The sequence below is a fragment of the Rhizobium sp. M10 genome, assembly GCF_002531955.1.
GTDB lineage: Bacteria > Pseudomonadota > Alphaproteobacteria > Rhizobiales > Rhizobiaceae > Rhizobium > Rhizobium etli_C.
Genome location: NZ_NWTA01000003.1, coordinates 1 through 55760 on the forward strand (window position 1 = coordinate 1; position 55760 = coordinate 55760).

Genomic DNA, 55760 nt, shown 5'->3' on the forward strand with positions numbered 1-55760 from the left:
GCCCATGTCGCCGGTGGCAACCCCGATCACCGCGCCCTTGTCGTCGTAGAGCACCTCGGTTGCGGCAAAACCCGGATAGATCTCGACGCCGAGTTCTTCGGCTTTGCCCGCCAGCCAGCGACAGACATTGCCGAGCGAGACGATGTAGTTGCCGTGATTGTTCATCAAGGGCGGCATCATGAAATTCGGCAGGCGGATCGAGCCGGCCGGGCCGAGCAGCAGAAAGTGATCTGATGTGACTTCCGTTTTGAAGGGATGATCGGCCTCATCGCGCCAGCCGGGCAGCAGCCGGTCGATGCCGACGGGATCGACGACGGCGCCAGACAGGATATGAGCGCCGACCTCGGCCCCCTTCTCCAGCACGACGACCGACAATTCCGGATTGACCTGCTTCAGCCGGATCGCCGCCGCAAGCCCGGCAGGGCCTGCTCCGACGATCACAACGTCGAATTCCATGCTCTCTCGACTATCGTCTGCGTGTTCTTCGGTCATGATGAATGCCTGATAAATCTCGATATTGGAAAGGATGGGATCAGCGCGTTGGCCGGGCCGGAACGTACCTGTAGTCGTAGAACCCGCGTTGCGCCTTACGGCCGAGCCAGCCGGCTTCGACATATTTGACCAGCAGCGGGCACGGGCGGTACTTGCTGTCAGCCAGCCCCTCATGAAGGACCTGCATGATGGAAAGGCATGTGTCCAAACCGATGAAGTCGGCCAATTCGAGCGGCCCCATCGGATGATTAGCGCCAAGCTTCATGCCGGTGTCTATGGCTTCCACGTTTCCGACACCCTCATACAGGGTGTAGATCGCTTCGTTGATCATGGGGATGAGAACGCGGTTTACGATGAAAGCCGGAAAATCCTCGGAGACAGTGACGGTCTTGCCGATGGACTCGGCAAAAGCCTTAGCTGTAGCGAAGGTCTCTTGATCCGTTCCGATGCCGCGAACCAGCTCGACCAGCTTCATAACCGGTACGGGATTCATGAAGTGTATCCCTATAAAACGATTGGGTCTGTCGGTTGACGCGGCGAGCCGCGTTATGGAGAGCGACGATGTGTTCGTCGCCAGGATCGCGTCGGGCTTGAGGACGGTGCATACCTCGGCAAAGACCTTCCTCTTGATGCCTTCATTCTCGCTAACAGCCTCGACGACCAAGTCGGCGCTCGCCAAATCCGGAAGGGAAAAAGCTCCCTTTATGCGTAAGATCGCCTGCTCAGCCGCCTCGCCCGGCATTTTGCCGGTTTCGCCCTGACGTCTGAAATATCCGGCACTTGCTTCGATGCTCGCACGGACTCGATTTTTATCGAGATCGTAGACCAAAGCCTCATACCCATGTTTCGCTAAAACTTCCGCGATCCCGGTCCCCATCTGGCCGGCGCCAATGACGGCGACGGTAGAAATCTTATTCGCTTTAGGCATGCGGCCTCTCGGTGATGCGTAGGTTGAAGGACGATCTGCGCCGAACAGGCGATGGAAAATTAGAAGAACGCCTGGAGGCCCGTCTGCGCACGCCCAAGGATCAGGGCATGGACGTCGTGGGTGCCCTCGTATGTGTTCACCGTCTCCAAGTTCTGCGCGTGACGCATGACATGATATTCGATCTGAATGCCGTTACCGCCGTGCATATCCCGGGCTTGCCGCGCTATGTCGAGCGCCTTTCCGCAGTTGTTGCGCTTGACGATCGAGACCATTTCCGGAGCCATCCTGTGCTCATCCATCAGGCGGCCGACGCGAAGCGAGCCCTGCAGTCCGAGCGTGATCTCGGTCATCATGTCGGCGAGCTTCTTTTGATAAAGCTGCATCCCTGCAAGCGGTTTGCCGAACTGCTTGCGGTCCAGACCGTATTGACGAGCGCGGAACCAGCAGTCCTCGGCCGCGCCCATGACGCCCCAGGAGATGCCGTAACGGGCACGGTTGAGACAGCCGAAGGGTCCCTTGAGACCGGAAACGCCGGGCAAAAGCGCATCCTCGGTCACTTCAACACTGTCCATCACGATTTCACCTGTGATCGAGGCACGCAGCGAAAGCTTGCCGCCGATCTTCGGGGCCGAAAGGCCCTTCATACCCTTTTCGAGAACGAAGCCGCGTATTTCGTTATTGTGGGCCTCCGACTTTGCCCAGACGACGAAGACATCGGCAATCGGCGAGTTCGAGATCCACATCTTCGAGCCGCGCAATCGGTAGCCGCCGGCGATTTTCTCGGCGCGGGTCTTCATGCCGCCCGGATCGGAGCCGGCGTCGGGCTCTGTCAGGCCGAAGCAGCCGATCAGATCACCCGAGACGAGGCCTGGCAGATATTTCTTCTTCTGCTCGTCGGAGCCGTAAGCGAAGATCGGGTAAATGACCAGCGAGGACTGCACGCTCATCATCGAGCGATATCCGGAGTCGATACGCTCGACCTCGCGAGCAATCAGTCCATAGGCAACGTAGGATGCGTTCGCGGCCCCGTACTCCTCCGGCAGCGTGACACCGAGAAGGCCGGTCTGCCCCATCAACTTGAACAGCTCCGGGTCGGTCGCTTCTTCGAGATAGGCTGCCTCAACGCGCGGCAGGAGTTCGGATTCTGCGAAAGCCGCGGCGGATTCGCGGATCATCCGCTCATCTTCGGTCAGCTGGTCATCGAGCAAAAAGGGGTCATTCCAAGAAAAGGCCAAGATCGTCATCCTCCCGTTGAGGTTTCTCGCAGTTCGATTTGAGGGAATTAGAACCGCTTTTCCGCAACTGGGAAAGCGAGGTTTACTCATCGGCCTATGAGCTATAGTAATAGCTTATGGCAAACCTCTCGCGAAGACTCCTTCCCTCGACTTCAGCTCTCGCGGCTTTCGATTCCGTCGCGCGGCTGAGCACTTTTTCTGCCGCGGCCGAGGAGCTTTCCCTAACGCAAGGAGCCATCAGCCGACAGATCGCCGCGCTAGAGGAACAACTGGGCGTTTTGCTGTTCGAACGCAGCAGCCGTGGCGTCATCCTCACGGAGGCCGGTACAGACTATGCGCGGGCTATTGCCGGCGCTCTGGCGGAAATCCGCTCCGCCTCACTGCAGGCCATGACCAAACAGCATAACGATCAACTCAATCTTGCCATCTTGCCAACATTTGGCACCCGCTGGCTGATGCCGCGTATTCCGCGGTTTGTCGCCAGACATCCTGAGATCACATTGAACTTCGCAACGCGCATCGGGGTGTTCGATTTCGACCGGGACGACATCGACATGGCTATTCATATCGGCCAGCCTGATTGGCCCGGTGCGGAAAGCACATTTCTGATGGAGGAGATGGTAGCACCGGTGGCGTCCCCGTTTTTTCTCCGTTCACATCCCATCTTGAAGGCTGAAGATCTGCTTCGCCTTCCGCTGCTGCAGATGGCATCCCGTCCGGGAGCCTGGAGCCACTTCTTCGAGAGCCTCCAAGTCAACGGCACTCCATCGCAGGCCATGCGGTTCGAACAGTTCAGCAACGTCGCCCAAGCCTGCATCGCCGGGCTGGGGCTCGCGTTGATGCCGCTTTTCCTCATCGACTCCGAGCTTGCGAATGGCCAGCTTGTTCAAGCCTTTCCGCATCAGGTCAAAAGCCCCAGCGCCTACTATGCGGTGGCGCCGCTCAGCAGGAAGGATTTCCGTCCTGTCGCGGCGTTTCGCGCATGGCTTCTGGAAGAAGTCGCGCATTACCAGAAAGGCATTGCCGGTTGATGCAGCCATGCGGTCGCAATAGCAGCCTGTAATACGCGCCCATTCGACCGTTCACTCATGCCCGATTGCACGCGTTCTTGACTCTTCAGCCAAATCCTGCCAGCCTATGCTAACGTTAGCACAAGGAATAGGCATTTGCATCTTCAATTGAGGAAAGCAGGCATGCAGGGAAGACGCCTGACGGCCAGAGCCTTGGTCAAAGACGTTCGGCTTCTCGGCCGACTGTTGTGTGAGGCTATTGAGGCCAGCGACGGCAAAGAGGTCCGCGAGATTGTGGAACAGGTCCGCAGTCTGTCGGTGACAGGCCGCAGAAAGACCAGCCCGCGTTTGAACGACAATCTTGCTCCCTTCTGCGCCGGCATGCCTCCGCGCACTCTGAAGCGCGTGGTCCGCGCGTTCAGCCAGTTCTCTCAGCTCGTGAACATCGCAGAAGACGCTCATCACGCCAGAGCGCAGCGCCTCAGCATCGTCGATGGCGAACCTGCCATGCCGGGGACGATTGCCAGATCGCTTTCCGTTCTGGCTGCCGCCGGAATAGAGGCGAAAGATGTCCGCAACCTGCTTTCTGAAGCTGTGGTCTCGCCTGTATTTACAGCGCACCCGACCGAGGTTCGGCGCAAGAGCGTTATCGACATCGAGCAGGAGCTTGCACGATGCTTGAGCCGGCTCGACCAGGCCGGCCTGACTGCGCAGGAAGTGGATCGATATCAGGAAGATTTGGAAAGAGCGACGACCACGCTTTGGCAAACGAACAGCTTGCGAGGACGGAAATTGCAGGTCGTGGATGAAATCCTCAACGGCCTGTCCTACTATGACAGCACGATTTTCCATGTTATCCCGGAAGTTTATGAGGATCTCGAAAATCAACTTCGAGGCTCACCCTGGAGGTTTGGCCAGGACGCGCTGCCGCCATTCCTGCGCATGGGTTCCTGGATCGGCGGCGACCGGGATGGCAACCCTTATGTCAATGGCGAGACACTGAAGGAGGCGCTCCGGCTGCAGAGCGAGAGGGTTTTTTCTTTCTATCTCGGCGAGCTGCACAGCCTTGGCGCCGAACTTTCCTTGGATGATCGGTATGTAAAGGTTTCGCGGGACCTTCAGCGCCTCGCCACTGACTCTCCCGATAGATCGGAGCAGCGCCGGCAGGAGCCATATCGCCTGGCGATCTCAGGCATCTACGCTCGCCTGGCGGCCACGGCCCGCAAATTCGGCAGCACGGAATTGGTTCGTGAGCCTGTAGCCGCCGCCCCCTCCTACGGGAGCCCCGCCGAATTCGCCGAAGACCTGGCGACGATCAGCAAATCCCTGATAACCAATGGCGCAGAAAAGATCGCCGCTGGAAAACTGCGCAGCCTCCAACGCGCCATAGAAGTCTTCGGCTTTCACCTTGTCAGCCTCGATTTGAGACAGAATTCGGAGGTTCACGAGCGGGTCGTTCATGAGCTTTTCGAGAAGGTGCGCCCCGGCACAGGCTACGAGGCGCTCGCCGAGAACGACAAGATCCGCTTGCTCACCGAGGAACTTCGGTCGTCCCAGCTGCTGGTTACACCGCTTAAGACCTATTCGGCCGAGACGATGTCGGAGCTTTCCGTTCTGCGTGAAGCCGCCGAAGCCCATAAGCGCTATGGCCGCGCCAGCATCCCGAATTACATCATCTCGAAGGCCGGAAGCCTTTCCGACCTTCTGGAGGTCATGGTTCTGTTCCGGGAGGTGGGACTGTTCCGGCCCGATGAGCCCGAAGCAGCCTCCGTCAACATCATACCGCTTTTCGAGACGATCTCGGACCTTCGAAGGTCGCATGAGGTGATGCGGACAGTTTTGGCCATCGAAGCCTATCGGGCGTATCTGGGCGCACTTGGCGGCAAACAGGAGATCATGCTCGGCTATTCCGACAGCAACAAGGATGGCGGTTATCTGACTTCGGGATGGGAGCTCTATAAGGCAGAGATGGCCTTCATTCAGCTCTTCGAACGTGAAGGGATCCGCCTCAGCCTGTTTCACGGCCGCGGCGGTTCCGTCGGCCGCGGCGGCGGCCCAAGCTATGAGGCCATCACCGCCCTGCCCCCCGGCGCCGTTGCCGGCTCGATCCGGCTGACCGAGCAAGGCGAAGTCATTGCAGCGAAATATTCCAATCCAGCACTCGGTCGCCGAAATCTCGAACTGCTGATCGCCGCGACGCTGGAAGCGTCTTTGCTGCCTTCCGACGCACAAGAGCCGGATCCCGAATATCTCGGCGCCATGGAGGAGCTGTCCGACCTGGCTTTTGGTGTCTATCGCTCGTTGGTCTACGAAACCGAGGGATTTGAAAAGTTCTTCTGGGAAGCCACGATCATCGGCGAAATAGCAAAACTGAATATTGGCAGCCGCCCGGCCTCACGCAGCTCGTCTCGTCGCATCGAAGATCTCCGTGCGATACCCTGGGTGTTCGGCTGGTCGCAGAGCCGTATCATGCTGCCGGGCTGGTTTGGATTTGGCTCGGCCGTCAGACACTGGCTGGCCGGACAACCGGACGGGTTGCGAACCCTTCAAAGGATGCATCGGGACTGGCCCTTCTTCCAGACGCTGATCGCGAACATGGAGATGGTGCTGGCCAAAACCGATATGGCGATCGCGGCGCGGTACGTGGACCTCGTCCCTGACACATCCGCCCACGAGAAAATCTTCGCACGCATAAAAGACGAGTGGGAAGCGACGACGGCCGCATTATTCGCCATAACGGAGCAGGCCTCGCTCCTGGAGAATAATCCGGCGCTGAAGCAGTCTATCCATCATCGCTTTCCATGCCTCGATCCTCTTAACCACATGCAGATCGACCTTCTTCGCCGCCATCATGCGGGAGAACGAGATCAGGAGACGGAAGAGGCGCTGCATCTGACAATCAATGGAATCGCCGCCGGGCTGCGAAACAGCGGATAGCTCGCCGCCGAAGCAGGCGGCGCAAGCTTATTTTTCTTGACCTTGGTGAAATTATTGCGCTAACGTTTGCACAAACTGGGAGGAAATCATGACACGGACCGTGCTGTTGACGGACTACGCCTGGCCGGATGACAAGGTCGAGCGCGAGGTGATCGAGAGGGCTGGATTTGTCCTCATCAGCGGCCCTGCCGAGCCGTTGCCCTCTGCCGAGATCGACGCTTTGGCTGCAGAGCATCGGCCGCACGCGATCCTGACCTGCTGGGCCCAGGTCAGCGAGAGGGCCATCGCTGCATCTCCCAATCTCAAGATCGTCGCTCGCCTCGGTGTAGGCCTGGACAATATTGCAGTCGATGCTGCGACCGAGCGAGGAATTTGGGTCACGAACGTTCCCGACTATTGCGTCGCAGAAGTGTCCGACCACGCAATCGGTTTTGCAATTGCCTGGGCCCGCGGCCTGATCCACTTCGATCGCGAAGTTCGCGAAGGCCGCTGGGACCCCGCTTCGGCAAATCTCCGCAGGCTTTCGGAGCTGACCTGCGGCATCATCGGCTTCGGTCGCATCGGCCGTGCGACGGCAGCAAAGATGCAGGCGCTGGGATGCCGCGTGGTGGCGCACGATCCCCATGCCTCCAATGTCCCCGCCGATGTGGAGCTTGCCGACTTCGATACGCTTCTGGCCAAGAGCGATATCGTCATTGTCCATGCGCCGCTTTCGCCGGCGACGCGTCATCTGATCAACAAAGACGCCATCTCGAAGATGCGTCGCGGAAGTCTGCTTATCAACGTCAGCCGAGGCGGCGTCGTGGATACTGCTGCCGTGATCGAGGGCTTGGCCTCCGGCATTCTGAGCGGCGTCGGTCTGGATGTGCTTGAGGATGAACCCCGGGTACCTCAGGAGCTGCTCGCTCATGCCGGGGCGATGATTACGCCGCATGTCGCCTTCTCCTCGGATGCTTCGCTGATCGAACTGCGTCGCCGGGCAGCGGAGGAAGTCGTCAGGGTTCTTTCCGGAGAGATGCCCGAACAACCCCGCAACAGCCCCCGCCGCTAATGCCGCAAGGACACTGGTTTTATGTCTGTAGACGAGACGACGATTTTCGACGATTTCCTGCTGAAGAGCGGCCTGAAGAGCGCTTCCGAGGAAGCGATCTACAAGCCCCTGACGGGTGGTGTTTCTTCAGATATCTATCGCGTGGAGCTCCCCGGCCGGCTCATCTGCGTGAAACGCGCCCTTGCCAAGCTTAAAGTATCTGCCGATTGGCAAGCGCCGGTGTCGAGAAACCTATACGAATGGAACTGGATTTCCTTCGTGGCGGAGCATTTCCCTTCTGCCGTTCCGAAGCCTCTCGCGCACGACGCGCCGTCTGGTGTTTTCGCAATGGAGTTTCTTCCGAGCGACGACTACCCGCTCTGGAAGACCAACCTGCTTCACGGAAGCGTCGACCGAAAGGCGGCAGCGGTCATTGGCCAGCGGATTGGACAGATCCATTCCGTCAGTGCCCGCACACCGGGGTTGCCGGAAAAATTTGACTCCGGATCGAACTTTTATGCTCTTCGGCTAGAGCCTTACCTGGTGGCCGCTGCCGCCAAACATCCTTTCGTCAGCGATCGTCTCGCCGAGCTGGTTGAGCGCACTGCCGGAACAAAGCTGGCGCTGGTCCACGGCGATGTCAGCCCGAAGAACATCCTGTTGGGCAGAAACGGTCCTGTCTTCCTGGATGCCGAATGCGCCTGGTTCGGCGATCCGGCTTTCGACCTGGCCTTCTGCCTGAACCATCTGTTGCTGAAGAAGATCGTTGCCGGAAAGGCGGCATCCGAGCTTGCATCGTCATTCGCGGCCTTGACGGCAGCCTACATGGATCAGGTCGACTGGGAGGATCGGGACGCTCTCGAGGCCCGGGCCGCAAGCCTGCTGCCCGCACTCTTCCTCGCTCGGGTCGACGGCAAATCGCCCGTCGAATACATAACCGACGAATATCAGCGCGAAGCGGTCCGCAAAGCCGCCATCCCGCTGATCGCATCGCCTCCGCAAAAGCTCGCTGACGTGGCGCAGGCCTGGTTTCCGTAAGGAACCCAGGCTTTTCCGGAGCCATACGCTTTTCACGTCAGATGAAAAAGAAAACGCCACCGCGCTGTGTTCGCGATGGCGGATGAAGTCTTGCTCTGCTGCGGCTCAGAACCTGGCGACCCAGCTTTCGAACGCGACCAGGAAGCTCTCGATGAACTTCTGGGTTCCTTCATTGAGGAATACCCCATGGTCGCCCACCAATTTGTCTGCCGTGCTGAGGTAAACCTCAGGCTGGGGCATGGTCGGCACGTTGATGTTGGTCAGGATAACCCGGAGCTGGAGTGCTGCGGCAGCGCCGCCAATCAGACCGGGAGAAGCCCCGGTCACCGCACCGGGCTTATGATCCCATACGCTTTTCCCGAACGGTCGAGAGCCGACTTCGATCGCATTCTTCAATGCCGCGGGTACGGATCTATTGTATTCCGGTGTCACGAAGATTGCGCCATCGCAAGCCTTGATGCGCTCGCGGAAGGACGTCCATTCCGCCGGCGGCGTCTCGGTTTCCAGGTCCTGGTTATAGAGCGGAAGATCGCCGATCGGCACGATTTCCAGGTTCAGCCCGTCAGGCGCTACTTTCTGCATTGCACGGGCAAGCTTCAGGTTGATAGAAGCCTGACGAAGGCTTCCGACCAGGACCGCGATATCTTTCTTGGACATGTTCTCTCTTCTCGCGTGAGGGCGGCGCCGACCGCAGCCGGCGCCGGTGATTGTTATTGGTAGGCGGCAGGAACCGGAGGAATGACCACGTAGTTGCTGAAGCCGCCATCGCGTTCGCCGATCCCGGAAATGGCTTCATTCACCCGCTCGAGCGGATAGATCTTGTGCTCGAGATAGGAGAGGTCGAGCGCGCCGGTGCGGACCATGTCGGCCATTTCTTGCCCCTGGGCAGCGCTGAACCAGTTGGAGCCGATGAGCTGAACTTGCTCGTCCATCAACCACTTCACATCGACCGGAACATCTTCCGCCACGCCGCCAACGACAACCACACGGCCGCCTCGACGAACGCCGCGCATGGAGTCGACCACGGTCGCAGCGGGAGCTCTCGCGCCCAGCGCGCTGATAACAAAATCCACTCCCTCGCCACCGGTTTGGGCCTTTGCCCATTCTCCCGTCGAGCCCTCGCCGAGCATGATCGTGTCGATGCGGTCGGGAGCGATGGCCTTGATGCGGTCCATCAGCTCCTTGTTTCTGCCGGTGCCCAGAATTTTGGAGAGGCCCATCGCAAGAGCGAGCTTGGTGGCCGCGACGCCGAGCGTGCCGGTAATCCCGTCGATGAGGCAGACCTGGCCGGGTCCGGCCTGTGCATTCTTCAGGGCGCCGTAGGATGTGCCGAGATAGCCGAAGCGGCCGGCCTGTTCGAAGCTGAGATTGTCCGGCAGGCATACGAGTGAATATTCCGGGGCGGTCATGTATTGGCTGAAGCCGCCGTAGGGATAAAGATCGAAGATTCGTTGACCATCACGGCTGGTGCTGAAGTACCCGTTCAAGGTGTAGTAGCGGCATTGGCTGCGGTTGCCTGACCGGCACGCCTTGCAGGAACCACAGGATCTGAGAGGGCTGACATAGACACGATCGCCAATTTTGACATTGGTGACCGCCTCGCCCACTTCGGCGACGACCCCGGCCGGATCCAGGCCGAACACTGCCGGAAACTTCGGCAGCGGCTGGTGGGGAAACCAGGTTGGCCAGTTATTGATGACGTTGGCCATGTTGGGCACGATGCCGCAAGCCCTGACCTGCACCAGGACATCGTTGGGCCGGGGCGCGGGAACCGGAATCTCATCCAGCGACATCGGCTGATGCAGAGCATGCAGCCGAGCAGCGATCATAGTTTTAACCATTAACTCCTCCATGGGACATCGGTCGGACCGTGCCCGACCGAATGCATTTTTTTGTTTCAGACAGGTGCGCTGCAGTGCCGAGCGGCATTCGTCAGGGGACCAGGAACTCCTTTCCAGCCGGTCGGAAGTCCGCCGGCCAGACAGTCACCCAGTCCTTCCCTTGAACCTGCTTGAGCTTTGTCGATGGCTTCCCGGCATTGAACTTGCCGTCGAAAGTCCTTGGCCCGACGACCGTCTCAACCGCATTCGAGCGCAACCATGCAGCCATCGCGGCGTCGTCCAGCTTCCCTGCCCCTTCGGCTGCTGCCGCAAGGATTTGCCACGCAGCATATTCGACGGCGGCCTGATACTCGGTGCGCGGATAGGGGAAGCCTGCCGCCTTCGCCTTGCTGCCATAAGCGCTTACGAACTCCTGGGCGCCGTGATACTTGAGGAACGGTTCGTGCTCCTCGAACCAGGTCAGCGAGGTCAAGCCATTCGCTTTGGGGTGGGCTGCGGTCGGGCCGGGTGCCGGGAACAGGTAGAACTGATTCCTTGGTTGGTAATCGATCCGGCTCATTGCATCGAGAAGCTGCACTGCCTCCATGCCGATCGCACCGGACCACAGCAGATCCGGATCGGCCGCCTTGATGCGGTTTGCGATTGCGCCGAAGTCCTTCGTGCCGAATTCGTATTCGAGGTCCAGCACGCTTTTGATGCCACGCTTGTCGGCAACCTGCTGACCGCCCTTGGCGATCGTCAGAGCCGACGGGAATTTGCTGGTGACGAAGGCGATCGTCTTGGGAGGGGTCGGCAGGCTGGCATAGGCATCGAGAACGACTTCGGTGTCGGTCAATTGCGGCTCCGCCCCGATCGGAAGCGAGGGGAACTGCAGCGGATAGGGTGCGAGGCTTGGGTCGCCAAGGCTGCTCTGAACGAGCATCTTCTTGAACCGAGCGGCAACACCCATTGCTGCGATAATCGACGACGTGCCGTAAGGTCCCATCAGGAGATCGACCTTGTCGGCGGTCACCAGGCGCTCGTAAAGGGTTCGCGCATTGGCGGGAAGCGATTGGTCGTCAAGAAGGACGAACTCCACCTTCCGTCCGAGAATACCGCCTTTGGCGTTGATCTGTTCGACGAACACCTCTGCCGCGAGCTTATGGATTGCGCCGACGCCCGCAAGCGGACCTGTCAACGGCAGCGTTCCGCCGACGCGGATCGGTCCCTCCTGGGCGAAAACCCTCGGCATCGAGCTGAAAGCTGCCACGGCGGCCGCAGACCCGAGAAATGCACGTCTATTCAGTTTAATGGATTTCACACTCATCTCATCCTCCCAAGTGCTTCCGGCATGTCATCGCGCTCACGGGCTCGCGGCGCGTCAGTCTCCTGCCGCCGGCGGCAGCTTTCAGCTCTTCGCGAGCCCTTCTGCGTATCGTTCGAGCGTCATCGGGTTCGGCATTTTCTCGGGATGCTCCAGCGGTACTCCCGCAAATTCGCTGGCCTCGAAGAACCATTTCGAGACGGCCGGCATTCCCCAATGGACATTGGTGCTAAGGGATGCCGCGTCCCAGCGAATGGGCTCCAATTCCGCATCTATCGTGGTGTAGTGATTGTTGAAGAACTCCACCCGGTGCCCATCCGGATCGCGCAGATAGACGAAGAGGACTCCCGATGGACCATGACGTCCGGGCCCGCGCTCAATGCTGTCTCCATATCCGTAACGGCTGGCAAAATCGCATACGGCGAAGATGTCGCTGCTTTCGGGAACCGTATAAGCAAAATGATGCAGCTGCGGGCCGATGCCGGGCACCAAGGCCAGGTCGAGACAGACACCTTTGCGATACATGAAGTTCGCAATGAGAGTGTCGCCCGCTGCTATATATTCCGAAGTCCGGAAGCCGAGTTCGCCGTAGAAAGCGCTGAGACCCAGCGGATCCGCAACCATGATCTGGCAATGGTCCAGGCCCTGGGCTCGGGCGCCACGATGTTCATGCACTGCGAGAAACTTGCGGGGATGGACGCTCATGCTGGAGCAAAGCTCGATGCGAGCGCCCGACGGATCGCTGACAAGCAGTGTCCGCCCTTGGTTTCGAACCTCGACCCATTCTGCCGGAAGGCCCTTCTCCTCGAAGAAGACCTTGGCCTTATCCAAGTCCTCCTCCAGGAACACCCGATAACCTATCCGCCTGCACGCCGGCTTGTCGCCGGCGGGTGCGAGGACGAGACTGTGGTGGCAGGCCTCGGACAGCCCGCGAAGGTAGGAAACACCATCCGTGAATTCTGTTTCGACGAGGCCGCCGACATTGACATAGAAGTCTCGGCTACATCCCACATCGTTGACTTCAAGCACGACGTGACTGAAGCGCGTGATGTTGAAGGGAGGCTTCAAATTAACAGCCGGAAGCATGTTATCCTCGTTTGGTTTTGCTAACGTTAGCATAAAACGGCCGGGTATTTTGTCAATGCCTGTTTTGCGCAAGACCCGCATCCGGCCCCATCCAAATCCTAACTTACAGCAGCAACAGCGGCTGGCTTTTCAGCCAGGTCCAGCGCCGACCATCCGGCGAACGAAGCCTCTTTTCCAAGCGCCTCCTCAATCCGGAGAACCTCGTTCCACTTGGCCATTCGCTCGGAGCGGGAGAACGATCCGACCTTGAGCTGCTTGGCATCCCAGCCGACCGACAGATGGGCGATCGTCACATCTTCCGTCTCCCCGGATCGCGCCGAAACGATCGTCCGAAAGCCCGCCTTCTTGGCAACGGAGAGCGCCTCGAAGGTCTCGGTGATGGTGCCGGCCTGGTTCGGCTTGATCAGAACCGCGTTGGCGCTTTTATCCTTGATCGCTTCGCTTACCCGCGCCGCGTTCGTCACAAAGAAGTCGTCGCCGATGATCTGGCATCTGGAGCCGTAGCGGGCGGTGAATTCCTTGAAACCGTCCGCATCGTCCTCGGCGAGCGGATCCTCGATGGAGACGATCGGGTAGGCCTTCAACCAGCCGCCGAGCATGTCGATCATCTTGGCCGTATCGAGCTGCCGCCCCTCCAGTGCCAGCGAGTATCTGCCCTCTCGGCCGAATTCGGAAGCCGCTATGTCAAGCGATATCACGACCTCGCCGCCGGGCCTCAGACCGGCAGCCTCAATCGAACGCACCAGGGCATCGAGTGCTTCTTCATTGCTGGTGAAGGCTGGCCAGTAACCTCCCTCGTCCGCCACGCCCTGAAGTTTGCCGGCGCGCTTCATGATGTCCCCCGCAGCGCGATAGACCTCGGCAGTCCATTCCAAGGCTTCCGAGAAAGTCGAGGCGGCGGGGCACATGATCATGAAATCCTGGACGTCTACCCGGCGCGCCGCGTGCGCGCCGCCACCGAAAATCTGGATTTCCGGCAGTGGCATGGTTATGGCGTTGCCGGAGCCCGCGAGATACCGCCAGATCGGTTGATCGGCCGCAGCCGCCGCGGCGTGGAGCAGCGCCATCGACGTTGCCACCGACGCATTTCCACCCAGCCTGCTCCGGTTCGGTGTGCCATCGAGCGCGATGATGGCGCCGTCCAGTTCGGCTTGATCCTTGGCATCGCGGCCAACCAGCAACTTGGCGATTTCGCCGTTGACGGAGGCAAGGGCTTTGTTGATCCCCAAGCCGGCAAGAGCGCTGCCGCCGTCTCGAAGATCGAGAGCTTCGCCGGTGCCGGTCGATGCACCGGCTGGCGCGATCGCCCGGCCGATCGCGCCGGAGGCCAGCTCGATCTCTACCTCGACAGTGGGCCGGCCACGGGAATCCCAGACGCGACGGCCCTGCACTTTTCGGATTTCGGTGTTGTTCATGTTCAGTTGGTCCACAAGGTCAGATTGAGATTTGGATCATTGAGGCTCACAGGCCGTCATCGTAATCCGTCGTATCGGGGGTCGGTGCGCCAACCAGCACCACGGCGATGGTTGCCGGCCTGTCGCTTTTGTTTCGCCAGGCGTGACGGGTGCCGTTCTGCACGAAGGCGTCGAACTGGACCAAGCGGGTCTCATTACCATTGTCGAGCTCCATCCAGATCTCGCCGTCGAGAACGATTCCATAGTCGACGGTAGGCGTTTGATGTTTGCCATCCGGCTCGAAGCGTTCGGCCAAGCCGGGGCTGACCGCAAGGTTCTCCGCCATAGCCGCCGGACCATCGAAATCCGGAGACATAAAAACGGAGTCTGGTGGGAACGTTAGCACTAAAAAGCGCGTTTCGCCCGGCTCAGGAACGAAGCTCGTCACCAAAGGAGTTGGATCAGTTCCGTTGAACGGAACGGCTGTGGAAGCCGAAGTCGCCCAAACCATCCGCGACACCAGACCTGGGACGGTCCTGAATATGTCAGTGCGCGGAACGGCGCGGTCCTCAGCAAACCTGGCAATACCCTGACTGCTGTGTTCCGTCACGACGCGGCGAACATGCACGGGAACTCTCCCGCTCGAATTTTCAGATACCAAGATACGCCTCCCTGATGCTTGGATCATTGATGAGAACCTCGGGCGCTCCGGAGGCCGTCACGCGGCCTTGCTCGATCACGTAGGCCTGATGGGCAATTTCAAGCGCCTTGTTCACATTCTGCTCGACGAGCAGCACGGCTACGCCCCGCTCGTTGATCATCTGGATGATTTTGAACATTTCTCCGACGATCAAAGGCGACAGCCCGAGCGACGGTTCATCCATAAGCAGCACGCGCGGCTTGGCCATCAGCCCGCGGCCGATGGCAACCATTTGCTGCTGCCCACCCGATAAGGAGCCGGCCAGCGAATCCTGACGCTCTTTCAACACAGGGAAAAGCTGAAACACCTCTGCGAGCGTCGCATCGCGCTCCGCACGAGCCTGGGAGCGGTATGCACCCAGCAACAGGTTGTCCAGGACCGTCATCGCCGTGAAGAGGCGCCGCCCTTCCGGGACCACGGCTATGCCGTAATCGCAGACCCGATGGCTGGGCACTTTGGAAACGTCGTTGCCCTCGATGACGATCCTTCCCTTGTGCGGCCGAAGAATGCCGGCGATGGCATTTACCAGCGTCGTCTTTCCCGCTCCGTTCGGGCCGACGACCGAAACGATCTCGCCCGGCCCTACACTGATAGACAGGTCCCACAGAGCGATCGCGTCTCCGTAGCCGACCTCGATCTTATCGACCTCAAGCAGCATGACTGCCTCCCAGATATACGCTGACCACTGCCGGATCTCGCATCGTTTCGCCTGGATGCCCAAGCGCCAGAACCTTGCCTTGATCCAGCACCGCGACACGGTCCGCCAGTGCGACAACCGCACGCATGAGGTGTTCGACGAAGATGATCGTCGTACCGCCGGATTTGATCCGCTTGATCATTTCGACCGCATGGTCGACCTCGGCCGGATTCAAGCCGCAAAGCACCTCATCGAGCAGGAGCAGACGTGGTTTTGCGGCCAGCGCCCTGGCGAATTCGACAAATTTTCGGTCATGCAGGTTCAAGGCTTCCGGAAGCACGTCGGCCTTATCGGCCAGGCCGGTGAAGGCGAGCGCCTCCCCGGTGGCTGCATCGACAGCAGCCGCGCCCATGCCGTCGGCGCTGCCGAATTTCGCGCAGAGCCGAACGTTTTCGAGGACCGTCAGATTGTCGAACAGGCGCGGGATCTGATAGGTGCGCGCCACGCCCTGCTGCGCGATCAGATGCGGCGATCGACCGGAAATCTCCTCGCCTTCCAGTGTGATTTTACCCGAGGTCATGGAGTAGTGACCACTGATCATGTTGATCAGGGTGGACTTGCCGGACCCATTTGGCCCAACCAGAGCCAGGATTTCGCCCCGTCGGACCTCCAAAGTCACGCCGGTCAAGGCACGGATGCCGCCAAAGGATTTGGTGACATCCTCGCATTTGAGAAGCACCGGACCGGAACCTGCTTGGGCTGAAGGCGCGAACTGCGTGACGACCTGAGCAAACCCCATCGGTGCGCCAGCTCCGCTGCGCCTGTCGGCAAACCTGCGAACAAGACTGGGAACGATGCCGGACGGCAGCACCAGGATGACGACGATCAGCGCAAGAGCCACACCCGCACGGCCGAATTCCGCATGAGCGCCGCTGACGATGGCGCTTTGCATCACGGTGATGATCACCGCACCGATCGCAGGTCCAGCCCAATGGCGGGCTCCACCAAGAATGCTCATGAGCACGACATAGAGAGGAACGGTCACCGCAAACGTTTCGCCAACGGTGACGTAGCCGACATATACGGCGTGGATCGCCCCCATTGCACCGGCAAGCGCCGACGAGACCGCAAACGAAATCAGCTTATAGCGGAACGTCGGAACGCCTTTCACTTCTGCGACGTCTTCATCGTCGTGGATTGCCAGCAAGCCCTGACCGAATTTGCTGTGAAAGATGAAATAGGATGTCGCCAGCGCAACAAGGGCCGCAATGAACCCGAACATGTAGAGGGAGCCGGACGCCGTTGCGCCGATCATCGGGATTTCGATCCCTGAAAGGAACACGCCTGTGCCCGAATCGAGCGCGGTGTTCGACACAATGGCCGCGACGACAAACGTCACCGACAGCGTCAACAGCGCGAAGAACTCGCCGCGCAGAGCACCCGAGCGAAAGACAACCAGTCCAATCAGAACGGCGACCACGGCCGCAAGCAGGGCCGCGGCAGGTATCGTCGCGACGAAGGGCCACGACAGCTGCGTCGTCAGCGTGGCCGTCGTATAGACCCCGATACCGAAAAATGCAGCGTGACCAAAACTCCAGTAGCCCGTGTAGCCGCTGAGGATACCCCAGCTCGTTGCCAGCACGACCCAGAAGAAGATGATGTACAGATAGGAAAGGTAGTAATCCGCCATTCCCAGGTAAGGCAGCGAGGCGAGGATCGCCACGACAGGCGCTGTAATCAGGAGCTTTTTCATGGTCAAATCACCGGTTTGCGCAGGAGGATGACGATGAGCACGCTGAATGCGACGAGCGGCGCCCAAGCGGGGTTCACGACGGACATGGTAAGGCTCTCGGCCACACCGATCAGCATTCCGGCGCCCAGCGCGCCAATAGGGCTGCCCAATCCTCCAATGATGGCGACAGCAAAGACGACCCCGATCCAAGCCTCGATTTGAGATGGAGCCAGAGTTCCGATCAGGGCGATAAAGACCCCGGCGATCCCCGCTGTCGCCGAGCAGAGGCCGGCCAGAATGTATGACACGCGCGTCGAATTGATTCCGAAAGCCGACGCTACGGGAGCGTCATGGGCGGCGGCGCGCAATGCCTTGCCGAGCATTGTCTTGTTCAATGCGTACCAGGCCGCTCCGGCAAGCACGCCGGCGCAGGCAAAAGCAGAAAGCTCCAATACGGGCACGAAGATCGGGCCGAGCCGTATGGTGGTCTGCGCATAGGGCGTTTCGTAGCGAAGGAAATCGGCCGACCAGATCCATTGGATCAACGACTCGATCAGGATTGTGACGCCGAAGGTCACAAGTAGAGAGGCGAATTCCTTCACCTTGAAGCGCACGAACACGCTGTGCAGCACAATGCCGAGCGCGAAGAACAGCGGAGCGATCAGAAGAGCGCTCAAATATGCCGGAACGCCATGGACGGTACCGAGCTGGTAGGTCAAGTAGGCACCGAGGAATGCCAGCGCGAAGTGGCTGAGATTCACAAGCTTCAACAGGCCCCAGCTCAGGCTGAGACCCATCGCCAGCAGGCCATAGATTCCGCCCAACAAGACACCGCCAACAGCGGATTGCAGGAAAAGAGCGACGGTCATGAGGATCTACGTCCCTCTGCGGACATGATCAACGCCGGGAACACCAGAATATCCACGTTATGCCTCCTCCCGTTTGCGCTAACGTTTGCACAAACATTCGTCCCACAGCACGGCTCTCATGTCAACGGCCTTAAAGAAGTTAATTGATTGTCAAGCGCCTCTGCGCGCCCAGCACCACCGGTGCGGCAAGCCCGTTCGAGAAGATTAAGCATCTGAAAGGTTTTTATTTTACATGGCGATTGGTCGCCGCACCCGGGCGTCGGGGGCGAAAATTAAATGATTGCTACTTAAACGGTATGAGAGGTTTGACAACTGCGATGTCAGTGCTATCGTTGGCCAAAACAATCATTCCGAGCCAAGCACAATGGTAACAATTAAAGACATCGCGGCGATCCTTCAAGTTTCCCCCTCGACCGTGGGCCGCGCTCTTGCCGACGATCGCCGCATCAGCGCTGAGATGAAGCGAAAGGTGAATGAAGCCGCAGCGCAAGCGGGGTACGTTGCCAATCGTGCTGCTCGCATGATGCGCGGGGTGCAGAGTAATCTCGTCGGGCTGATCGTTCCAGATATCCGGAACAGCTTTTATTCGACGATTGCCCACGCTCTCTCGCAGTGCCTTCTTTCGGCGAATTATCAGCTGACCTTGTGCGAAACCGATGACGACAGAATGCACGAGCTTCGCCACATCAAGGAACTAACGAGCGCCAACGTCGCCGGGATCATTCTGGTCCCGAGCGCAAAACCTCATCCCGATTCCGCGCGAATCCTGAAGATGACACCTCACATCCAATTGCTGCGAAGGGCACCGCTGCTCGGCGACCAATGGTTTGGGATTGATGACCGACGGGCGCTTTACGAGAGCACGGAACACATCATCAACGCAGGTCACAAACGGATCGCTTACATCGGCGGCACGGAAGAACTGCCCACCGGCGCGGCTCGCGTGCAGGGTTTCCGGGACGCGGTGAAAAGCTCCGGCCAAGCGATCACCGTGCATGAGGAGCTTGGCGCGCCCTCCTCGCCCGAATTCGGACGGGAAGCCGTGCGTCGCCTTCTTTCCCTAAAGGATCGACCGACGGCGCTTGTGATCGGCGCGGTGCAAAATACCTCCGGCGTCATCGACGAAATCCAGGACCAGGCCCTGAGCGTTCCCCGAGATATTTCGGTCGTCGGATTTGGTGATGAGCTTGGGTATCGATGGTGGGGTCCGGGACTGACGACGGTCCAATTGCCCGTTTCGGAGCTGGCAACCGCCTGCGGGCTTTGGTTCCTGCACCACCTTCAGAACAAGGGTGATCTCAGTAAGCCCTACAGCTTCATCTCTCCGCCCCACCTGGTCATCCGCGGTAGCACGGGCACTCCGTGAAAAGCCGGCAGCGGTCGATCTCCCGCAGCAAGCGGAATCAGAGAGAGGCGCCCGTCCCGTGACACGCACCTCTCTTCGATCGGCTGCGATTCATCCCGCATCCAGGGCCGGACGCTGAAAGCTCTGGAATTATCTTGATGAGCGCCGCCAAGACCATACGGCAAGCCGAGGCGGCGCTGGTTGGGCGCCGCCGGCCTGCTCAGCGATATCCCTCTTCAAGATCGATCTTCAGCGCGCCCATCAGGCGAACACCGGAATTGTACCAGGCGACATTGATCGAGAGCTCGACAAGCTGCTTTTCCGACAGAAACTTTGCGACTCCGTTCCACACTTCATCGGAAACATCGACGTCCAGCGTGGACTCCTTGGCAAAGGCCATCACAGCCTTTTCCTGCTCGTCAAAGAGATCCGAGGTCTCGAAGTGCGCGATTGCATGGAACTGCTCCTCCGTCAGGCCGGCCTTGAGCCCATGAGAATGATGATGCTTCACCTCGTACTCGGAGTTTGTGCAGTACCCGACCGTTAGGATGGCCATCTCCCGCAGCTTCGGGCTGAGGTCAGCCGCCCGCACCGCATTGGCATAAGTGAGGAAATCGCCGAGGATCGCGGGAGCGTTGGCGAGCGCCAGAAAGATGTTTCCGGTCGGAACCTTCCTCTCCTTCAGCAGACGCTCATTGAGCGCAGGTTGTGTCTCGGCCAACTCGGTATTCGAGACATATTTTACTCGTGCCATTTCTCCACCCTCAACTTCACCTGGACAAATCTCCCTGTTCAACGTGGCCCGATGCGGAACCAGTCTTTGCAACAGGTGCTAACGTTAGCATTAATAGCATTGGTAATTCTGAGGTCAATCAGAAATTTTCGCGCCGCGGCGGACCCCCTATAAGAGATTCCGCTAGTGCGATGCCGCAACCACCGGATTTTTCAGAACACCGATACCGGGAATTTCCACCTCGAGTTCGTCGCCGGGAACGATCGGCCCAACGCCCGCAGGCGTACCGGTCATGATTACATCACCGGGCAACAGCGTCATGAAGCGGCTCAAATAAGCAACGATGTCAGCAACGGAATAGACCAGGTCTCGCGTATTTCCCGCCTGTTTGACGGCGCCGTTCTGACGAAGGATGACGTCAAGATTGGTCGGATCGAGATCGGTAACGATGGCCGGCCCCAACGGTGCAAAGGAGTCGTAACCCTTGCCTGCCAGCAGGCAGCCAAACTTGCTTTCCTGCCGCTGTATGATGCGGTCGCTGATATCGTTTCCGCATGTGTAGCCAAGCACATGCCGCAACGCATCTTCCTTGCTGATGTGGCGTCCGCCTCTGCCTATGATGGCGACCAGCTCAGCTTCGTAGTGGACGATTTCGCCATCGCTCGGATATTCGATGGCATCTCCATTGCCGCTCGCCGCGGTGCTGGGTTTCATGAACAACACCGGAAGCGTCGGCTGCTCCTTTCCGGACTCGTCGGTGTGCTGTCGGTAATTGTAAGCGACCCCAAATATCCGGGGCCGTTCCACTGGGCACAGCAGACGGACGTCGGAAAGGTGATCCTCCTTCCCCGTCCGCTCGATACCTTCGAACGGTTCGCCGGCTAAGCGATCGATCCTGCCCTCACTTTCGACCCCATAGTAAATTCCGTCGACGGACCGGTAGCGCACAAGCTTCATGTTGATCTCCATTTTTGCTAACGTTAGCGCAACCGGCTGACCTCGTCAACGCGCCCTGTTCCCTCCCGTTGCCTTGGCCATCATCCGCTCGGAAATCGAATTCGATTGTCATAGTTACGCGCATAAACCGCGCGGGCCTGGCTCACCGGTCATTGCAGCATTGCAGCATTGCAGCGCATATGTAAGGTGGCCGCGTTCATGCGGAGACTGAATCGTTGATGACGACGGCGGACTATATCGCTCTGGCCTTCTTTGCCTGTGTCTGGGCGGGTTATTCCTGGCTGTTGAAGGGCCGCACCTTCTTCGGCCGCACCAGCCTGACCCATGCGATGACCGAACGGCGGCGAGATTGGATCTACAATTCGCTGCGCCGCGACCTGAAGATGATCGACACGCAGATCATGGCCGGCCTGCAGAACGGCACGGCCTTTTTCGCCTCCACCTCGATTTTCGCGATCGGCAGCTGCTTCGCCCTGCTCGGCGCGACGGAGAAGGTCGACGCCGTCTTTGCCGACCTGCCCTTCGTCTTCCACAGCGGGCATGCCGCCTTCGAGATGAAGGTCGGCGGTCTTGCGGCGCTTTTCGGCTATGCCTTCTTCAAGTTCGGCTGGTCCTATCGGCTGTTCAACTATTGCACCATCCTTTTCGGTGCCATCCCGATGATGCGCGACACGGAGAGCGACGTCATCGCCGCCGAGCGCGCCGCCGAACGGGTCATCCGCATGAATGTCATCGCGGGCAGCCATTTCAACGAAGGTCTCAGGGCGATCTTCCTCTCGATCGGCTATCTCGGCTGGTTCATCAACCCTTATGTCTTCATGCTGACGACGGCGATCGTCATCTTCGTGCTGACACGGCGGCAGTTCTTCTCGGAGGCACGGCTGGCGATCATGGATGCCGGCCCGCCATCCAATCTTCACCTTTCCGCTCTTCGCCGCGACATGCCGTCGAACGACGGAAATGATCTGACCGGGAGACTTTGATGACCATGCCGGCAATGCAGGCCGATGCGGCGGCAAGACCGCCACGCATCGGTCTACTGGATACGGCGCGCGGCATCGCGCTGATCGCCATGGCGAGCTACCATTTCTCCTGGGACATGGAGTTCATGGGATATCTCGCGCCGGGCACGGCCGAGACCGGCTGGCTGAAGATCTATGCCCGGGCGATCGCCACGACCTTCCTCTTCATCGTCGGCGTCAGTCTGGTGCTTTCCAGCACGCCGACGATTCGCTGGCCGTCCTTCTGGAAGCGTTTCGGCATGATTGCCGCGGCAGCCGCGGCCATTTCGATCGTCACCCGCATCGCGATGCCGGACGGGTGGATCTATTTCGGCATTCTGCATTGCATCGCGGCGCTCACGCTCATCGGCATCGTTTTCATCCGGCTGCCGCTCGCCGTCACGCTCGTCGTCACATTGGCACTCCTGGCCGCCTGGATCATCGACAATTTCGGCACGCCGGGCCTGCTGCGCTCGTCCTTTTTCGATCCGCGATATCTCGCCTGGATCGGCCTTGCCGAAATGCCGCAACGATCGAACGACTACGTGCCGCTGTTTCCCTGGGCAACGCCGTTCTTTGCCGGACTGAGCGTCGCCTCGATCGCCATCAGAACCGGTCTGCCGCACCGGCTTGCCGCTCTTGGCACCGGCTCCTGGTGGCCGGCGCGGCTTGGCCGCCACAGCCTTGCCTTCTATCTCATCCACCAGCCTGTGCTGATCGCCATCGCCTACGGGCTTTCCCTTCTCGTCCCGCCGCCGACGCCGGATCCGGCGGAAACTTACCTAAGGCAATGCAACTCCACTTGCGTGATGCAGCAAGGTGAAGCGCTCTGCCGCAGTTTCTGCCAGTGTACGCTCGGAAAATTGCAGGCCCAAAACCTGTTGATCCCACTGCAGGCAAACGAGATCGACGTCCAGAAGGATGAACGGGTGCAGACGCTCGTCACCGAATGCAGCGCCGAGGCGGAATAGGGACCGACGAAGGCTCTGCCCCCGTTATCAGGTGGTGACGCCGATTTCGGCGAGGCGGCCGAGGCAGGCTTCCTCGATATTGTCGAGTTCCGTCAGCGTGTCGTCTATATCCTTGCGCTTCTGGCGCAGGTCCTCACGCTTCTCGTCGACGCGCTTCATCAGAAGCTTCAGCTGGCCGAGTTCGCCCGGCGGCTCCTTGTAGACCTGGATGATCTCGCGAATTTCCGCGATGGTGAAACCGATCCGCCGCCCGCGCAGGATTTCGCCAATCAGCCGGCGGTCCGCCGGCCGGAACAGCCGGGTGCGCCCTCGCCGCTCCGGATGGATCAGTCCCTCGTCCTCGTAGAATCGGAGCGTGCGCGTCGAGACACCGAATTCGCGCGTGAGCTCCGTTATGCTATAATATTTGTTCACCGGCATGTGTTCCCCGTCGTCGAACCGGCAATAATATTGACTTTTACGTAATAGTCAATTTCAGCCACCATTCAGATGCCGAACCACCAGGTCGCGATACCGAGAAAGGCGAAAAAGCCGGTACAGTCGGTCACCGTCGTGACGAAGACCGAGGAGGCGATGGCCGGGTCGGCCCCCATCTTGTCGAGCAACAGCGGCAACAGGATGCCGGCAAGGGCTGCCGCCATCAGGTTGATGATCATCGCCGCCGCGATCACGCCGCCGAGCTGGTAGTCGTGGAACCATGTGCCGGCAATCGCACCCATGATCGTCGCGAAGATGACGCCGTTGAGGATGCCGACGCCCGCCTCTCTGCGGATAATGCGGCCGGCATTGTAGATGTCGAGATCGCGGGTGGCGAGCGCGCGCACCGTCACCGTCATCGTCTGCGTGCCGGCATTGCCGCCCATCGAGGCGACGATCGGCATCAGCACCGCAAGCGCGATCATCTTCTCGATCGAGGCGTCGAACAGCCCGATGACGCTGGCCGAGAGCATCGCCGTGCCGAGATTGATCAATAGCCAGAGGAAACGCGAGCGCGCCGTCGAAAGCACATTGTCGGACAGCTCTTCGTCGCCGACGCCGCCGAGGCGCTTGATGTCCTCGTCCGCTTCCTCATGGATGACGTCGACGACGTCGTCGATGGTCAATACGCCGACCAGCCGGCCGTTTTCGTCGACGACGGCGGCCGAGAGAAGGTCGTATTGTTCGAAGAGCTGGGCGGCCTCTTCCTGGTCCATCTCGGCAGGAACCGGATGGTTGGTTTCACGCATGATCTGCTCGATCTTCGTCTGCCGCTTGGTGCGCAGGATCTGATCGAGATCGACGGCGCCGAGCAGCTTGAAGGTCGGATCGATGACGAAGATCTGCGAAAAGGAATATGGCAGATCCTCCTCGTCGCGCATGTAGTCGATCGTCTGGCCGACCGTCCAGAACGGCGGCACGGCGACGAATTCCGTCTGCATGCGGCGCCCGGCCGAACTTTCCGGATAGTCGAGCGCCCGGCGCAGCCGCACGCGCTCGGTAAACGGCAGTTGCGCAAGGATCTCTTCCCGGTCTTCCTTGTCGAGATCTTCGAGAATGTAGACGGCATCGTCCGAATCGAGCTCGCCGATCGCCGCGGCGATCTGCTCGTTCGGCATCTGGTCGACGATTTCGCGGCGGATCGCCTCGTCGACCTCGGTCAGCGCCGTCATGTCGAAATCTTCGCCGAGCAGGCGCACCAGCGCCAGCCGCTGATCCGGCTGGATCGATTCCAGCAGGTCGCCTATTTCGGATTCATGCAGGCGGGCAACATTCTGGCGCAGGAACAGCGTATCGCGATCGGCGATCGCGGCGCCGACGAGGGCCAGGAAATCGCCGCGGACATTGCCGTCCTCGTCGTAAATATCCGCTTCCTCGTCATCGCGCCGGCGAGTGCGGTCTTCCGTATCGGTCGTCGTCATCTGCCGCCCTCGCACCTGGTTCGAATTTCAACGACTGCCGCGCCGCATTCGCAAATGTCGGCCGAAAACACATTGTCAACAAGCGGATAGTAAATCCCGCGCAAGGCTTCCCGCAGTCGGAATTTCTGCTCCTGCTAGCTCAAAGCATCCCTGCCGTAAAGCGCCAAACCGCGCTTCTTGATGACAATAGCTACGACCGGCGATAGTTTCCCGTCGTTCAAACCGAGAAAGCCCGCTTCATGCCCGTCCGTCCGATCCTGCGTTATCCGCATCAGGCGCTGAACACCGTCTGCGCGCCGGTGACGGCCTTCGATGCGTCGCTGGCCGCGCTGGCCGACGACCTGCTGGCGACGATGCGCGCAGCCCCCGGCGTCGGCATCACCGCCGCCCATATCGGCGTCTTCCTTCGTGTGACGGTGCTCGAACTCGACATGGCCGACGGCGTGCGCCTCTATGTCAATCCTGAGATCACCTGGCGGTCGCAGGAGACGATGATCCATGCCGAGGGCAGCGTCTCCATGCCAGGCGCCACCGACGAAGTCACACGCCCGCGAGCGATCCGATTCCGCTATCAGGATGCCGACGGCAAGATGCACGACGCGGCCGCCGAAGGTTTCCTCGCCATTTGCATCCAGCACGAGGTCGACCAGCTCGACGGCATTTTCTGGCTGCAGCGGCTTTCGAGGCTGAAGCGCGACCGCCTCGTCAAAAAATGGGAGAAGACGCAAGGCTGACAAATCGCCCGTCGCGCCGAACCATTCGCCCCTGTCGGCGTTCTCCCGCAGAGAAACAAGGAGCGACCATAATGGCAAGGATCGGTGACAAGACCCCGATTTCACGCGAGGCCCCCGAGCTTTCCCGTGAGGAAGATTATCGCGACCTCGAAGAACGCAATCTCGACGATGGCTGGCCCTATGCCGACGGCACCGCTGCCAGCGACCCGGCCAACCGCCCCTACGGCGAGACCAAGGCAAATTTCGACAGCGATCCCAACCAAGGCTTTCGCATCGACGGCACGGATAAGGACGGCAACGAGAACCGCCTGAAGGATTCGCTGCGCGCCGGCACGATCGATCGTGACGACAGCGACGAGCTCGAGGCGCGGGTAAACGACAATCTCGAAAACATTCCGGAAGTCGACATCAACAGTATCGAGGTCCATGCCGACGGCCACGTCATCACCCTGGAAGGCTCGGTGGAGACGATCGGCATTGCCCGCAAGGTCGAGCTCGGCGCGCTTTCAGTCGACGGCGTCTATCATGTCCGCAACAAGCTGCAACTGACCGGCATCGACGCCCATATCCCCAACGAAGACTGAACCTCATGGGTGACATGGCGATCAAAACGGGAGGCGAGCCGCCGCCTCCCGTATGGCTGCGCGCCTAACATTACCAAAATTTAACAATTTGGGATTGTAGCGAGCACAGGCATCTGGTGGCCCTTTTTTGTTGGCGGCTGCCGTAACGGAAACGTCAAGATCGTTGACAAGACCGTGATTTCATTTGAACAAAAGGCCGATGGCCAACCGTTTTCCGTTCACAATTTCGCCTGAATTGGGGCGCGAACTCTTAACTCGCCGGGGATGGTTTATGTTGTTGAATTCAACAACAGATTGAGGAGAAGAAACCATGCGCATCAAATTTGCCCTCGCCGCATCCCTGTTCGCCGTCAGCCTCGCAGGCGCTGCCTTCGCTCAGCCGACATATTCCGACGACTATACCAATGACAGTGACGGCTTTGCGCCGAGCCCGATGGCCAAGCCCGCTCCGGTTCACTACAGCAACCGCAAGGCCCCGGCCTATTCCAGCGATTACACCAATGACAGCGACGGCTTCGCCCCGTCCGCCATGGCCGTCCCAGTCGTCGACAAGACGGCGACCGCGAGCATCAAGCCCCTGCCCCCGTGCCACAGCATGGTCGGTCCGAGCGGCTCCCATACCAAGGGTGCGGATAGCGGCGCCTCTCGCACCGAAGCCTGCCGCGCAACGCATTGATCAAAAAAGGAAGGGGCCGCAAATTCGGCCCCTTCCTTTCAATCCGCTTCTACTGCATGTCGCCCGGAAGTGTGAGCGGTTCCGGGACAACGACATGCATAAAACAAAGGGCTAAAGCGCGTCGCATGAATCAAATTTGATGCGACGCGCTTTATCGCCTCAGAATACGAATGGAACGAGCCGGTAACGGGTCGTGGCCATGAAGGCCGTATAGGCGGGATCCTCCTTGAGCAAACGTTCCTCCGCCAGAAGCCGCAGACATTGCGCGCCAAGAGCCGTCGCATAAATGGCGAAATTCGAGATCGAGGGATTGGCTAGGAAGAAACTGACATGCGTCATCAAATAGCCCGCATACATCGGGTGGCGGACAAACCTGTAGGGGCCGCCGATCTTGACGCCACGGTTGGCCGGCACCAGACCGAAGCTTCGCCGCAATACCAGCTTTGCCGATATTTGCAGGGTAAAGCCGAGGCACATCACCATTCCACAGAGCCAGAGCGGCGCAAGCGGCTCCGTCGTCGTTGGAGAGACGAGCAGCGGGAAGAGCGTTCCTATGGCGGTGACGGTCCAGTCATAGACCCGAAGCGACGCATTCTTCGTCGGTCGGCGGGTCAGGATCAGAAAGGCGGCAGCGCCTTCCGAGACTAGCAGCAGGCAATCGATAATCGCTCTGTCACCGTGCGCCTGCGGCAGGATGCGCAGCACAATCGCGACAAAGAGATAGCCGACCAGGACCTTCTCGATGATGTCGAGGACGAAATAGATGTCGAGGAACGACCAGCCTGCCGCGTCTTTTATCTTCATTATTCCCAATGCTTCCGCAGATATACACCGGGCCGACATATATCTTGGCCGCAACTAAGGATGGGTTAAGCCGTTTACGAGAAAATCTCGCGGAGCGTCTCAAAATCAAATCGCGATCTTCGAGAATCAATTAACGCGTGAGTCGCGCTTCAGACCAGCGTGACGTGTTTCACCGTCGTCGATGCTTATGTCAGCAGCGGCGGCAATCACGGCCTACCGGCCGTGTTACACATATACAAGGTGATCAGCTTATACCGACATCATCGCCCGGCGAGCGTTCCCTGAAAAGGGATGGTGCGGTCGAGAAGACTCGAACTTCCACGGGTTGCCCCACAGCGACCTCAACGCTGCGCGTCTACCAATTCCGCCACGACCGCATCGTGGTAGGTGCCGATTTGCGTCGGCGGGGCAGCATGTAGCAAAAGCATTTGGGGTGCACAAGGGCGATATGACAGTTTTTTTGAAAACCTTTCACAGCATTTGAATTGGCTGGAAAACGGGTCCATATAGATCCCCTGCCGCCCCTATTTATCAGGTATTTCGGGGCAAGCGGCAAGGAATGGCCATGCTTCGCACCGATCTCGAATTCTCCATGCTCCCCAAACTCGATAGCCGCCCGGTGCGTTGGCGCATCGCCGATGGGCTCGTCGCCTATGAGGAAGCGGTGGAAGCGATGGAGCGGGAGGTCGCGGCGATCGCAGACGGCGGCGACGAGCTTGTCTGGCTCGTCGAGCATCCGCCGCTCTATACCGCCGGCACCAGCGCCAATGCGGGCGACCTCGTCCAGCCGGATCGCTTCCCGGTCTTTGCGACGGGACGCGGCGGCGAATATACCTATCACGGCCCCGGTCAGCGCGTCGCCTACGTCATGCTCGACCTGAAGCGCCGGCGCCAGGACGTGCGCGCCTTCGTCGCCGCCCTCGAGGAGGTCGTCATCCGCACGCTCGACATGATGAACGTGCGCGGCGAGCGGCGCGAGGATCGCGTCGGCGTCTGGGTGCGCCGCCCGGAAAAACCGTTGCTGGCCGACGGAACGATGGCTGAAGACAAGATTGCCGCCCTCGGCATCCGCTTGCGCAAATGGGTGACCTTCCACGGCCTGTCGCTGAACGTCGATCCGGACCTCGATCATTTCAGCGGCATCGTGCCCTGCGGGATATCGGCCTATGGCGTGACCAGCCTCGTCGACCTCGGCCTGCCTGTCATGATGGTGGATGTCGATGTCAGGCTGCGCGCCGCTTTCGAGACGGTTTTTGGCGAGACGGTGAACGAGACCTGACCGCTAAAGCGCTTCGCGATCCTTCAGATCGCTTCTTGCGCTTTAGGTCTTTGTTTTCCGCATGTCGTTGCCGCAAAACCGCTGCACACTTTTTCGCGACATGCTTTGGAGAGGTTTGACGGCTTGATTTGCCCGGCTTTCCCGTGATTGATGGGTGCCGTTCCCGCAAGAATCGGCCGCCATGTCAGAGCCCCATCAAAACTCCCTGCAGGGCATGGCCATCATGTCCGGCGCCATGTTCATCCTGCCGACCATGGACGCCATCGCCAAATACATGGCGACTTTCGAGGCGATGTCGCCGGGCCAGGTGACGTTCTACCGATTCTTTTTCCAGATCGCCTGCACCCTGCCGATCCTCGTCGCTCTTTTCGGGCTCAAGGCGTTTTCGGCCAAACGACCATGGATGAATATTCTGCGCGGCGTGCTGCACGGCGCTGCCAGCCTGCTGTTCTTCGTCGCCGTCAAATACATGCCGCTTGCCGACGTCTTCGCCATCTATTTCGTCGAGCCCTTCATGCTGACCGCCATGTCGGCTGTGTTTCTGGGAGAGAAGGTCGGCTGGCGCCGCTGGATGGCGATCGCCGTCGGTTTCGGCGGCGCGATGATCGTCATCCAACCCAGTTACGAGATTTTCGGCCTCAAGGCGCTGCTGCCGGTCGCCTGCGCCTTTCTGTTCTCGCTCTATCTTTTCCTCAACCGCGCGATCGGCGAGGCCGATTCGCCGCTCACCATGCAGACGATGGCCGGCATCGGCGGAACGGTCTTCATGGCCGCCGCCCTTCTCGCCGGCAACGGCGCCGGCAATGCGGATTTCACCATCTCCCTGCCCGCCTCCGGTCTCGGTCTCGTGCTGCTTCTCGCTCTCGGCTCGATCTCCGGCTATGCGCATCTGCTAATTGTCCGGGCTTTCCGGCTTGCGCCGCTGTCGCTGCTTGCGCCTTTCCAATATTTCGAGATCATCTCGGCCACTGTGCTCGGCTATGCGCTGTTCAACGATTTCCCGAATTTTTCCAAGTGGATCGGCATCTTCATCATCGTTGCATCGGGGCTCTTCATCATCTGGCGCGAGCGCCAGCAGCACAGTCGCTAAAATCCTCCTGAATTCGAGAGTATCGGGTTAACTCCCCTTCTTGAGGGATCGTCAATTCGCAGGGGATAAAACCGTCTGTGGCTTCATGATGAAGCCTGGAGTTAAAACATGAGCGAATTTCGTCTCGCTTTTCCGGCCTGCGTCGTGGCCGGCAAGCATCGGCTGGCGGCCGAAGATATCGTGCTATTGCGCAAACATGCCTTTCCCGAGGGAATCCGGACATCCCAGGATGTCGCGGCGATGTTGGCGCTCAACAATTCCTGTCCTGAGAAATGTGCCGAGTGGAATGCTTTCTTCGTGGAGCAGCTCGCCGGTTTCATAGTCAACCACACCTATCCGCAGGGCTCGTTGGATGACATCAACGTTGCCTGGATCATGCGCATGTTCACGACCGATGGCGTCGTCAACTCGGCGCTGGAGCTCGAGCTCATTCTCCACATCATGGAGATTTCGGCCGATGTCCCGGGTGAATTGAGAGCGCTTGCCCTCGACCAGCTTCGTTTGGCGATCACTGACGGCATCGGCGGCTACAAGCTGTCGCGCGCCGTCGACCGCAGGAGCATCACCCGCCAGGACGTCGACTTTACGATGCGAATCTTCAGAAGCATCGCCGCAGGCGGCGTCATCGTCGTGTCTCCGGCCGAATATGGCGTCTTCCAGCAGATCGAGCAGGCAACCCTGCCGGCTGCCAACCATCCGCACTGGGCCGGCATCATGGCTGCCGTCGAACTGCACGATCGTCCCGAGCCGCGCCGCAGCCGCTGGCTTCGCATCGTCGACGAAGAACCGGTTGCCAAAGCCGCGGTCGCCTGAGCTTTCTCAAGCCCGATTGTGCGTTCCGGTGTTTTATGCGTAAAACTCCGGAACGCATTTCTGGGTGGAGTCTCGATGTTCAAGAAAATCCTGATCGCGAATCGCGGCGAGATTGCCTGCCGCGTGATCAAGACCGCGCGCCGTATGGGCATTTCGACCGTTGCGGTCTATTCGGATGCGGATCGGGATGCGCTGCATGTCGAAATGGCTGACGAGGCCGTCCATATCGGCCCTGCCGCAGCCTCCGAAAGTTATCTGGTCGCCGAGAAGATCATCGCCGCCTGCAAGGCGACCGGCGCCGAGGCGGTGCATCCCGGCTACGGTTTTCTTTCCGAGCGCGCCTCTTTCTGCGCCGACCTGGAAAAGCAGGGCATCGTCTTCATCGGCCCGAAGCCAAAGGCGATCATGGCTATGGGCGACAAGATCGAATCGAAAAAATTCGCCAATGCCGCCGGCGTTTCGACAGTGCCCGGCCATCTCGGCATCATCGAGGATGCCGCCCATGCGGAAACGATCGCCGGCGGCATCGGCTATCCCGTCATGATCAAGGCGTCGGCCGGCGGTGGCGGCAAGGGCATGCGCATCGCCTGGAACAAGGCGGAGGTGCGCGATGGCTTCGAGCGCGCCCGCTCGGAGGCGAAAAGCTCCTTCGGCGACGACCGCATCTTCATCGAGAAGTTCGTCGTCGAGCCGCGCCACATCGAAATCCAGGTGCTGGCCGATGCCCATGGCAACGTCGTCTATCTCGGCGAGCGGGAATGCTCGATCCAGCGGCGCAACCAGAAGGTGGCCGAAGAGGCGCCCTCGCCTTTCCTCGACGAAAAGACCCGCAAGGGTATGGGCGAACAATCGGTGGCGCTGGCAAAAGCCGTCGAATACCAGAGCGCCGGCACCGTCGAATTCATCGTCGACCGCGACCGCAACTTCTATTTCCTCGAAATGAACACCCGCCTTCAGGTCGAGCATCCCGTCACCGAGCTCGTCACCGGCATCGATCTCGTCGAACAAATGATCTGCGTCGCGGCCGGAGAGCCGCTCAGCTTCGGCCAGGAGGATGTCAGCCTCGACGGCTGGGCGATCGAAAGCCGGCTCTATGCCGAAGATCCCTACCGCAATTTCCTGCCTTCGATCGGCCGCCTGACGCGCTACCGCCCGCCGGCGGAAGGCCGGACCGGCAATGTCATTATCCGCAACGATACCGGCGTCTTCGAAGGCGCTGAAATCTCGATGTATTACGATCCGATGATCGCCAAGCTCTGCACCTGGGCGCCGACGCGCGGCGAAGCGATCGACGCCATGGGCCGGGCGCTCGACGGCTTCGTCGTCGATGGCATCGAACACAATGTCCCCTTCCTGTCGGCGCTGATGAAACATCCGCGCTGGCGCGAAGGCCGGCTTTCCACCGGTTTCATCGCCGAGGAATATCCTGACGGCTTCGCGCCGATGAAGCCGGACCGGCAGGAGGAGGCCACGCTTGCTGCCATCGCGCTGTCGGCCTCGCTGATCGAGACGAACCGCCGCGACGGTTTCGCCGATCGCCTGCGCGCCGCATCCGGCCCGCTGCGTGAGCATTGGGTGGTCAAGACAGGCGAAAACTACGTCGATGTCAGATTGCTCGACGGCCTCGTCACCATCCCCTTCGATATGGACATGGCGGTAGAGGGCGAGAACCGGAGTGTTGTCACCGATTGGAGACCGGGTGATCCGGTCTGGAGCGGCAAGGTCAGCGGCCGGGATATCACTGCCCAGATCCGTCCCGTTCTCAACGGCCTGCGCATCGACTGGCAGGGATTGTCCGTCACCGCCAAGGTCTTTTCGCCGCGCCAAGCCGAACTCGACAGGCTGATGCCGGTGAAGCTGCCACCTGATACCTCCAAGCTCCTGCTCTGCCCGATGCCCGGCCTCGTCGTTGCCATCGCGGTTGCCGAGGGCCAGGAGGTCAAGGCCGGCGAGACGCTTGCGATCGTCGAAGCGATGAAAATGGAAAACGTGCTGCGCGCCGAGCGCGATCTCGTTGTTTCGAAGATCAATGCCGCGGCCGGCGAGAGCCTGGCCGTCGATGCCGTGATCATGGAATTCGCCTGAGAGAAAGCCGCGCGGCCGGCCGTTTTCGCTTGAGCGCGGCGCGCCGACCATGCCAAGCTCCGCCCCAATAACATTGTCAGGGAGATATCAAATGGACGTTCGCGCCGCCGTAGCCGTTCAGGCCGGCAAACCGCTGGAAGTGATGACCGTGCAGCTGGAGGGGCCGAGAGCCGGCGAAGTGCTGGTCGAGGTCAAGGCGACCGGCATCTGCCACACCGACGATTTCACCCTGTCGGGCGCCGATCCGGAAGGCCTCTTCCCGGCCATTCTCGGCCATGAGGGTGCCGGCATCGTCGTCGATGTCGGCCCGGGTGTGACTTCGGTCAAGAAGGGTGACCACGTCATTCCGCTCTATACGCCGGAATGCCGCGAGTGCTATTCCTGCCTTAGTCGCAAGACCAATCTCTGCACCGCCATCCGCTCGACCCAGGGCCAGGGTGTGATGCCTGACGGTACTTCGCGCTTTTCGATCGGCAAGGACAAGATCCATCATTATATGGGCTGCTCGACCTTCGCCAATTACACGGTGCTGCCGGAGATCGCCCTTGCCAAGGTCAATCCCGATGCCCCCTTCGACAAGATCTGCTACATCGGCTGCGGGGTGACGACCGGCATCGGCGCGGTGATCAACACCGCCAAGGTCGAGATCGGCGCCACCGCCATCGTCTTCGGCCTCGGCGGCATCGGCCTCAACGTCTTGCAGGGCCTGCGTCTTGCCGGCGCCGACATGATCATCGGCGTCGACATCAATCCGGAGCGCAAGGCCTGGGGCGAGAAGTTCGGCATGACGCATTTCGTCAATCCGAAGGAGGTCGGCGACGACATCGTGCCCTATCTCGTCAACATGACGAAGCGCAATGGCGACCTGATCGGCGGCGCCGACTATACCTTCGACTGCACCGGCAACACCAAGGTGATGCGCCAGGCGCTGGAAGCATCGCACCGCGGCTGGGGCAAATCGATCATCATCGGCGTTGCCGGCGCCGGCCAGGAAATCTCCACCCGGCCGTTCCAGCTGGTGACCGGCCGCAACTGGATGGGCACCGCCTTCGGCGGCGCCCGCGGCCGCACCGATGTGCCGAAGATCGTCGACTGGTACATGCAGGGCAAGATCCAGATCGACCCGATGATCACCCACACGATGCCGCTCGAAGACATCAACAAGGGCTTCGAGATGATGCACAAGGGTGAAAGCATCCGCGGTGTGGTGGTCTACTGATGGCTTCGACGACTTACACAGCCGACCTCAAGAGCGTCGATGAGCTCCTCGCGCGGGAGCTCTACGACCTCTTGAAAATGCGTGTCGATGTCTTCGTCGTCGAACAGAACTGTGCCTATCCGGAACTCGACGGCAAAGATATCGATGCCCTGCATCTACGGCTGATGGAGAGCGGCGAACTCCTGGCTTCGGCGCGGATCCTGAAACCGCACGGGCCGCAGGATCCGTCAAAGATCGGTCGCGTCGTCGTCTCGCCCGCCCATCGCGGCAAGCGGCTGGGCGATGCATTGATGAGCGAAGCGATCTCTGCTTGCGAACGGCTTTATCCGGCAAACCCCATCGGCTTGTCGGCGCAGGCCCACCTGCGCCGATTCTACGAAGCTTTCGGTTTCGTCGTGGCATCGGAGGAATATCTGGAAGACGGCATTCCCCATATCGATATGGTCCGCCAGCTTGCCATCCAGCCGGCAAGGATATTGTCATGATCTATGTCGATGCCGATGCCTGCCCGGTGAAGCCGGAAGTCCTGAAAGTTGCCGAACGCCACGGCCTCGAAGTTACCTTCGTCGCCAATTCCGGCCTGCGCCCATCGCGCGATCCGATGGTTCACAACGTCATTGTTTCCAACGCCTTCGATGCCGCCGACAACTGGATCGCCGAGCATGCCGGTCCGGGCGACGTCGTCGTCACTGCCGACGTACCGCTCGCCGTGCGCTGTGTCGCCACCGGCGCTTTCGTCAGCGGCCCGACGGGCCGTGTCTTCGACGAGACCAATATCGGCATGGCAAGCGCCATGCGCGATCTCGGCGCGCATCTGCGCGAAACCGGCGAGAGCAAGGGCTACAACGCCGCCTTCAGCCCGAAAGACCGCTCACGCTTCCTCGAAACCTTCGATCGCCTCTGCCGCCGCGCCAAGAGCCTCTCCTCGAGGGCTGGCCGGCAGCCCTGATCACGCCCGCATGAAACGGGTGGCATGGCGGCCATGCGGATTCCCCACCTTGAACGCAGCCGTCCCCTCACGCATATAGACGCTATCGCAGACGACTGCGGCATCCTGACGGATGCAACGTCGCGGGGACGGCCTCGCTCTTGAACAAGGAGAGTCGCATGGCCTGGTTTCTGCTTTTTCTTGCCGGTCTTTTCGAATGTGGTTGGGCGATCGGCCTTAAATATACGGATGGTTTCACGCGGCCGTTGCCGACAGCGTTGACTGTCATATCCATGGTGGTCAGCATCGTGCTGCTCGGCCTGGCGGTGAAGCATCTGCCGATCGGCACCGCCTATGCGGTCTGGACCGGCATCGGCACGGTCGGCACCGTGCTGCTCGGCATCTGGCTGCTCGGCGATGAGGCAAGTGTCTCCCGTCTTGCCTGTATCACGCTGATCGTCGGCGGCATCGCCGGTCTCAAGCTCACTGCCTAAATAAAGAAAACGCTGCGGGGCATTGCAACGCCCCGCAGCCTATATCATCAGGCTGTCTTGCGGCTGTCGACGGCAAACGCACCGGGGCCGGAGAAGAACAGGTAGAGGAAGACGAAGCAGAACAGGATCGCGGCGTCGCCCTCATTGACAACGGGGAAGAAGCTACGCGGCGCATGCGCCATGAAATAGGCGACCGCCATTTGGCCGGCCAGCACGAAGGCGACGGGACGCGTCAGCAGGCCGACGAGAATGAGGATGCCGCCGACCAATTCCAGGAGAGCCGCAAAAAGCATCAGCGGCGGCAGTGAGCCCTCCATCGCCGGAATCGGGAAACTGAAAAGCTTCATCGTGCCATGTTCGATGAACAGCAGCGCGGTGATGATTCTGAGAGCGGCCAGCCCATAGGGCTGATAGGCAGAAAGACGCTCGAAACTTGACATAAAACCTCTCCATTTAAAATATTGCAGCCGAGCGTTAGCCCGTCCCCGACAGGGATTGAACACACGGATCGCTGACATCCGTTCACTTTTTCGACAGCAGGCAAACACCTGAGCCGGCGGCTTTATTCATTTTCGAATGTCAGAGCGGAATGTTGTCGTGTTTCTTCCACGGATTGGCGAGATCCTTGTTGCGCAGCATCTTCAGGCCTCGCGCCAGCCGCCTCCGGGTCGAATGCGGCATGATCACCTCGTCGACATAACCGCGCTCGGCGGCGACGAAGGGGGACAGGAACCGGTCCTCGTACATTTTCGTATGGGCGGCGATCTTTTCCGGATCGGCGATATCCTTGCGGAAGATGATCTCGACCGCGCCCTTGGCGCCCATCACGGCGATCTGCGCCGTCGGCCAGGCATAGTTCAAGTCGCCACGCAGATGCTTCGACGCCATCACATCATAGGCGCCGCCGAAAGCCTTGCGGGTGATGACGGTGAGCTTCGGCACCGTCGCCTCGGCATAGGCAAAGAGCAGCTTGGCGCCATGTTTGATGAGCCCGCCATATTCCTGCGCAGTGCCCGGCAGGAAGCCCGGCACGTCGACGAAGGTGACGATCGGAATGTTGAAGCAGTCGCAGAAGCGCACGAAGCGGGCGGCCTTACGCGAGGCGTCGCTGTCGAGCACGCCGGCCAGCACCATCGGCTGGTTGGCGACGAAGCCGACGGTGGAACCTTCGATGCGGCCGAAGCCGCAGACGATGTTTCCGGCAAAGCTCGCCTGGATCTCGAAGAAATCCCCCTCGTCCGCCACCTTCCGGATCAGTTCCTTGATGTCATAAGGCTTGTTGGCGCTCGCCGGCACCAGGGTGTCGAGCGATGCGTCGGTCTCCGTCACCGACTGGTAACATTCGATCTCGGGCAGCGGCGCGGTGTTCGAAAGCGGCAGGAAATCGATCAGCCGGCGCACCTGCAGCAGCGTTTCGACATCATTCTCATAGGCGCCGTCGGCAATCGAAGAGCGGGTGGTATGCACCACCGCGCCACCGAGTTCCTCAGCGGTTACCGTCTCGTTGGTGACGGTTTTCACCACATCGGGGCCGGTGACGAACATGTAGGAGGTATCGCGCACCATGAAGATGAAATCGGTCATGGCAGGCGAATAGACGTCGCCGCCGGCGCAGGGACCCATGATGACGGAGATCTGCGGGATAACGCCCGAAGCGAGCACGTTGCGCTGGAACACTTCGGCATAACCGCCAAGTGCGGCCACGCCTTCCTGGATACGGGCACCGCCGGCATCATAGATGCCGACAATCGGCGCGCGGTTTTTCAGCGCCATGTCCTGCACCTTCATGATCTTCTCGGCATGCGCTTCCGAAAGCGAGCCGCCGAAGACGGTGAAGTCTTTGGCGAAGACGAAGACCGTTCGGCCATTGACCGTACCCCAGCCGGTGACGACGCCGTCGCCGGCAATACGGCTTTTGTCCATGCCGAAATCGGTGGAGCGATGTTCGACGAACATGTCGAACTCCTCGAAGGATCCCTCGTCGAGGAAGAGATCGATGCGCTCGCGCGCGGTCAGCTTGCCACGCTTATGCTGAGCCTCGATACGCGCCTTGCCGCCGCCAAGGCGGGCGATGCCGCGCCGGCGTTCCAGTTCTTCGAGAATTTCCTTCATGCGATCTCCCTCACCGCCTGCGTGTTCGATATGCGCTAGAGCATGATGCCGAAAAGTGTGAGCGGTTTTCGCACGACATCATGCTCTAACTCTTTAATTTAGAACAGGATTCAGATCTAAGGCCGATCGGGCCTAAGATCATCCTGTTCTAGCGGCTGCGTCCGCTGAGCGAGAAAACCGAGCGTATCCTGGCTGCCACATCATCGGCGATGATTTCGTCGGCAAGCTTGGGATCGGCGGCCATGCTGGTCACGTCGAAGGCGCTGACGGCGATCACCGACCCATCCTCCACCGAAGCCGCGTCGACGCTGATCTTGGCGACGTTGCGGTCCTTCTGGAAGCCGAGGCCTTTCTGGATGGATATCACGCGGATCGTCAGCACAACCCGCGGCAGCGCGGTATCACGCACAGTGGCATTGATCGCGGCATTGACGCGGTCGTTGATGCCGGAGAGCAGTTCGGCCGGCATGTTCGGTCCGGAGAGAACGACGGCGCTGCGCACATCGTAGAGCTGCGGCGCAGGCTTCGGACCTAAAAGGCTGGCGCAGTCCGTGAGCGCAATACAGACGAGTACGGCCCGGCAAAAACTCGACCTCAGCCAATTCATGACAAAATCCCGCACCCACCCCATTGGAGTCGCAGTTTCGTCATAATGCCCGGGAAGGCAATATGTTTCAGGCGCTTAGGGCGAAAAAAACATCCGCCGCCGCCTTGAACTCGACAAAGCGCTTGGCGCGGCGCTCCTCGGCTTCCTCGTCGCTGCCCCAATGCTCGATCGTCCAATCCTCGTCGAGATGGGCAAGCGACCACACCTCCTCAACCGTCAGCCGGCCCTCGGCGAAGGCGAGTGCCAGGATCGCCGAACCGGTCAGCGTCGTGATGGTGTGGAGAGCGGCGAGCGCCATCGGGCTCTGATGCCGCGCCAGCGTGATGGCAAAGGCTGCGGTCGCCTCGCGCGGCTGCTCGTGGTGCATCACCCCCTCAATGAGGATGAAGCGGGCGCCCAGATCATTGGCCGCCCAGTCGATTACCGGATCCCAGCGCTCCCTCTGGCGCTCGACCAGCAGTTCGGGTCCGTCGGCGCGGTAGCAGAGGAGGTCGCTCGAGGAAAAGCGCAGGATGTCCTCGAAGATCGCCTGCGCATTGGTGGCCACGCCGTCGAGCGCGGTGTTGACGAGCCGCGTCACCGGCATCGTCACCGGATCGATCTCTTCACCCTGCGCCTGCCATTCGGCGGCGACAAGCCGTGCCAGCGCCTCTGTGGGAACCGCGAGCACCTGGCGCGCCGGCGTGCGCACCATCTTGCCGTCGAGCGTAATGGCAAAACCGCCCTCATGCTCGGCAATGGCGACATCGGCATAGAAGCGCTTCGGCAGCGGCTTCTTCATCTGGATCTGCGCCCGGCGGATGGGATCGGGATGGCTCAGGCCTTCGGAAAGATCGTTCAGCAGATCGCGCATGGGCTCACCTCAGGAAAAATGGCGCAATATCTCGTTCGGATGATAGGCGATCGCATCGGCGCCATTGGCGATCAGCTCATCCACGCTGGCATAGCCCCAGGCAACGCCGATCGCCTTGGCGCCGGCAGCCTTTGCCATCTGCATATCGTAAACCGCATCGCCAATGACAATGGCATCGCGCGCATTCATGCCGGTTTCGTCACAGCATTCCGTCACCATGGCCGGATGCGGCTTGGAAGGGCAATCGTCGGCGGTGCGGGCAACGACAAAATGCTGGTCGAAGCCGTGCGTCTCCATCACGAGCTTCAGCCCGCGCCGGGATTTGCCGGTCACCGCCCCGATCAGCAGATCCTCGCGGCCGCTGATCGCGTCGATCATCTCGCGAATGCCGGCAAACAGCGGCTCCCTGTAGTCGAGATCCTGGCGCACGACCGTAAACAGCGATTTGTAATGCGCCGTCATGTCGATGTCCTGCTGCTCGACATGCGGCCTGCCCTGCATGCGGGCGATCGCGATATCCAGCGACAGGCCGATAATGGCCTTGGTGTCCTCAAACCGCGGTTCCGGCTTGCCGAACTTCTCGAAGGTGCGGCGCATCGTTTCGTGGATCAGCCCAGCGCTGTCGACCAGCGTGCCGTCGCAATCGAAAAGCGCAATTTTCATTCACTATCCCTTTCAGCACCGGCAAGATCGAGGCCGAGGAGGTTCCAGGTCTGCACCATATGCGGCGGCAACGGCGCGCTGACGCGCAGGCGACCGCCGGAAGGGTGCGGAATATCGATATGGCGCGCGTGTAGATGCAGACGCTTCTGGATACCGCCCGGAAAATCCCAATTCGGATCGTCGTCGAAATATTTCGGATCGCCGATGATCGGATGGCCGATGTGCAGGGCATGGACGCGCAACTGGTGGGTACGACCGGTATAAGGCTCCATCTCCAGCCATGCGAGGTTCTGCGCCGCCGTCTCCAGCACGCGGTAGAAGGAAATCGCATGATCGGCGCCGTCCTCGCCGTGTTTGGCGATGCGCATGCGATCGCCATCGGCGGTTGGCTCCTTGACGAGCCAGGTCGAGATCTTGTCCTCGTGCTTGCGCGGCACGCCCTTGACCAGTGCCCAGTAGGTCTTCTTGGTATCGCGCTCGCGGAAGGCGGCCGTCAGCTTCTGGGCGGCGCCGCGGGTGCGGGCGATGACAAGAACGCCTGACGTGTCGCGGTCGAGGCGGTGGACGAGCCGCGGCTTCTCGCCCTTGGGACTGGTCCAGGCTTCGAGCATCTGGTCGATATGCCGGGCGACACCGGAGCCGCCCTGCACCGCAAGCCCGGGCGGCTTGTTGAGCACGATCACCTTTTCGTCCTCATGCAGCACCATGCGCGACAGCAGTTCGAAATCGCTGGAATGCTTGAGATCCTTGCCGGCGATCGGACCGGATTTCAGCTTCGCATCGACATCGAGCGGCGGCACGCGCACCGTCTGGCCGGGCTGCACGCGCGCGTCCGATTTGACACGGCCGCCGTCGACGCGCACCTGGCCGGAGCGCAGCAGCTTCTGCAGCGGACCGAAGCCGAGCCCGGGAAAATGCACCTTGAACCAGCGATCGAGCCGCATGCCGGCTTCCTCGGGTTCAACCTTGATATGTTCTATGCCAGCCATAGTCGATCTTTCGGAAATTGCCGCACGGGCCGAGCCGGCGTTCTTGCCGGAGCCTTTAGAGCATTTTCACACAAAACGGAAACCGGAATCGAAATCAGGCAAAAGCGCGCATGACGGCGAGCCCTGATATGACAGCCGCCATCGAAAGCCCGACGCTTGCAGCGATATAGATCCCGCCGGCGACGGCCTCGCCGCGCTCGAACAGGGAGATCGCATCGAGCGAGAAGGCCGAGAAGGTGGTGAAGCCGCCGAGGAAGCCGGTAATCAGCAAGAGGCGCAGCTCCATTGAGGCGTTGAACCTGCGTGCGATCAGTTCGGCGAAGACGCCGATGACGAAGCAGCCGACCACATTGACGGCGAGCGTGCCCCAGGGGAAGGCGGGCCCCATGAGCCTCAGCGCCCATTGGCCGACGTAATATCTGAGAACGGAACCGATCGCGCCGCCGAGGGCGACAAGGAAAGCCTGAATCATAGACCGGATTTACCGCAATTCGGCAGCTGTTCCAATGGAATCGCGCGAATTCCTGCCACTCGGTAAAATGCCAATGATTTTCTTACGATAGCGCCAAGACCATGCCGCTACCGTGACGGCATGACGCAGCTCCTGTCCATATCGGCCAACACCGCCGCCATTGCCTTCGAATCGCTGAGGATACCGCAGCGTGTAGCAACGAGCACGGCAGCGCGTGATGCAAAGCGCATTGCCGACCGGCAATTGAAGGCCGAAAGCCCCGACCAGGCCGAGGAGCCCTCCAGCATCATTCAATCGACGGAAGTGGCGCTCGACCTGATGGCCAAAGGCAACCGCCAGCCGCAGACCGGCCTCAGGCAGGCGCTGCAATCCTACGAAGACGTCTGAGGCAACCGCTTTCCGAACGAAGCCACACCTGGGTTAGGAGCCCGCAGCCATGGCCGCGGGCTCCTGGACTGCGCTCACTTGCCCTGGGCCGACAGCACCTGCAGCACCAGGTCGACCTTGCCGGCCTTCTCAAAGGTCAGCGTCACGGGCACGGTATCGCCCTGCTTGAACGGCGTTTTCACCTTCTGGAACATCAGATGCAGGTTGCCGGGCTTGAGCTTGACGGTTTCGCCCGCAGCAATGGCGATGCCATCCTTCAGCTGCCGCATCCGCATGACATTGTCCTTCGTTTCCATCGCATGGATCTGAACCTCACCGGCCGCGGGCGAGCTTACCGACACCAGGCGATCGTCCGCCTGGCCGCTATTCCTCACCGTGAAGAAGCCGCCGCCGACCGGCTGGCCGGGCAGCATCGCCTTGGCGAAACCGCCTGAGATTTCAAGATCCCCCGCCTTGACCGTTTCGCCGGCCGGCACCGCAGCGCCCATTCCCGACATGTCCATGCCGGTTTTACCCATGTCCATGCCGGCCATGTCGTGATCGTGACCATGGCTATCCCCGGCGACGATCTTCAAGAGCGGCGCCGGATTTTTCATCCCATGCGGGTCGCTGCCGTCCTTTGCCACCTGATCCCAGGCCGCAACCGCGTCGCCGCACATCTGGATCACCGGAAAGGCCAGCGACGTACCCGCCGCAATGCCGGATACCTTCCCCTGGATGACGAAGGTGTCGTAGAAATCGTCGGAAAGATTGCCGTTCTTCCAGCGGATCTCGACCGCGCCCGTCTTCACCTTGTCGCCGTGGTTGTCGTAGGTCTTCTGGTAGTCGCCCTTGATCACTTCGAGCTCCCAGCCGGCTTTCGGCTGTGGCTTGGCGAAGACGAAGCCCTCCGGGAGTTTGACCCGCACTTCGGTGGTCGCCTTGCCGTCGCAACCATGCGGCAGCTGCAGCGTGGCGAGAATGGTGGTTTCCTGCGTCGCCTCCTTGTTGAGGAAGGTCATATGTGCCTCGGCGGCAAAGGCGGTTGCGGAAAGAAGCGCGGCAAGCGCAAAAGTCTTGATAGTCTTCATCGGATATCTCCTCGCCGGCCGCGGACTTCTCTTGGGCGGACCGGCATGCTGCGTCATAGGTTGCGGAGGCAGATCAGATGAGGGACGGAGGCGCGCGCGAATTCGCCCGGCTGACGGCGCTGGCGCCGGCAAAGGCGGCGATCTCGATCGGCGCATTGCCGAGCGAGGCGAGCTTGCGCTCAAGCCAGGACCCCGCATCCGGCGTCGGCAGGATCACCGAGGCCGATAGCCGGCAGGCCTCGCAATTCGGCTTGAAGGCGACAGTCTTGCCGCCGGTGTCTCTCACGGTGACGCAAAGCGAGGCAAAGCTGCCGTCGGGCAGCATATAGTCGGCAGCGTCATAGCCGTCGGAAGCGACAGCCTGCGGCGCCTGGTGGGCAAAACCGAGCAAAGCCAAGCTCAAGGCGCAAAGCATGCGCAGAAAGAGCGTTGCTTTCAGTCCGTTCCGCCGCATGAAATCCCCTTCAACAGCATGTCGCGATAGCCGGTTTCCCCTCAGATTGCAAAAGCAGATTTGCCGCAGCCGGCGGCCGGACCTGACTATGGCGACAAAAATTTGTCCGCTCACGACATTTGGCCTTGCCAAGCGCTGCGCCCGCCGGATAATTGCGGCCAACCCTGTTGGGAGAATCCGGTGCTTTCGCCACCGGTGCCGAAGGAGCAACCGCCCCGGAAACTCTCAGGCCAAAGGACCAGCAAGGGGCAGACGGAACTCTGGAGAGAAGCGTTCTCGAAACGCTCGCCGAAGGGATAACAATCTCAGGCGTCAAGGACAGAGGGGGCTCAGGAGAGAAGTGCGCAGCCGCGCCTTCAGATTTGAGCCCGCGCCTTCGCAACAAGGCGCAAACCCCGGAGGCGTCGTTTGGACGATACTGCTGCCCTGAAGAAAACCCCGCTGCATGCCCTGCATCTTTCGCTCGGCGCCCGCATGGTGCCGTTCGCGGGTTACGACATGCCGGTTCAATATCCGGCAGGCGTGATGAAGGAGCACCTTCATACCCGCACCGAGGCCGGCCTCTTCGATGTCTCCCACATGGGACAGGTCATCGTGAAGGCTAAGTCGGGCAGCTACGAGGATGCGGCTCTGGCGCTCGAAAGCCTCGTGCCGGTCGATATCTTAGGCCTTGCCGAAGGCCGCCAGCGCTATGGCTTCTTCACCGACGACAGCGGCTGCATCCTCGACGATCTGATGATCACTCATGTCGACGACCATCTTTTCGTCGTTGTCAACGCCTCGTGCAAGGAGGCCGATCTCGCCCATCTGCAGGCCCATATCGGCGACCAGTGCGACATCACGCTTCTGAACCGCGCTTTGATCGCGCTGCAGGGACCGCGTGCGGTCGAGGTTCTCGCCGAACTCTGGGCCGATGTCGCGGCGATGAAGTTCATGGATGTGCGCCACTGCCGCCTGCACGACGTTTCCTGCCTCGTCTCGCGCTCGGGCTACAGCGGCGAGGACGGCTTCGAAATCTCGGTTCCCGCCGACAAGGCCGTGGATGTCACCATGCGGTTGCTCGAACATCCCGACGTCCAGGCGATCGGTCTCGGCGCCCGTGATTCGCTGCGCCTGGAAGCCGGTCTCTGCCTTTATGGCAACGATATCGACACGACCACCTCGCCGGTCGAGGCCGCTCTGGAATGGGCGATGCAGAAGGCGCGGCGCGCCGGCGGCGCGCGTGCCGGCGGTTTTCCCGGCTCCGGCCGCATTCTCTCCGAACTCGAAAACGGCGCCGCCCGCCGCCGTGTCGGCCTGAAGCCGGAAGGCAAGGCGCCGGTGCGCGGCCATGCCAGGCTCTATGCCGATGCCGAGGGCCAGACCGAAATCGGTGAAGTCACCTCCGGCGGCTTCGGCCCCAGCGTCGAAGGCCCCGTCGCCATGGGCTACGTGCCGGTCTCTTATGCCGCGGCCGGCACGCAGGTTTATGCCGAGGTACGCGGCAAGTTCCTGCCCGTCACCGTCTCTGCCCTGCCCTTCGTTACGCCGACCTACAAACGCTGAAACCCTGTTTCCGAAAGGATTTTTCCATGCTGAAATTTACCGCTGAACATGAATGGCTTGAACTCGATGGCGATGTCGCAACCGTCGGTATCACCACCTATGCCGTCGAACAGCTGGGCGATCTCGTCTTCGTCGAGCTGCCCGAAATCGGCAAGAGCTTTGCGAAGAACGACGATGCGGCAACCGTCGAATCCGTCAAGGCAGCCTCCGAAGTCTATTGTCCGCTCGACGGCGAGATCACCGCTGTCAACGAGGCGATCGTCGCCGATCCCTCGCTCATCAACTCCGATCCGCAGGGCGCCGGCTGGTTCTTCAAGCTGAAGCTCAAGAATCGTGCCGATGCCGATGGTCTCCTCGACGAGGCCGCCTATAAGGAGCTCATCGCGTAATGACGACGCCGACCGAATTCCAGTTCACCGATTATCAGCCCTACGATTTCGCCAATCGCCGCCATATCGGCCCCTCGCCGGCCGAGATGACCGACATGCTGAAGGTGATCGGCTATAACAGCCTCGACGGGCTGATCGATGCGACGCTGCCGCCCGCCATCCGCCAGAAGGCGCCGCTCGTCTGGGGCGCGCCGATGACCGAGCGCGAGGCGCTCGACAAGCTGCGCGAGACCGCCAACAAGAACAAGGTGCTGGTCTCGCTGATCGGCCAGGGCTACTACGGCACGATCACGCCGCCGGTCATCCAGCGCAATATCCTGGAGAACCCAGCCTGGTACACGGCTTACACGCCCTATCAGCCTGAAATCAGCCAGGGCCGTTTGGAAGCGCTGCTGAATTACCAGACGATGATCTCGGACCTGACCGGCCTCGATGTCGCCAACGCCTCACTGCTCGACGAGGCGACCGCCGCTGCCGAAGGCATGGCAATGGCCGAGCGCGTCTCCAAGTCGAAGGCGAAGGCTTTCTTCGTCGATGCCGATTGCCATCCGCAGACCATCGCCCTCATCCGCACCCGCGCCGAACCGCTCGGCTGGAGCGTCATCGTCGGCAATCCCTTCACCGATCTCGATCCCGTCGACGTCTTCGGCGCGATCTTCCAATATCCCGGCACCCATGGTCACGTGCATGATTTCACCGGGCTGATCGCCCGCCTGCACCAGACCGGCGCCATCGCCGTCGTCGCCGCCGATATCCTGGCGCTGACGCTGCTGAAATCGCCCGGCGAAATGGGCGCCGATATCGCCGTCGGCTCCTCGCAGCGCTTTGGCGTCCCGGTCGGCTACGGCGGCCCGCATGCGGCCTATATGGCGGTCAAGGATGCCGTCAAGCGCTCGATGCCCGGCCGCCTTGTCGGCGTTTCCGTCGATGCCCGCGGCAACCGCGCCTATCGCCTGTCGCTGCAGACCCGCGAGCAGCATATCCGCCGCGAGAAGGCAACCTCGAACATCTGCACTGCTCAGGTGCTGCTCGCCGTCATGGCCTCGATGTATGCGGTCTTTCATGGGCCTGATGGCATCAAGGCGATCGCCCAGCAGGTGCATCAGAAGGCCGTGCTGATGGCCAAGGGCCTGGAAAAGCTCGGCTATAAGGTTGAACCCGAAAGCTTCTTCGACACGATCACCGTCGATGTCGGCCATATGCAGGGGCTCATCCTACGCGCCGCCGTCGCCGAAGGCGTCAATCTGCGCAAGGTCGGCGAAACCGGGATCGGCATGAGCCTCGACGAGCGCACGCGGCCTGCGACCCTCGAAGCCGTCTGGCGCGCCTTCGGCGGCAATTTCACCATCGCCGATTTCGAGCCCTCCTACCGCCTGCCGAAGGGCCTGCTCCGGACCAGCGATTATCTCACCCATCCGATCTTCCACATGAATCGGGCCGAGAGCGAGATGACGCGTTATATCCGCCGGCTCTCCGACCGGGATCTCGCGCTCGACCGCGCCATGATCCCGCTCGGCTCCTGCACGATGAAGCTCAATGCGACGGCGGAAATGCTGCCGATCACCTGGCCGGAATTTTCCGATATCCATCCCTTCGTGCCGGCCGACCAGGCGCTCGGCTATCGCGAGATGCTCGACGACCTGACGGAAAAGCTCTGCGCCGTCACCGGCTACGACGCCTTCTCGATGCAGCCGAATTCCGGCGCTCAAGGCGAATATGCCGGCCTGCTGACGATCCGCAACTACCACATCGCCAATGGCGAGGCTCATCGCGACGTCTGCCTGATCCCGACCTCGGCGCACGGCACCAACCCGGCCTCGGCCCAGATGGTCGGCATGAAGGTGGTGGTCGTCAAGGTGCGTGAGGACGGCGACATCGACATGGAGGACTTCCGTGCGAAGGCCGAAGAGCATGCGGCAAATCTCTCCTGCTGCATGATCACCTACCCCTCGACGCACGGCGTCTTCGAGGAGACGGTCAAGGAGATCTGCGAACTGGTGCACAAACACGGCGGCCAGGTCTATCTCGACGGCGCCAACATGAACGCCATGGTCGGCCTGTCCCGCCCCGGCGACATCGGCTCCGACGTGTCGCATCTCAACCTGCACAAGACCTTCTGCATCCCGCATGGCGGCGGTGGCCCCGGCATGGGCCCGATCGGCGTCAAGGCGCATCTGGCGCCCCACCTGCCCGGCCACCCCGAGACCGACGGCCGTCCGGGCGCGGTTTCGGCCGCCGCCTTCGGTTCGGCTTCGATCCTGCCGATCTCCTGGAGCTACTGCCTGATGATGGGCGGCGAAGGCCTGACGCAGGCGACCAAGGTGGCGATCCTCAACGCCAACTATATCGCCGCCCGGCTGAAGGGCGCCTATGATGTGCTCTACAAGTCGAAGACCGGCCGGGTGGCGCATGAATGCATCATCGACACCCGGCCGCTGGTCGACAGTTCAGGCGTCACCGTCGACGACGTCGCCAAGCGGCTGATCGACTGCGGCTTCCATGCGCCGACCATGAGCTGGCCGGTGGCCGGCACGCTGATGATCGAGCCGACGGAAAGCGAGACCAAGGCCGAGCTCGACCGTTTCTGCGAGGCGATGCTGGCGATCCGTGAGGAATCCCGCGCCATCGAGGACGGCCGGATGGACAAGGTCAACAACCCGCTGAAAAACGCCCCGCACACGGTGGAAGACCTCGTCGGCGAATGGGACCGCCCCTACAGCCGGGAACAGGCCTGCTTCCCGCCCGGCGCCTTCCGCGTCGACAAATACTGGTCGCCGGTCAACCGCGTCGACAACGTCTATGGCGACCGCAACCTGATCTGCACCTGCCCGCCGGTGGAAAGCTACGCGGAAGCAGCGGAGTAACAGCAATTCGGCAAGCCCCTCCCGTCGTCGGGAGGGGCTGGTTGCGGCCTCAACGTTTGGCAAGCGGTCGAACCCAGCGATGCCCGTTTCTGGGCACAGGGTTCAAATTTAACCTTTCTTAGCAAGTCCCTGTTAGCTTTTCATAAAGGCGGTTCCGATCACCGTCGATCTCTTGTTTTGCGTACAGGTTCTCATGCGTCCATCGGCTGTATCTGCAATCTTCCTCGCCGCCCTGATCCTGTCGGGATGCGCCGCCAGTTCCGGGGCCGAAGATGTGCTCACTCCTGTGCCTTCGGCGGAAACAACCAATGCGATCACCAAGCCGGACGGCCCGATACCGGCCGCCGCCGTGGGCGACACCGCACAGGCAAGCGCGCCGCAGGAAGCGTTGAGCTGGACCGGGCCGGTTCCGGAGCCGCAGGCGCTCGTGCCCGCGGAAAGGCCGGTCGGCATGCCGATGCCGACAGAAAAGCCCGTGGCGATGCTCATGCCTTCCAACCCAAGAATCGAGCCCGATCTCCGCACGAGATCGCCATCGCGCGGCCAGATCTACGGCCACCGTTTCCGCGACGCCAAGCCGATTAATTTCGGCTCGACGTCGCCGAGAAAGCTTGCCGTGCACGGCGTCGACGTATCGCGCTGGCAAGGTGAAATCGACTGGGAGACGTTGCGCAGGCAAGGCGCGAACTTCGTCTATATCAAGGCGACGGACGGCGGCGATCACCTCGATCCGATGTTCAGGAAGAACTGGCGCCGGGCCAAGGAAGCCGGCCTGAAACACGGCGCCTACCACTTCTTTTACTGGTGCCGGACGGCAGGCGAACAGGCCGACTGGTTCATCCGCAACGTACCGAGAGAAGCAAACGCGCTTCCGCCCGTGATCGACGTCGAATGGAACGGCGAATCGAGCTGCAAGCGGCGGATTTCCCCCGCCCGCGTCCGGGAAAAGATGCAGGTGTTCATGGACAAGCTGGAGCGTCATTACGGCCAGCGCCCGATCATCTACACGGCACCGGATTTCTACCGCGACAATTTGAAGGGCCAGATGCTCGACTATCCCTTCTGGCTGCGCTCAGTGGCCGCCCACCCCTCCAAGGTTTATCCGGGCCGCAAATGGGTCTTCTGGCAATATTCCGGTTCGGGTCTTTCCGACGGCGTCGACGGCAAGATCGATCTCAACGTCTTCAACGGCAACGAAAGCGATTGGCACGACTGGGTTGCGTCGCGGTAGCAGGCAGGTCACGGCCCCAGCTTTCCTGTCTCAGTCCGGAACAGGTGGGCGGTGTTATCTCCGTGCCCATAGATCTTTGCTAACGCAACCCGTTCAACATTCCCTAAGCCATTGCAGGTACAAGCATTCCATTCAGATCTGGGGAACGGCTGATGAGCATATCGGGCATTACCAACATTGCTCTTTCGGGAATGAGGGCGCAGACGACGCGGATCGGCGCAATCGCCAGCAATGTTGCAAACAGCAGCACGCCCGACTATGCCAGACTGAATACCAGCCTCGCCTCCACAGAGCCGGGCGTTCGCGCAACCGTTGAAGCGACGTCGTCGGACGTCGACCTCGCCACTGAACTGACTGATATGCTCGAAGCCGAGCAAAGCTACAAGGCGAACGCCGTCGTCTTCGAAACCGGCGCCGACTTGTGGGAAATGCTGATGAGCATCAAGCGCGACTGAGCGCCCACTCCTAAGATAGGCCGCGGTCTAACTCGGCAGAAATTCTCCACCGGCGTGATTCTTCAGGAATGCACAGGCTCGCTCTGCCGTTGCGCGGCAAGGGCCGCGAGATCGGCGGGTTTCAATTCGACGGATTCGCCGCAGCCGCAGGCCGATGTCTGGTTCGGGTTGGTGAAGGTGAAGCCGGAGCGCAGCGTCGTCTGCTCGAAGCCCATCTCTGTGCCGAGCAGATAGAGCACGGCCGATGGTTCGACCCAGACCCTGGCGCCGTCGCGCTCGATCAGGTCGTCCTTGGCGTTGGGTTCGGTCACCAGGTCGATGGTATACTCCATCCCGGCGCAGCCGCCCTTCTTGATGCCGACGCGAACGCCCTTGGCTTCCGGCCCGGAATTTTCGACGATCGCCTTGACGCGGGCCGCAGCCCCGTCCGTCATGCTCATCACTGCAAAGCCCATCGGCTTCATCTCCTTCCACAACCGGGGTCAAGATCCGGTGCTTCGTGATTCAAATGTAGTCGTCCGAGGTAAACGGATCAATACCGAGGGATGTCAGTACCAGCCGACGGCGACCTGCGCCTCTTCCGACATGCGGTCCGGCGTCCACGGCGGATCGAAGGTCATTTCGACCTCGACACCAGACACGCCTTCGACGGCGCCGACGGCGTTTTCCACCCAGCCCGGCATCTCGCCGGCGACCGGGCAGCCGGGCGCGGTCAGCGTCATCATGATCTTCACCATCCTGTTGTCCTCGATGTCGATCTTGTAGATCAGACCGAGTTCGAAGATGTCGGCGGGAATTTCCGGGTCGTAGACGGTTTTCAGCGCGCCGATGACGTCGTCGCTCAGCCGTGCCAGTTCATCGGCCGGGATGCTGGAATGCACGATCCCTTCGCGCACGTCGATCTTCTGTTCGCTTTCGTCCAGGCTCATCACGGACACTCCTCAAGCAAAGAACTTGCGCGCATATTCAAGCGCATCGGCCAGGGCATCGACCTCGGCGCGGGTATTGTACATGCCGAAGGATGCACGGCATGTGGCGGTGACGCCGAAGCGTTTCAAGAGCGGCATGGCGCAATGGGTGCCGGCACGCACCGCAATGCCCTGCCGGTCGATCACCATCGAGACGTCGTGGGCGTGGATGCCGGCAAGCTCGAAGGAAAAAATACTGCCCTTGTCGGGCGCCGTGCCGAACACGCGCAGCGAATTGATCGATTGCAGCCGCTCGACCGCGTAAGCGGCAAGATCGGCCTCATGGCGGGCGATCGCCTCGCGGCCGACCTTCTCCATATAGTCGAGCGCATAACCGAGACCGATCGCCTGGACGATCGGCGGCGTACCGGCTTCGAAGCGATGCGGCGGATCGTTGTAGGTGACCGCATCCTCGGCAACCTCGAAGATCATCTCGCCACCGCCCTGGAAGGGGCGCATCTCGAAAAGCCGCTCCTTCTTGCCGTAGAGCACGCCGATGCCCGACGGGCCGTAGAGCTTGTGGCCGGTCATGACGTACCAGTCGCAATCGATATCCTGCACGTCGACGGGCAGGTGCACGGCGCCCTGGCTGCCGTCGATCAAGACCGGAATGCCGCGTTCATGCGCGATGCGGCAGACCTCTTTGACCGAAACGATCGTGCCGAGCGCATTCGACATATGGGTGATGGCGACGAGTTTCGTGCGCTCCGTCAGGCACTTCTCGAAATCCTCGATATGGAAGGCGCCCTCGTCATCCACCGGCACCCAGACCAGTTTGGCGCCCTGCCGCTCGCGAATGAAATGCCAGGGCACGATGTTGGAGTGGTGCTCCATGATCGTCAGGACGATCTCGTCAGCTTCGCCGAGCTTGGGCATGCCCCAGCCATAGGCGACGGTGTTGATCGCTTCGGTCGAATTCTTGGTGAAGACAATGTCGTTGACCGAAGGGGCGTTGAGGAAGCGGCGCACCTTCTCGCGCGCCGCCTCGTAGGCATCCGTCGCGACATTGGAGAGATAATGCAGGCCACGATGCACATTGGCGTATTCGTGGCTATAGGCATGCGAGATGGCGTCGATCACCGACTGCGGCTTCTGGGCCGAGGCGCCGTTGTCGAGATAGACCAGCGGCTTGCCGTGCACCTTCTCCGCCAGGATCGGAAAATCCCGGCGGATGGCTTCGACGTCGTATGGCGTGGCCGGCACGATCTTGTCCATTGTTGTATCCGATCAGGCGTGCTTCTCGAGCCAGGCCGAGATCACGCCTTCCAGCGCCTCGACCAGGGCCTCGTCTTCCAGTTCCTCGACGATCTCGGCGACGAAGGCGTTGACGAGCATTGCCCGCGCCTTGTTCTCCGGAATGCCGCGCGCCATCATGTAATAGAGATGATTGGCGTCGATATCGGTCACCGTCGCGCCGTGGCCGCACTGGACGTCGTCGGCGAAGATCTCGAGCTCGGGCTTGACCGAGAACTCGGCATCGTCCGACATCAGCAGCGTGTTGCACGCCATTTTGGCGTCGGTCTTCTGCGCATCGGGAGCCACCCGGATCATGCCCTGGAAGACACCCTTGGCGCGGTCGAAGACGACGTTGCGGATTACCTCGGTCGAGCCGGTATGCGGCACGTCGTGGCCGAGCACCATTGTCACGTCGGTATGGCTGTCGGCCCCGAGCAGGTTGATGCCGCGCAGCGTCAGGTCGGCGCCCTCGCCCGTCACCTTGATATGCAGTTCCTGGCGCACCAGCTTGCCGCCGGCATTGATGACGAACAGGCGAAGCTTGGCATCGGCGCCGAGATCGACGCGGATCTGGCCGAGATGCGTATCGTCAGCACCCTGCTGCTGCAGGATGATCCATGTCAGTTCCGTGCCTTTGCCGACGGTGATGTCACTGACATGGGACACGAAGGCAGCATCGCCCGTCACCGCACGGTGACGCTCGATAACGGTTGCCTTGACGCCGGCGCCGAAGGAAACGGGAAGGCGCGTATGCGTCTGCCCGCCAGCATGGATGAACTGGATCTCGAGCGGATTTTCAAGCTCGGTATCATCGGGCACGTCAACCACATAGCCGTCGCGCACGAAGCTGCCATTGATGCGGCCGACCGCATCGTCGCTGCCGAGCGCATCGAGCCCGCCTGCGGCCGAGCCGTCACGCAGACGTTCGCTATAGGCTGACACGCCAAGGCCCTCTGCGACCGCCTTCTGATTGGCATGGCCCTGGATCACCGCCAGCACCCTGGAACCCGCGACGAGCGGCTCAAGCGGGTCGGAGCCGGCGTCGCCTGCCTGCGGCGGCAAGCCGCGCAGCAGGTTTTTGAAGTCGGTGTAATGCCAGGCTTCGATGCGGCGGGTCGGCAGGCCGGCCTTCTTCAGGTCATCGAGAAGCCGGTCGCGCAGCGCCGTCACCATGCCGTTGCCCGGCAACTCGCCGATCTGCTGGTTGAAGGCGTCGATCAGCGCGGTTTCGGCCGCGGTCAGGCGACTCGTCGTCTGCATGTTCATGGAGGTCGTCCTTTCCACCCGAACTCAGGCCGCCGCGCCGATGATATCGGCATAGCCGTTGGCTTCGAGCTCATGCGCCAGCGTCTTGTCACCCGACTTGATCACCTGGCCCTTGTAGAGCACGTGAACCGTATCAGGCACGATATAGTCGAGCAGGCGCTGATAGTGGGTGATGACGACGACAGCGCGATCGGGCGAACGCAACGCATTGACGCCGTCGGCGACGATCTTCAGCGCGTCGATGTCGAGGCCCGAGTCGGTTTCGTCGAGCACGCAGAGCTTCGGCTCCAGCAGGGCCATCTGCAGGATCTCGGCGCGCTTCTTCTCGCCGCCGGAGAAGCCGACGTTGAGCGGCCGCTTCAGCATCTCGGTGTTGATCTGCAGCTTGGCCGCAGCATCCTTGACGCGACGCATGAAATCCGGCGTCGTCAGTTCGTCCTCGCCACGCGCCTTGCGCTGCTCGTTCATCGCCACCTTGAGGAACTGCATGGTGGCGACACCCGGGATTTCGACCGGATACTGGAAGGCAAGGAAGACACCCTTGGCGGCGCGCTCGGACGGATCGAGCTCGAGAATGCTCTCGCCATTATAGAGAATGTCGCCCTCGGTGACTTCGTAGTCGCTGCGGCCGGACAGCACATAGGAGAGTGTGGACTTGCCGGAGCCGTTCGGCCCCATGATCGCGGCAACTTCGCCAGCCTTCACGGTGAGGTTCAAGCCACGGATGATCTCGGTGCCGTCTTCGGCAATGCGGGCATGAAGGTTTCTGATTTCAAGCATCTTTGGTTCCTGCGTTTTCTCTGCGTAGCTCATCGGAGCCTCGCGTAATTTCTAAGGACATCGACATGTTGTGCTCGGCGCTATCGCCAAAAAAAACGGAAAACGCGGAAAACCGCGACCGTTACGAGCCAAACCCATTCGAGAAATTCCGGGATCCCTTGCATGATCTTTCCCGGTTTTTCCATGCGCTGCCGGAGAAACACATAAGGCTGCTCCGGCGGCGTTTCCGTCTCGTTTCTTTGCCCGCGGGGGCGAATTTTCGCCAATATTTCCCCGCGCATATTCTCCAGACGTTCAAGAATGCGCTTCTTGTCCGCCTCGCTCATGTCAGCCCACAGAGCCTTCCAGCGAAATACTGATCAGCTTCTGCGCCTCGACAGCGAATTCCATCGGCAGCTCCTGCAGCACTTCCTTGACGAAGCCGTTGACGATCAGTGCAATCGCCGCCTCTGTCGGGATACCGCGCTGCAGGCAGTAGAACAGCTGATCCTCGGAGATCTTCGAGGTCGTCGCTTCGTGCTCGAACTGCGCCGTCGAGTTCTTCGCCTCGATGTAGGGCACGGTATGGGCGCCGCACTTGTCGCCGATCAACAGCGAATCGCATTGCGTGAAATTGCGTGCGTTCGACGCCTTGCGGTGGGCCGAGACCTGGCCGCGGTAGGTGTTGTTGGAGACGCCGGCGGCGATGCCCTTGGAGACGATGCGGCTCGACGTATTCTTGCCGAGATGGATCATCTTGGTGCCGCTGTCGATCTGCTGATGACCGTTCGAGACGGCGATCGAGTAGAATTCGCCTCTGGAGTCGTCGCCGCGCAGGATGCAGGAAGGATATTTCCAGGTGATCGCCGAGCCTGTTTCGACCTGCGTCCAGGAGATTTTCGAGCGGTCGCCGCGGCAATCGCCACGCTTGGTGACGAAATTGTAGATGCCGCCCTTGCCTTCCTTATCACCCGGATACCAGTTCTGGACGGTGGAATATTTGATCTCGGCATCGTCGAGAGCCACGAGCTCGACCACGGCGGCATGCAGCTGATTTTCATCGCGCTGCGGCGCCGTGCAGCCTTCGAGGTAGGAGACGTAGGCGCCCTCTTCCGCGATGATCAGCGTGCGCTCGAACTGGCCGGTGCCCTTCTCGTTGATGCGGAAATAGGTCGACAGTTCCATCGGGCAGCGAACGCCCTTCGGCACGAAGACGAAGGAGCCGTCGGTAAAGACAGCCGAATTCAACGTCGCGTAATAATTGTCCGAGGTCGGCACGACCGAACCGAGATATTTCCGGACGAGATCGGGATGTTCGCGGATGGCCTCCGAGATCGACATGAAGATCACGCCGGCCTTCTTCAGCTCCGCCTTGAAGGTGGTGACGACCGAGACGCTGTCGAAGACCGCGTCGACAGCGATCTTCGGCTTCTCGACGCCGGCCAGGATCTCCTGCTCACGCAGCGGAATGCCGAGCTTCTCATAGACCTTCAACAGCTCCGGATCGACCTCGTCGAGCGACTTCGGACCCGGCGCGCTCTTCGGCGCGGCGTAGTAATGGATGTCGTTGAAATCGATCTTTGGATAATTGACGCGC

The 55760-nt window shown here is 60.7% G+C and carries 56 protein-coding genes, 1 tRNA gene, 1 pseudogene and 2 riboswitches (1 of these 60 running past the window's edge); of the genes and pseudogenes, 24 read left to right on the forward strand and 34 right to left on the reverse strand.

Going from position 1 to position 55760, the window contains the following annotated elements:
• The 3 genes from CO671_RS05290 to CO671_RS05300 all read right to left on the reverse strand — a co-directional run.
• Positions 1-492 (reverse strand): NAD(P)/FAD-dependent oxidoreductase (locus CO671_RS05290; RefSeq protein WP_141514448.1); only part of this gene is annotated, 492 nt, incomplete at its 3' end.
• Between the two features lie 40 nt (positions 493-532).
• Entirely contained in the window at positions 533-1420 is an 888-nt protein-coding gene (locus CO671_RS05295; RefSeq protein ID WP_010035299.1) for a 3-hydroxybutyryl-CoA dehydrogenase, read from the reverse strand.
• A 59-nt stretch (positions 1421-1479) separates the two neighbouring features.
• Positions 1480-2664, reverse strand: a complete 1185-nt coding sequence (locus CO671_RS05300) for an acyl-CoA dehydrogenase (RefSeq protein WP_097605084.1) — start codon at positions 2662-2664, stop codon at positions 1480-1482.
• 107 nt (positions 2665-2771) lie between these two features.
• Here CO671_RS05300 and CO671_RS05305 point away from each other — a divergent pair, with 107 nt between their 5' ends.
• The 4 genes from CO671_RS05305 (at position 2772) to CO671_RS05320 (ending at position 8670) form a co-directional block, all read left to right on the forward strand.
• A complete protein-coding gene (locus tag CO671_RS05305; protein ID WP_097605085.1) occupies positions 2772-3686 on the forward strand; it encodes a LysR family transcriptional regulator in 915 nt (304 codons plus the stop codon).
• A gap of 162 nt (positions 3687-3848) precedes the next feature.
• On the forward strand, positions 3849-6602 hold the full coding sequence (gene ppc / locus CO671_RS05310; protein ID WP_097605086.1) for a phosphoenolpyruvate carboxylase: 2754 nt from the start codon (positions 3849-3851) through the stop codon (positions 6600-6602).
• An 88-nt stretch (positions 6603-6690) separates the two neighbouring features.
• Entirely contained in the window at positions 6691-7653 is a 963-nt protein-coding gene (locus tag CO671_RS05315; protein WP_097605087.1) for a C-terminal binding protein, read from the forward strand.
• 21 nt (positions 7654-7674) lie between these two features.
• Positions 7675-8670: an aminoglycoside phosphotransferase family protein gene (locus CO671_RS05320; RefSeq protein WP_097605088.1), complete on the forward strand. Its 996-nt coding sequence runs from the start codon at positions 7675-7677 to the stop codon at positions 8668-8670.
• Between the two features lie 105 nt (positions 8671-8775).
• Here CO671_RS05320 and CO671_RS05325 read toward each other — a convergent pair whose 3' ends face one another.
• The 9 genes from CO671_RS05325 to CO671_RS05365 form a co-directional block, all read right to left on the reverse strand.
• Positions 8776-9327: an NAD(P)H-dependent oxidoreductase gene (locus CO671_RS05325; RefSeq protein ID WP_010029870.1), complete on the reverse strand. Its 552-nt coding sequence runs from the start codon at positions 9325-9327 to the stop codon at positions 8776-8778.
• A gap of 53 nt (positions 9328-9380) precedes the next feature.
• Positions 9381-10499, reverse strand: coding sequence for an alcohol dehydrogenase catalytic domain-containing protein (locus CO671_RS05330; RefSeq protein ID WP_170964946.1), 1119 nt, complete (start codon positions 10497-10499; stop codon positions 9381-9383).
• Positions 10500-10602: 103 nt separating this feature from the next.
• Positions 10603-11760 carry an amino acid ABC transporter substrate-binding protein gene (locus CO671_RS05335; protein ID WP_245424950.1) on the reverse strand — a complete coding sequence of 386 codons (1158 nt, stop codon included), beginning with the start codon at positions 11758-11760 and terminating at the stop codon, positions 10603-10605.
• Between the two features lie 138 nt (positions 11761-11898).
• The gene (locus CO671_RS05340) at positions 11899-12900 is read right to left on the reverse strand and encodes a VOC family protein (RefSeq protein WP_097605090.1); all 1002 of its coding nucleotides are present in this window, start codon (positions 12898-12900) and stop codon (positions 11899-11901) included.
• A 98-nt stretch (positions 12901-12998) separates the two neighbouring features.
• Positions 12999-14315 (reverse strand): phosphopyruvate hydratase, encoded by a 1317-nt coding sequence (eno, locus tag CO671_RS05345; RefSeq protein ID WP_097605091.1) that lies wholly within the window; start codon positions 14313-14315, stop codon positions 12999-13001.
• Between the two features lie 46 nt (positions 14316-14361).
• Positions 14362-14955 (reverse strand): cupin domain-containing protein, encoded by a 594-nt coding sequence (locus tag CO671_RS05350; RefSeq protein WP_097605092.1) that lies wholly within the window; start codon positions 14953-14955, stop codon positions 14362-14364.
• A complete protein-coding gene (locus CO671_RS05355) occupies positions 14945-15652 on the reverse strand; it encodes an ABC transporter ATP-binding protein (RefSeq protein ID WP_010031599.1) in 708 nt (235 codons plus the stop codon). Before CO671_RS05355 ends, CO671_RS05350 begins: the two co-directional genes overlap by 11 nt.
• Positions 15642-17384, reverse strand: coding sequence for a branched-chain amino acid ABC transporter ATP-binding protein/permease (locus tag CO671_RS05360; RefSeq protein WP_097605093.1), 1743 nt, complete (start codon positions 17382-17384; stop codon positions 15642-15644). The genes CO671_RS05355 and CO671_RS05360 overlap by 11 nt, the downstream gene beginning before the upstream one ends.
• A 2-nt stretch (positions 17385-17386) precedes the next feature.
• Positions 17387-18232 (reverse strand): branched-chain amino acid ABC transporter permease, encoded by an 846-nt coding sequence (locus tag CO671_RS05365; protein WP_170964930.1) that lies wholly within the window; start codon positions 18230-18232, stop codon positions 17387-17389.
• Between the two features lie 364 nt (positions 18233-18596).
• Between CO671_RS05365 and CO671_RS05370 the strand changes: the two genes are divergently transcribed.
• Positions 18597-19598, forward strand: coding sequence for a LacI family DNA-binding transcriptional regulator (locus tag CO671_RS05370; protein ID WP_010028953.1), 1002 nt, complete (start codon positions 18597-18599; stop codon positions 19596-19598).
• 199 nt (positions 19599-19797) lie between these two features.
• Here the strand turns inward: CO671_RS05370 and CO671_RS05375 are convergent, their stop codons facing one another.
• Together CO671_RS05375 and CO671_RS05380 are read right to left on the reverse strand one after the other, a co-directional pair.
• The gene (locus tag CO671_RS05375; protein ID WP_245423959.1) at positions 19798-20373 is read right to left on the reverse strand and encodes a carboxymuconolactone decarboxylase family protein; all 576 of its coding nucleotides are present in this window, start codon (positions 20371-20373) and stop codon (positions 19798-19800) included.
• Between the two features lie 120 nt (positions 20374-20493).
• Positions 20494-21267, reverse strand: coding sequence for a fumarylacetoacetate hydrolase family protein (locus CO671_RS05380; protein ID WP_097605425.1), 774 nt, complete (start codon positions 21265-21267; stop codon positions 20494-20496).
• A 218-nt stretch (positions 21268-21485) separates the two neighbouring features.
• Between CO671_RS05380 and CO671_RS05385 the strand changes: the two genes are divergently transcribed.
• Both CO671_RS05385 and CO671_RS05390 read left to right on the forward strand, forming a co-directional pair.
• Positions 21486-22250 (forward strand): DUF599 domain-containing protein, encoded by a 765-nt coding sequence (locus tag CO671_RS05385; protein WP_064685816.1) that lies wholly within the window; start codon positions 21486-21488, stop codon positions 22248-22250.
• Positions 22250-23239: a heparan-alpha-glucosaminide N-acetyltransferase gene (locus CO671_RS05390; RefSeq protein ID WP_097605096.1), complete on the forward strand. Its 990-nt coding sequence runs from the start codon at positions 22250-22252 to the stop codon at positions 23237-23239. The genes CO671_RS05385 and CO671_RS05390 overlap by 1 nt, the downstream gene beginning before the upstream one ends.
• Positions 23240-23266: 27 nt before the next feature.
• Here CO671_RS05390 and CO671_RS05395 read toward each other — a convergent pair whose 3' ends face one another.
• Both CO671_RS05395 and mgtE read right to left on the reverse strand, forming a co-directional pair.
• A complete protein-coding gene (locus tag CO671_RS05395) occupies positions 23267-23659 on the reverse strand; it encodes a MerR family DNA-binding transcriptional regulator (protein ID WP_011425479.1) in 393 nt (130 codons plus the stop codon).
• A gap of 65 nt (positions 23660-23724) precedes the next feature.
• On the reverse strand, positions 23725-25137 hold the full coding sequence (gene mgtE / locus CO671_RS05400; RefSeq protein ID WP_097605097.1) for a magnesium transporter: 1413 nt from the start codon (positions 25135-25137) through the stop codon (positions 23725-23727).
• 239 nt (positions 25138-25376) lie between these two features.
• Here mgtE and CO671_RS05405 point away from each other — a divergent pair, with 239 nt between their 5' ends.
• The 3 genes from CO671_RS05405 (at position 25377) to CO671_RS05415 (ending at position 27131) form a co-directional block, all read left to right on the forward strand.
• Positions 25377-25871 carry a peptide deformylase gene (locus tag CO671_RS05405; RefSeq protein WP_097605098.1) on the forward strand — a complete coding sequence of 165 codons (495 nt, stop codon included), beginning with the start codon at positions 25377-25379 and terminating at the stop codon, positions 25869-25871.
• A gap of 71 nt (positions 25872-25942) precedes the next feature.
• Positions 25943-26455, forward strand: coding sequence for a BON domain-containing protein (locus tag CO671_RS05410; RefSeq protein WP_097605099.1), 513 nt, complete (start codon positions 25943-25945; stop codon positions 26453-26455).
• A 310-nt stretch (positions 26456-26765) separates the two neighbouring features.
• Complete coding sequence (locus CO671_RS05415; protein ID WP_097605100.1) at positions 26766-27131, forward strand: hypothetical protein; 366 nt, start codon at positions 26766-26768, stop codon at positions 27129-27131.
• Positions 27132-27290: 159 nt separating this feature from the next.
• On the opposite strand, the gene CO671_RS05420 is transcribed toward CO671_RS05415, so the two are convergent.
• Both CO671_RS05420 and CO671_RS05425 read right to left on the reverse strand, forming a co-directional pair.
• The gene (locus CO671_RS05420) at positions 27291-27935 is read right to left on the reverse strand and encodes a methyltransferase (protein WP_097605101.1); all 645 of its coding nucleotides are present in this window, start codon (positions 27933-27935) and stop codon (positions 27291-27293) included.
• A 292-nt stretch (positions 27936-28227) separates the two neighbouring features.
• Positions 28228-28312 (reverse strand) — tRNA-Leu (locus CO671_RS05425).
• A 182-nt stretch (positions 28313-28494) separates the two neighbouring features.
• Here CO671_RS05425 and lipB point away from each other — a divergent pair.
• The 8 genes and pseudogenes from lipB to sugE all read left to right on the forward strand — a co-directional run bounded on the left by lipB (position 28495) and on the right by sugE (position 35843).
• The gene (gene lipB, locus CO671_RS05430) at positions 28495-29214 is read left to right on the forward strand and encodes a lipoyl(octanoyl) transferase LipB (protein WP_097605102.1); all 720 of its coding nucleotides are present in this window, start codon (positions 28495-28497) and stop codon (positions 29212-29214) included.
• A 181-nt stretch (positions 29215-29395) separates the two neighbouring features.
• Positions 29396-30315, forward strand: a pseudogene (locus tag CO671_RS05435) (DMT family transporter).
• Between the two features lie 97 nt (positions 30316-30412).
• Positions 30413-31117, forward strand: coding sequence for a hypothetical protein (locus CO671_RS05440; RefSeq protein WP_097605103.1), 705 nt, complete (start codon positions 30413-30415; stop codon positions 31115-31117).
• A gap of 75 nt (positions 31118-31192) precedes the next feature.
• Complete coding sequence (locus tag CO671_RS05445) at positions 31193-33202, forward strand: acetyl/propionyl/methylcrotonyl-CoA carboxylase subunit alpha (RefSeq protein ID WP_097605104.1); 2010 nt, start codon at positions 31193-31195, stop codon at positions 33200-33202.
• A gap of 91 nt (positions 33203-33293) precedes the next feature.
• Positions 33294-34421: an S-(hydroxymethyl)glutathione dehydrogenase/class III alcohol dehydrogenase gene (locus tag CO671_RS05450; RefSeq protein WP_097605105.1), complete on the forward strand. Its 1128-nt coding sequence runs from the start codon at positions 33294-33296 to the stop codon at positions 34419-34421.
• Positions 34421-34906, forward strand: coding sequence for a GNAT family N-acetyltransferase (locus CO671_RS05455; RefSeq protein ID WP_097605106.1), 486 nt, complete (start codon positions 34421-34423; stop codon positions 34904-34906). Before CO671_RS05450 ends, CO671_RS05455 begins: the two co-directional genes overlap by 1 nt.
• Positions 34903-35370 (forward strand): YaiI/YqxD family protein, encoded by a 468-nt coding sequence (locus tag CO671_RS05460; protein ID WP_097605107.1) that lies wholly within the window; start codon positions 34903-34905, stop codon positions 35368-35370. The genes CO671_RS05455 and CO671_RS05460 overlap by 4 nt, the downstream gene beginning before the upstream one ends.
• 158 nt (positions 35371-35528) lie before the next feature.
• Entirely contained in the window at positions 35529-35843 is a 315-nt protein-coding gene (gene sugE, locus CO671_RS05465; protein ID WP_010026457.1) for a quaternary ammonium compound efflux SMR transporter SugE, read from the forward strand.
• Positions 35844-35890: 47 nt separating this feature from the next.
• Here sugE and CO671_RS05470 read toward each other — a convergent pair whose 3' ends face one another.
• The 7 genes from CO671_RS05470 to crcB all read right to left on the reverse strand — a co-directional run bounded on the left by CO671_RS05470 (position 35891) and on the right by crcB (position 41539).
• Positions 35891-36283, reverse strand: a complete 393-nt coding sequence (locus tag CO671_RS05470; protein ID WP_097605108.1) for a DoxX family protein — start codon at positions 36281-36283, stop codon at positions 35891-35893.
• Between the two features lie 139 nt (positions 36284-36422).
• Positions 36423-37955, reverse strand: a complete 1533-nt coding sequence (locus CO671_RS05475) for an acyl-CoA carboxylase subunit beta (protein WP_097605109.1) — start codon at positions 37953-37955, stop codon at positions 36423-36425.
• 148 nt (positions 37956-38103) lie between these two features.
• Entirely contained in the window at positions 38104-38562 is a 459-nt protein-coding gene (locus CO671_RS05480; protein WP_097605110.1) for a hypothetical protein, read from the reverse strand.
• A 67-nt stretch (positions 38563-38629) separates the two neighbouring features.
• The gene (locus CO671_RS05485) at positions 38630-39415 is read right to left on the reverse strand and encodes an ATP12 family chaperone protein (RefSeq protein ID WP_097605111.1); all 786 of its coding nucleotides are present in this window, start codon (positions 39413-39415) and stop codon (positions 38630-38632) included.
• 9 nt (positions 39416-39424) lie between these two features.
• Positions 39425-40078, reverse strand: coding sequence for an HAD-IA family hydrolase (locus CO671_RS05490; RefSeq protein WP_097605112.1), 654 nt, complete (start codon positions 40076-40078; stop codon positions 39425-39427).
• Complete coding sequence (locus CO671_RS05495; protein WP_097605113.1) at positions 40075-41067, reverse strand: RluA family pseudouridine synthase; 993 nt, start codon at positions 41065-41067, stop codon at positions 40075-40077. Before CO671_RS05495 ends, CO671_RS05490 begins: the two co-directional genes overlap by 4 nt.
• A 94-nt stretch (positions 41068-41161) precedes the next feature.
• A complete protein-coding gene (gene crcB / locus CO671_RS05500) occupies positions 41162-41539 on the reverse strand; it encodes a fluoride efflux transporter CrcB (protein ID WP_097605114.1) in 378 nt (125 codons plus the stop codon).
• A 120-nt stretch (positions 41540-41659) separates the two neighbouring features.
• Between crcB and CO671_RS05505 the strand changes: the two genes are divergently transcribed.
• Positions 41660-41926, forward strand: coding sequence for a hypothetical protein (locus CO671_RS05505; RefSeq protein WP_097605115.1), 267 nt, complete (start codon positions 41660-41662; stop codon positions 41924-41926).
• 74 nt (positions 41927-42000) lie between these two features.
• Here CO671_RS05505 and CO671_RS05510 read toward each other — a convergent pair whose 3' ends face one another.
• Complete coding sequence (locus CO671_RS05510; protein ID WP_097605116.1) at positions 42001-42996, reverse strand: copper chaperone PCu(A)C; 996 nt, start codon at positions 42994-42996, stop codon at positions 42001-42003.
• 73 nt (positions 42997-43069) lie between these two features.
• On the reverse strand, positions 43070-43450 hold the full coding sequence (locus CO671_RS05515; protein ID WP_010031816.1) for a hypothetical protein: 381 nt from the start codon (positions 43448-43450) through the stop codon (positions 43070-43072).
• A gap of 158 nt (positions 43451-43608) precedes the next feature.
• A riboswitch (glycine riboswitch) is annotated at positions 43609-43697 on the forward strand.
• A gap of 3 nt (positions 43698-43700) precedes the next feature.
• Positions 43701-43782: riboswitch (glycine riboswitch) on the forward strand.
• A gap of 76 nt (positions 43783-43858) precedes the next feature.
• Here CO671_RS05515 and gcvT point away from each other — a divergent pair.
• From gcvT to CO671_RS05540, 5 genes are all read left to right on the forward strand, one after another.
• Positions 43859-44995: a glycine cleavage system aminomethyltransferase GcvT gene (gene gcvT / locus CO671_RS05520; protein ID WP_097605117.1), complete on the forward strand. Its 1137-nt coding sequence runs from the start codon at positions 43859-43861 to the stop codon at positions 44993-44995.
• Between the two features lie 26 nt (positions 44996-45021).
• On the forward strand, positions 45022-45384 hold the full coding sequence (gcvH, locus tag CO671_RS05525) for a glycine cleavage system protein GcvH (RefSeq protein WP_097583877.1): 363 nt from the start codon (positions 45022-45024) through the stop codon (positions 45382-45384).
• The gene (gene gcvP / locus CO671_RS05530) at positions 45384-48248 is read left to right on the forward strand and encodes an aminomethyl-transferring glycine dehydrogenase (RefSeq protein ID WP_097605118.1); all 2865 of its coding nucleotides are present in this window, start codon (positions 45384-45386) and stop codon (positions 48246-48248) included. The genes gcvH and gcvP overlap by 1 nt, the downstream gene beginning before the upstream one ends.
• Positions 48249-48441: 193 nt before the next feature.
• The gene (locus tag CO671_RS05535) at positions 48442-49479 is read left to right on the forward strand and encodes a GH25 family lysozyme (protein ID WP_097605119.1); all 1038 of its coding nucleotides are present in this window, start codon (positions 48442-48444) and stop codon (positions 49477-49479) included.
• Positions 49480-49631: 152 nt separating this feature from the next.
• A complete protein-coding gene (locus tag CO671_RS05540; RefSeq protein ID WP_097605120.1) occupies positions 49632-49934 on the forward strand; it encodes a flagellar basal body rod C-terminal domain-containing protein in 303 nt (100 codons plus the stop codon).
• Positions 49935-49996: 62 nt separating this feature from the next.
• Here the strand turns inward: CO671_RS05540 and sufA are convergent, their stop codons facing one another.
• From sufA to sufB, 7 genes are all read right to left on the reverse strand, one after another.
• On the reverse strand, positions 49997-50389 hold the full coding sequence (gene sufA / locus CO671_RS05545; protein ID WP_010029027.1) for a Fe-S cluster assembly scaffold SufA: 393 nt from the start codon (positions 50387-50389) through the stop codon (positions 49997-49999).
• A gap of 93 nt (positions 50390-50482) precedes the next feature.
• A complete protein-coding gene (locus CO671_RS05550) occupies positions 50483-50863 on the reverse strand; it encodes an SUF system Fe-S cluster assembly protein (RefSeq protein ID WP_010029026.1) in 381 nt (126 codons plus the stop codon).
• Positions 50864-50875: 12 nt separating this feature from the next.
• Positions 50876-52117, reverse strand: a complete 1242-nt coding sequence (locus tag CO671_RS05555) for a cysteine desulfurase (RefSeq protein WP_097605121.1) — start codon at positions 52115-52117, stop codon at positions 50876-50878.
• A 12-nt stretch (positions 52118-52129) separates the two neighbouring features.
• The gene (sufD, locus tag CO671_RS05560; protein ID WP_097605122.1) at positions 52130-53404 is read right to left on the reverse strand and encodes a Fe-S cluster assembly protein SufD; all 1275 of its coding nucleotides are present in this window, start codon (positions 53402-53404) and stop codon (positions 52130-52132) included.
• Positions 53405-53428: 24 nt separating this feature from the next.
• Positions 53429-54184 carry a Fe-S cluster assembly ATPase SufC gene (sufC, locus tag CO671_RS05565; protein WP_010028644.1) on the reverse strand — a complete coding sequence of 252 codons (756 nt, stop codon included), beginning with the start codon at positions 54182-54184 and terminating at the stop codon, positions 53429-53431.
• An 80-nt stretch (positions 54185-54264) separates the two neighbouring features.
• Positions 54265-54510, reverse strand: coding sequence for a hypothetical protein (locus CO671_RS05570; RefSeq protein WP_097605123.1), 246 nt, complete (start codon positions 54508-54510; stop codon positions 54265-54267).
• Position 54511: 1 nt separating this feature from the next.
• Positions 54512-55760, reverse strand: the 3' portion of a protein-coding gene (gene sufB / locus CO671_RS05575) for a Fe-S cluster assembly protein SufB (protein ID WP_064685460.1). Its footprint extends 221 nt past the window's final position; the window shows 1249 of its 1470 coding nt (coding positions 222-1470); its start codon lies beyond the right edge, outside the window; the stop codon is at positions 54512-54514.

What these genes read in the sequence shown, in the direction of transcription:
- CO671_RS05295 (WP_010035299.1), bottom strand. Translation starts at nt 1,420, where the DNA reads ATGCCTAAAGCGAATAAGATTTCTACCGTCGCCGTCATTGGCGCCGGC.
- CO671_RS05300 (WP_097605084.1), bottom strand. Translation starts at nt 2,664, where the DNA reads ATGACGATCTTGGCCTTTTCTTGGAATGACCCCTTTTTGCTCGATGAC.
- CO671_RS05305 (WP_097605085.1), top strand. Translation starts at nt 2,772, where the DNA reads ATGGCAAACCTCTCGCGAAGACTCCTTCCCTCGACTTCAGCTCTCGCG.
- ppc (WP_097605086.1), top strand. Translation starts at nt 3,849, where the DNA reads ATGCAGGGAAGACGCCTGACGGCCAGAGCCTTGGTCAAAGACGTTCGG.
- CO671_RS05315 (WP_097605087.1), top strand. Translation starts at nt 6,691, where the DNA reads ATGACACGGACCGTGCTGTTGACGGACTACGCCTGGCCGGATGACAAG.
- CO671_RS05320 (WP_097605088.1), top strand. Translation starts at nt 7,675, where the DNA reads ATGTCTGTAGACGAGACGACGATTTTCGACGATTTCCTGCTGAAGAGC.
- CO671_RS05325 (WP_010029870.1), bottom strand. Translation starts at nt 9,327, where the DNA reads ATGTCCAAGAAAGATATCGCGGTCCTGGTCGGAAGCCTTCGTCAGGCT.
- CO671_RS05330 (WP_170964946.1), bottom strand. Translation starts at nt 10,499, where the DNA reads ATGATCGCTGCTCGGCTGCATGCTCTGCATCAGCCGATGTCGCTGGAT.
- CO671_RS05340 (WP_097605090.1), bottom strand. Translation starts at nt 12,900, where the DNA reads ATGCTTCCGGCTGTTAATTTGAAGCCTCCCTTCAACATCACGCGCTTC.
- eno (WP_097605091.1), bottom strand. Translation starts at nt 14,315, where the DNA reads ATGAACAACACCGAAATCCGAAAAGTGCAGGGCCGTCGCGTCTGGGAT.
- CO671_RS05355 (WP_010031599.1), bottom strand. Translation starts at nt 15,652, where the DNA reads ATGCTGCTTGAGGTCGATAAGATCGAGGTCGGCTACGGAGACGCGATC.
- CO671_RS05360 (WP_097605093.1), bottom strand. Translation starts at nt 17,384, where the DNA reads ATGAAAAAGCTCCTGATTACAGCGCCTGTCGTGGCGATCCTCGCCTCG.
- CO671_RS05365 (WP_170964930.1), bottom strand. Translation starts at nt 18,232, where the DNA reads ATGACCGTCGCTCTTTTCCTGCAATCCGCTGTTGGCGGTGTCTTGTTG.
- CO671_RS05370 (WP_010028953.1), top strand. Translation starts at nt 18,597, where the DNA reads ATGGTAACAATTAAAGACATCGCGGCGATCCTTCAAGTTTCCCCCTCG.
- CO671_RS05380 (WP_097605425.1), bottom strand. Translation starts at nt 21,267, where the DNA reads ATGAAGCTTGTGCGCTACCGGTCCGTCGACGGAATTTACTATGGGGTC.
- CO671_RS05385 (WP_064685816.1), top strand. Translation starts at nt 21,486, where the DNA reads ATGACGACGGCGGACTATATCGCTCTGGCCTTCTTTGCCTGTGTCTGG.
- CO671_RS05390 (WP_097605096.1), top strand. Translation starts at nt 22,250, where the DNA reads ATGACCATGCCGGCAATGCAGGCCGATGCGGCGGCAAGACCGCCACGC.
- CO671_RS05395 (WP_011425479.1), bottom strand. Translation starts at nt 23,659, where the DNA reads ATGCCGGTGAACAAATATTATAGCATAACGGAGCTCACGCGCGAATTC.
- mgtE (WP_097605097.1), bottom strand. Translation starts at nt 25,137, where the DNA reads ATGACGACGACCGATACGGAAGACCGCACTCGCCGGCGCGATGACGAG.
- CO671_RS05405 (WP_097605098.1), top strand. Translation starts at nt 25,377, where the DNA reads ATGCCCGTCCGTCCGATCCTGCGTTATCCGCATCAGGCGCTGAACACC.
- CO671_RS05410 (WP_097605099.1), top strand. Translation starts at nt 25,943, where the DNA reads ATGGCAAGGATCGGTGACAAGACCCCGATTTCACGCGAGGCCCCCGAG.
- CO671_RS05415 (WP_097605100.1), top strand. Translation starts at nt 26,766, where the DNA reads ATGCGCATCAAATTTGCCCTCGCCGCATCCCTGTTCGCCGTCAGCCTC.
- CO671_RS05420 (WP_097605101.1), bottom strand. Translation starts at nt 27,935, where the DNA reads ATGAAGATAAAAGACGCGGCAGGCTGGTCGTTCCTCGACATCTATTTC.
- lipB (WP_097605102.1), top strand. Translation starts at nt 28,495, where the DNA reads ATGGCCATGCTTCGCACCGATCTCGAATTCTCCATGCTCCCCAAACTC.
- CO671_RS05440 (WP_097605103.1), top strand. Translation starts at nt 30,413, where the DNA reads ATGAGCGAATTTCGTCTCGCTTTTCCGGCCTGCGTCGTGGCCGGCAAG.
- CO671_RS05445 (WP_097605104.1), top strand. Translation starts at nt 31,193, where the DNA reads ATGTTCAAGAAAATCCTGATCGCGAATCGCGGCGAGATTGCCTGCCGC.
- CO671_RS05450 (WP_097605105.1), top strand. Translation starts at nt 33,294, where the DNA reads ATGGACGTTCGCGCCGCCGTAGCCGTTCAGGCCGGCAAACCGCTGGAA.
- CO671_RS05455 (WP_097605106.1), top strand. Translation starts at nt 34,421, where the DNA reads ATGGCTTCGACGACTTACACAGCCGACCTCAAGAGCGTCGATGAGCTC.
- CO671_RS05460 (WP_097605107.1), top strand. Translation starts at nt 34,903, where the DNA reads ATGATCTATGTCGATGCCGATGCCTGCCCGGTGAAGCCGGAAGTCCTG.
- sugE (WP_010026457.1), top strand. Translation starts at nt 35,529, where the DNA reads ATGGCCTGGTTTCTGCTTTTTCTTGCCGGTCTTTTCGAATGTGGTTGG.
- CO671_RS05470 (WP_097605108.1), bottom strand. Translation starts at nt 36,283, where the DNA reads ATGTCAAGTTTCGAGCGTCTTTCTGCCTATCAGCCCTATGGGCTGGCC.
- CO671_RS05475 (WP_097605109.1), bottom strand. Translation starts at nt 37,955, where the DNA reads ATGAAGGAAATTCTCGAAGAACTGGAACGCCGGCGCGGCATCGCCCGC.
- CO671_RS05480 (WP_097605110.1), bottom strand. Translation starts at nt 38,562, where the DNA reads ATGAATTGGCTGAGGTCGAGTTTTTGCCGGGCCGTACTCGTCTGTATT.
- CO671_RS05485 (WP_097605111.1), bottom strand. Translation starts at nt 39,415, where the DNA reads ATGCGCGATCTGCTGAACGATCTTTCCGAAGGCCTGAGCCATCCCGAT.
- CO671_RS05490 (WP_097605112.1), bottom strand. Translation starts at nt 40,078, where the DNA reads ATGAAAATTGCGCTTTTCGATTGCGACGGCACGCTGGTCGACAGCGCT.
- CO671_RS05495 (WP_097605113.1), bottom strand. Translation starts at nt 41,067, where the DNA reads ATGGCTGGCATAGAACATATCAAGGTTGAACCCGAGGAAGCCGGCATG.
- crcB (WP_097605114.1), bottom strand. Translation starts at nt 41,539, where the DNA reads ATGATTCAGGCTTTCCTTGTCGCCCTCGGCGGCGCGATCGGTTCCGTT.
- CO671_RS05505 (WP_097605115.1), top strand. Translation starts at nt 41,660, where the DNA reads ATGACGCAGCTCCTGTCCATATCGGCCAACACCGCCGCCATTGCCTTC.
- CO671_RS05510 (WP_097605116.1), bottom strand. Translation starts at nt 42,996, where the DNA reads ATGAAGACTATCAAGACTTTTGCGCTTGCCGCGCTTCTTTCCGCAACC.
- CO671_RS05515 (WP_010031816.1), bottom strand. Translation starts at nt 43,450, where the DNA reads ATGCGGCGGAACGGACTGAAAGCAACGCTCTTTCTGCGCATGCTTTGC.
- gcvH (WP_097583877.1), top strand. Translation starts at nt 45,022, where the DNA reads ATGCTGAAATTTACCGCTGAACATGAATGGCTTGAACTCGATGGCGAT.
- gcvP (WP_097605118.1), top strand. Translation starts at nt 45,384, where the DNA reads ATGACGACGCCGACCGAATTCCAGTTCACCGATTATCAGCCCTACGAT.
- CO671_RS05535 (WP_097605119.1), top strand. Translation starts at nt 48,442, where the DNA reads ATGCGTCCATCGGCTGTATCTGCAATCTTCCTCGCCGCCCTGATCCTG.
- CO671_RS05540 (WP_097605120.1), top strand. Translation starts at nt 49,632, where the DNA reads ATGAGCATATCGGGCATTACCAACATTGCTCTTTCGGGAATGAGGGCG.
- sufA (WP_010029027.1), bottom strand. Translation starts at nt 50,389, where the DNA reads ATGGGCTTTGCAGTGATGAGCATGACGGACGGGGCTGCGGCCCGCGTC.
- CO671_RS05550 (WP_010029026.1), bottom strand. Translation starts at nt 50,863, where the DNA reads ATGAGCCTGGACGAAAGCGAACAGAAGATCGACGTGCGCGAAGGGATC.
- CO671_RS05555 (WP_097605121.1), bottom strand. Translation starts at nt 52,117, where the DNA reads ATGGACAAGATCGTGCCGGCCACGCCATACGACGTCGAAGCCATCCGC.
- sufD (WP_097605122.1), bottom strand. Translation starts at nt 53,404, where the DNA reads ATGAACATGCAGACGACGAGTCGCCTGACCGCGGCCGAAACCGCGCTG.
- sufC (WP_010028644.1), bottom strand. Translation starts at nt 54,184, where the DNA reads ATGCTTGAAATCAGAAACCTTCATGCCCGCATTGCCGAAGACGGCACC.
- CO671_RS05570 (WP_097605123.1), bottom strand. Translation starts at nt 54,510, where the DNA reads ATGAGCGAGGCGGACAAGAAGCGCATTCTTGAACGTCTGGAGAATATG.